Source organism: Agrobacterium sp. rho-8.1 (assembly GCF_033957725.1).
Classification (GTDB): Bacteria; Pseudomonadota; Alphaproteobacteria; order Rhizobiales; family Rhizobiaceae; genus Agrobacterium.
In genome coordinates this window covers 2617501-2675171 of record NZ_CP192788.1, presented here as the reverse complement: position 1 = coordinate 2675171, position 57671 = coordinate 2617501, and the positions used below count along the sequence as shown (strand labels likewise).

The window sequence follows — 57671 nt, the reverse complement described above, 5'->3', positions numbered from 1 at the left end:
CCCCATTCACCAGAGCGGAGAGCTCTCCATCGGCAAGCGGCAGGCGGATATCGACTGGACCATTCGTTCCGATCAGATTGGCGGAAAGATCATTCTGTCCTTGCGGATCCATCGCGCCGGATGCTGTTAGCAACAGTTTTCCGGTTTCCAGATTGCCGCTTTCGACACTGATCCGACCTTCCGGCGCAATGCTGGCCGCAAGGTCGAGCTTCGTTTGACCGGCAAAGAGTTGGCGCGTCATCGGCGGCAACAACATATCTGGCTGACCGCCGCCATGAAGCTCGATCCGGCGCGTGCCGTCGGTTGCGAGTTGGTGACGACCGGTCAGATCGAGAACCGGATTGCCAGCGACGGCCCCCGTAAGCTGTCCCGACCAATCGGACAGGGCGCCGTCGCCTCTGAGGGTGATAGCGACAGCAGGCGCATCGGGCAGGCGTAGAAGTGTGGCCAGAAGCCCACCCTGCGGTTCGCTCAGCGCCGCATTGAGCTTCAGTACATTCTCGTTGGGAACGAAGGCGATATCGGCGTTCACCAGTGCTTCAGGCTCATCCTTGCGATTTGCCGAAAGGGCGAGCGTAATGGCGTTAGTGGTGGCGGTACCTCGGCCCTTGGCTGAAAGCGCGTAGGTGCGACCTGCCAGCTTCTCACCCAGCGCGATATCAGGCAGAGACAGATCATCGATGGTGATATCGACGGGAAGCGAAAAGCCGGAGGAGGTTTCCGAAGAGGGCTCTGTGGACGGAAGGGGCGCTCTGTCGATATCGACCTGGGCCACCTCTATCCGTTCAGCGCGAAATGTCTTTTTCAAAAGCGCAAATGGCGACCAGTCGACCTCGATGCCTGCCAACCGGGCATAGGGACCGTCTCGGTCGGAAATCGTAACGCTATCCAGACGGAGGTTTCCTGTCAGCAGACCTTTTGGCGGTGATATCTCGATTGTCTGATCGGGATTTGAGATCAACGACGAGACCTGTCGCGCAACAAACTGTGTGCCGGGCGATGTGTAACCAAGAAAGAACACGGCCAGAACAAGCAGTGCTACAGTGCCAAGAGCAATGTAGCCGATCCCTATCAACAATCGAGTCAGTGCGGTCATCAAACGTAATCTACACTTTTCTTGTTCTTGTGTGAAATGACGATCGCTCAGAACGCCTGTCCGATGCCGGCATAAATGCCGAAGCTGCTTCCATTTTCATATTTTTTCAACGGCGTGGCCACGTCGAGGCGCAAGGGGCCGAACGGGGTCGCATAACGCAGGCCGATACCGGCGCCCGCGCGAATATCGGAAAAATCGGGCGCAAGGTCGGACGATACAACGCCCGCGTCGACGAAGGGAACGAGCCCGATGGTCTCTGTCACCTTGAACCGCGCTTCCACCGAGGAGACGACATAAGAACGCCCGCCGGTCGCATCCCCTGCCGCATTATACGGTGAGATTTCCTGATAGCTGTAACCGCGCACCGATCCGCCGCCGCCTTCATAGAAACGTCGGGTTGCCGGAACGTCTTCCAAGGAGTTTGCCCCGACGAGCAGACCGCCTGCGATCTTTCCAGCCAGCACGACCTGATCGTCAGACCCAAGGCCTTTATAGGCGGTTGTCGAACCCTCGAACGAGGTGAAGAACGTGCCGTTCAAGGCTTCGAAACTTGGCTGCGCAGAGATCGAGGCTCTGAAACCCTCGGTCGGGTTGAGCTTGTCGTCACGCCTGTCGCGCACGAATTCCAGCGGCACGGAGGTGGTCAGATACTGGTTGTTGCCGAATGCGTCGTCGGCATCCGTCCACTCGACTTCCAGACCGGCGGAGGCCGTATCGTAGTCGTTGAACTCATAGGCAAAGCCGCCATAGCCGGTGATCGATCTCGCATCGTAGCTGTCTGGATGCTCAGTCTTGGCCTTGAGGCTTGCCGTAAACGTCGTCTCGGGATTGAAGATACCGGGCTTCGTAAAGATGATCCCGGCCGAATAATCCATGTCCTGAACATTCGACGCTTCACCCAACCGCGAAACAGCACCTTCGATGCGTAGCGATTCGGCTTTGCCAAACAGATTGCGATGGCCCCAGTAGCCTTGCAGCCCAATGCCTTCGGTCGTGGAATATTGCGCACCGAGGCCGAGATAACGGTGCTTGCCTTCCGAAACCTCGATCGTCAGCGGGATGCTGCCATTGCGGGATAGTGTGTTCGCTTCCTTGATGGTGATGCTGGAAAAGACCCCAAGCTTGCGCAAACGGTCGGAGGCTTTTCGCAATTTCTCCGGCGAATAGGGTTCACCACCGTTCAGACGCGAATAGCGCCGGATGAAGTCGCCATCGACCGTCTTCTCGCCCGTCACTGCGACGTCGCCCAAGGGCGCAATCGGACCGCCTTCGGCAGATAAAGTCAGGTCAACGGTGTTGGTCGCATGGTTGGCAACCGCTTCGCGCTTGGTGAGTTTCGCGAGCGGACGCCCCTCCGCCTTCAGGGCCTCTATCAGCTTGTTGCCGCCACGGATGATGGCAAGTGATCCCGCATCTCCACCCGTTACAAGGCCGTACTCGGTGAGGTCGCGGCCAGCGACATCGCCTTCAAGCTTGATGGTGCCAAGCGTAAAGGCCGGTCCGGAGGTGACATCAATGACCACAGGGACAGGACCTGCGCGGTTGAACGACGGATTTGGTGGGATGGCATCGATATCCTGGCCCGCAACCGTGATTTTAACGGTGCCGCCATAGCGGGCGTTTTCATACAGCGCCGCCACCAATCGCTCGCGGTCGTCGCGGGCTCTGATCAAGAGGCCCAGATCGCCCGATGCAGGTTTTTCCGGCTCTGCGACCAGAAGCGAGCTGTTTTCGAGGCTCTTGCGCAGCTTGTCGTCCGCATCCGTGGCATTCAGCGTGACAGTGAAAGAAACCGGGTCGAGGACCTCCTCTTCCTTGTCGTCGGAACCGAAAATATTGATGCCAAAGATTTTCAGCGCGAACGCATCTCGAACAAACCCCGGGGATAGCATCACGGATGCAGCCACCGCCATTGCAGTGCCGGCCTTCCAGAACGCAATACTCTTCCTTGGGTCAGTGTGTCGGTTTGACATACGCTACTTTTATGGTTGAGGATGTATTATCGGCCCCACCGGTTTCCCGTCCGTTAACGGGGCAGTTTAATCACAAAAAGGGGGATTGGCACCCGAAAAAGCGTATTTTTCCGGCACAAATGCAAAAGCCCCGGAGAACCGGGGCCTTCGTGTCTTTATCGTTGGCGATATTAGCGGCAACGAGCCGTGTAACGCTGACCGTACTGGTCGCGGTAGTAGCAGTAACCAGGCTCGGATGCGTTACCGATCAGTGCGCCGCCGACGCCACCGATGGCTGCGCCAACAGCTGCGCCGCGGACGTTGCCTGTCACGGCGCCGCCGATAACAGCGCCAGAAACGGCGCCAATGGACGCTCCCTTTTCAGTCTGCGTGCAGCCTGCAAGCGCCAGACCGATTGCCGCAAAAATAATGGCTTTTTTCATGAAGTCTCTCCAACGTTTCAATGAGCTCTGTGGCTCTTTGGTAGGCGTCCCATAATACATCTGCGGCGACTGCTACCTCCGACCGCTACAGATGTTTACCAACTCGAGTGTGTTTATGGAAGCGTCCTTCGCAGGCTGCGTCCCGGCCCCAATCGACTGTGCCCTACTGAACGGGCAGATAACGTAAAAGTTCCAATATTTATGCGTCTTTGATGTGAATCAATTTTACGGTTTGAAAAATCTCTTATAAGTGTTTCTGGAATGGTTCAAAACTGAGGGCGAATTGACGCAGTTTCGTGCAAACAGCGTCGAGGGGGTTGACGGTTCATGGAGGTGGGCCGACAACGACGACAAGAATTCTGGAGCATGGAATGGACTTCGAGGCATACTTTAAGACCGAGCTGGATGGCTTGCATTCAGAAGGCCGTTATCGCGTCTTTGCCGACTTAGAGCGGCAGCAGGGGAATTTCCCGCGCGCGACACGATATAATGCGGACGGCGAGAAGAAAGACGTAACGGTCTGGTGCTCCAACGACTATCTCGGCATGGGACAGAATCCCAAGGTCATCGAGGCCATGAAGGCGGCCATAGATCACTGTGGCGCGGGTGCGGGAGGCACCCGGAATATTTCTGGCACCAACCATTATCACGTCAAACTCGAGCAGGAACTTGCCGATCTCCATGGCAAGGAATCGGCGCTGATTTTTACATCCGGCTACATCTCAAACTGGGCAACGCTTGGCACACTCGGCCAGAAAATCCCCGGCCTGATCATTTTCTCCGACGCATTTAACCACGCCTCGATGATCGAGGGCATTCGTTACGGTCGCTGCGAAAAGGTGATCTGGAAACACAATGACCTTGAGGATCTTGAAGCGAAGTTGAAGGCCGCTGACCCATCTGCGCCGAAGATGATTGCGTTCGAATCCATTTATTCGATGGATGGCGATATCTCTCCGATCAAGGAAATCTGCGATCTTGCCGACAAATACGGCGCGATGACCTATCTCGACGAGGTTCATGCTGTCGGCATGTACGGTCCGCGCGGCGGTGGCATTGCCGAGCGTGAAGGTTTGATGGATCGCCTGACGATTATCGAAGGCACCTTGGGCAAGGCATTCGGCGTGATGGGTGGTTACATTGCTGCGTCTGAAGCGCTCTGTGATTTCATTCGCTCCTTCGCATCCGGCTTTATCTTTACAACGGCACTGCCGCCATCATTGGCTGCAGGTGCCGTGGCGTCCATTCAGCATTTGAAGGCCAGTCCTTTTGAACGTGCCCGTCATCAGGAACGCGTGCGCACACTCCGTGCCATGCTGGATAAGAGTGGCATTCCGCACATGCCGAATCCCAGCCATATCGTGCCTGTGCTGGTTGGCGACGCAGCCAAGTGCAAGTGGATATCGGATATCCTGCTCGACGATCACGGAATTTATGTGCAGCCGATCAACTATCCGACCGTGCCGCGCAAAACCGAACGACTTCGCATTACGCCTACGCCGTTGCACACAGATGCCGACCTGGAACAACTGGTCAGACCTCTTCACCAGTTGTGGGCGCGTTGCGCTTTGGCAAGAGCAGTCGCCTGACGTTACAATCGATCGCTTTTCGGATGAGATATCATCGAAGTCGCGGCTTTATGTGCCGCGACTTTTTTAATGGGATTAGCCGTCGCGTCAGTGTTCGAGCATCTCATGCACGATTTGCTTGGCGTCGAGCGAGGCTGGATAATATGTCGGCCAGTTGCTGAGCTCCGCCAGCACGACCTTGCGGTCGTTCCCCCAGAACAGATGATAGTGCCCGGCTTTTGTCGGTGTTATCGTGTGATCGCTGAACTGGATGAATTGCGGCGCAGCCTCGTCCCCACCGTTCTTTTTAAAGATGTAGCGGACGCCACGATTGCCCTTCTTGTAGGTCAACACCTCATATCCATCCGAGACATATGTCGCTTGGCTACGGGCGTCCTTTCGCTGAAACATCACGGTCTCACCGTCGATGACGATGCGATCGACGTCGGTTTTATACCCCACATCATATTCGCCACGATAGTCCTTGGCGGTCTTGTCACCATGCTTCGCCTTATCTGCCATGACAGGATCGAGGGAGCCGTCCAGAAGGTAAGGATAAACCGACTGCCATTCGCCTTCCCAGTCTGACAGCGGGCGCGGCCTGATCTGGCTATCTTCGAAGTAACCCTTCGAAATTTGCTCGGATGCTTCGGAGTGATCATGGGCTTGGCTGTACGAATGTGACTTAGCGGATGCTGCCGCATCGTCTGCCATGGTCGTTGCAGACGACAGGAGAAGAGAGCCGATCGCGAAGGTGAGGGCGTAGCGGATATTCATGTGTAATTCCTCATTTTTGTCATGTAATAACATTACAAAAATGAGCTAACCCGTTTTTATGTCGCTGGCAACCCCAAGGGTGCCGTCGGCGAGAGTTCATAGCTTCCGGGACCGTTGGTTTATCCCCCGGCGTCGAGCTCTATTGCTTTACGAGGAACGCCTTGAACGGCGTCAGGCCGCTTTCTGTGTCTGTGAAATGGCATCGTTTGCATAGGCCCGTGCCTGTACATCTACCGCCAACACCTCTTCCACCGTTTCCACGACGTGTCCGGTATTCATTCGGTCCATCACGGTTTCCACGATATCAGCCATATCCAGAAAGCCGATCTGGCCGTCCACGAAGGCGTGAAATGCCGTTTCTTCGGCGGCGCTCAACACGGCGCCCTGCGCGCCGCCGCGCTCCAGCGCGGTTCTTGCCAGACGCAGCGCTGGAAACCTGATCTCGTCAGGAGCTTCGAAATCCAGTCTTGCAAGCTTGGTGAAATCCAGGCGCTCGACGTCTATCTCGCCCCTGGCCGGATAGGTCAGGGCATAAGCGATGGCCGTTCGCATATCCGGGCAGCCCAGCTGTGCGATGACCGATCCGTCCGTGTAGGCCACCATGGAATGGATGATCGATTGTGGATGGATGATGACTTCGATCTGGTCCGGCCGCAGATCAAAAAGATATTTTGCTTCGATCATTTCAAGCGCCTTGTTGAACATCGAGGCGCTGCCGATGGAGACCTTGAGGCCCATTGACCAATTGGGGTGAGCACGCGCCGTATCGGCGGTCACCCCTGCCATCTCCTCGCGGCTATGGGTGCGGAACGGCCCGCCGGATGCGGTCAGCACGATACGTTCGACATTCGCCCTGTTCGCCGGCTCAAGGCATTGGAAAATGGCGCTGTGTTCGCTGTCGACGGGAATGATGTGTCCACCGCCCTGCGATACGGTACGAAGGAAAACATCTCCGGCCGAAACGAGACATTCCTTGTTGGCAAGGGCAATGTTGGCACCGCGCCGCGCCGCCGCCAGGGTCGGCTCCAAACCAGATGTTCCTGCAATGGCTGCCATGACCCAGTCCGCATTCATGTCGGCTGCTTCCTGCAAGCCTGATCGCCCGGAGGCGACCTTGATATCACTTCCAGCCAATGCTTCTTTCAGGGCTTGGTAATTATTGTCTTCGGATGTCACCGCCAATTTGGCACCGAGCGAGAGAGTCTGCTCTGCCAAAAGTGCGATGTTGCCCGCACCCGTCAGCGCCATCACCTCGAACCGGTCACGTCCGCCCAGTTGGTTTATGACATCGACCGTGTTGGTGCCGATGGAGCCGGTGGCACCCAGTATGGTCAGCTTTTCGGGTGAATTCGGGCGCTTGGGGTGCGTCATGTCAATCCGGTTATTTTCAACTTTGTCATGCAAGCCTCTACAAGCGAAAGATGAGCATAACAAGGAGGAAAGCCACACTTGTCTTTGTCCTGCACCAACAGCATATTCCAGACTATTCATAACGAGGAACGGCATGCGACGCTTTTTTGTTTCCAGTGGCTGGATTTTGGCGGCGACCTTCGTTCTCGTGCTGGTTCTCATCCCTTTCGACCCTGCGATTTCACGACGCGCGCAATCACTTCCCGGTGCGGTCGTTGGATTTAACAGTGCGATTACCGATTTCGGCACGTTTCGCTGGATGCTCTACAGCACAGGTCTTCTCGCTATTCTTGCCTATATCGCCGCACGGGTGCTGACGAGCTCTTCCTATGCGAGCCGCATTCGAACGGCATGGCGGTTGTTCCTCTATTTCTTCCTGACGATCGGTACCGCGAGTATTCTGGTTCATGCGCTGAAGTTCGTCATAGGGCGGGCAAGACCTGAATTGCTGGTGGAAATGGGCGCCTACAGCCTGACGCCGTTTACGGGTGACAATCTCTATGAGAGTTTTCCGTCTGGCCATTCTACCGCGGCTGGCGCATTCTTCGGCGCGTTTCTGATGCTCATGCCACGCTATCGTTTTGTCTTCATCGGCTTGGCCTTGGTCATTGGTGTATCGCGTGTCATCGTCGGTGCGCATTATCCAAGCGATGTGGCGGCGGGTCTGCTTTTGGGAACATGGACGGCGATGGCGTTCGCCTTCATCTTCGCACGTTCAACGTGGCTATTCCGTCTGGATGTGAATGGCTGGCCGCACCCAAAGAATGCGATGAGTTCTGCCGTCTAGGTGCCAAGGGGATGTCAATGGAAAATGTGGAAACACAGGCAGATCGGTCCATCAGAACCACTGTCGTAATTGCAGGTGGAGGACCGGCTGGCATGATGCTCGGGCTCCTGCTGGCGCGCGCCAATGTCGATGTCACCGTGATCGAAAAACATAGCGATTTTCTTCGTGACTTCCGTGGCGACACCATCCATCCCTCGACACTCGATATCATCGACCAACTCGGTTTTATCAGGGAATTTCTGGCGCTGCCGCACACGCGGGCGGAAAAACTGCATGCGGAAATCGGGGGCGAGAAGGTAACGATCGCGGATTTCTCATGGTTGCCGGTCAAGAACCGCTTCATCGCCTTCATGCCGCAGTGGGATTTTCTGAATTTCATCGCTGGCAAAGCGGGGCAATTCGAGAATTTTCGACTGTTGATGAACGCTCCGGTGACGGAACTCATCCAGAACGGCGGCAAAATTCGTGGTCTCATGGTCGAGACACCGGAAGGTCTCCTCACAATTGAAGCGGACCTGGTCATCGGTGCGGATGGCCGCAATTCCATTGTCAGGGAAAAAGCCGGTCTGGAGATCGAGCGTTTCGGCGTGCCCACGGAGGTGGTTTGGATGCGCCTTTCAAAGCAGCCCGGTGACCCGAGCGAGACGATGGGACATGCGGGCCCGCAGCAGGGCTTCGTGCTGATCGACCGCGGCGATTATTGGCAATGCGGTTATGTGGTGCGCAAGGGCTCCTACGCGGAGTTCAAGGAAAAGGGTCTGGAGGCTTTTCGAGAGCGCGTTGCCAAGGTCTGCCCGTTGCCGCGTGAACGCCTGTCGGAAATCCAAAGCTGGGATGACGCCTGGTTGCTCACGGTGCGGATCGACCGTTTGAAACAATGGTGGAAACCGGGCCTGATCTGTATCGGGGATGCGGCGCATGCCATGTCGCCAATTGGCGGTGTCGGGGTCAACCTTGCCATTCAGGATGCGGTGGCCGTGGCCAATGTGCTCATTCCGGTCTTGTCGTCCAGAAAGCCGATCACCGATGCTCATCTGGCAGCAATCGAGAATCGTCGTTCCTTCCCGACCAAGGCAACGCAGCGTTTGCAACTGATGATGCGCAGCAAGAACAAGAAAGACCAGACCGACGTCACAAAGGCGAAGGGTCCACCCGCCCTCGTGCTTGCGATCATGCGCTTTCCGCTGCTCGCGCATCTGGCGGGCAGGCTGATCGGACTCGGGTTCCGGCGTGAAAAGCTCAGATACTGAGTTTGTCGAATTCCCGTTCGTCGTGAAGGCGGCGCAATATTTTCGCCGTGCCGGCTGCCCCGTCCAGATCGAGAGCGGTGTCGCCAGGTTCTGGCAGCTGTAGTGCCACCTCGATGGCCTCGGCCATGGATTGCGGCGATATCGCGCTTTCCTCCAGCATATGGGCCAGACCCAATTTTGCCAGCCGGGATGCGCGCGCACCTTGCTCCGTTTCGCCGTTGGCAGCGAAGGGAATGAGAAGCGAGCGGCATTTCGCCTGCAAGATATCGCAGACCGTGTTGTATCCCGCCTGCGAAATCGAAAGCTTCGCACCGGCAAGCAGGCTCGAAAAATCCTTGCGGAAGCGAAACACCGAGATGCCGTTGCCTGCCTCAGCGGAGATGGCGTCGAAATCCGCTTTTGGCATGTTGGGACCGGTGATGAAACACCAGCTTTTGACTTGATCGATCATAGGCGCAGCATCCAGTGCAGCGCGAACCAGCGCTGCCCCGACCGCTCCGCCGCCAGCGGAAACGACGACATCGAAGCGTTCCTGCGGCGGTTCCGGTTTGGATGCCGCGACAAGGCCGGTATAGACGATGCGCTGGCTGATCTGATCGGCCAGAGGGAAGGTTTCTTCCAGTCTTGCGAAGTTCGGATCACCATGAACAAGCACGGTGTCGAAATGCTTTTTGACAAGTGCGATGGTTTCTTCGTCGCGACCGGGCTTGGCGCGTTCCTGAAGAATATCACGCAAGGATGTCATGACGAGCGGGCGCTCAAGGGTCCGCTCGATGGCATCTAAAAGTGGCAGGAGTTCAAAACGCACCTGCCTGCGGCCGAATGGAAAAGCCTCGATGATGACGATATCCGGTCGCGCGCCATGATAGGCACCCAGCAGCATGCTGGTGCGGTCATCCTTGAACGCATCGTCGACCGGCTTGCCAGTCGCATCCACAAGGCCTGAGAAATTGCCGTCACTGACCGCAATCGGCGGTAGTTCGATATGCCTGATACCTTCACCCGGAAAACCGGGTACAGGCGTTCCACCTGTCACCAGCGTCACATCGAAACCGTCAGAGACCAACGCGCGCGCCACGCGGCTGGCGCGTGCGATGTGGCCGATGCCGAGCAGATGCTGAACGTAAAAGAAAACGCGCGGCGCTGATTTTTTTGCGGTCATAGGTCTTTCTCCCATTCCTGCTCGAACAACGCTTTCAGCTCGGTGATGCTGTTTCGATGGTCGAATGCAGTGCGGACACGGTTTTCCGCCGCCGCTCCGAGTCTACTGCGAAGTACGGGACCGGTCATTGCCTTTTGTAGCGCTTGTGAAAAAGCGGTCGCATCTTCCGGCTCGGTCAGCAACCCGTTTTCTCCATCGATGAAAAATTCGGGAATGCCGGAAATGTTTGTGGAAATACAGGCAAGGTTCTGGCTCGCGGCCTCCACCAGCACATTCGGCAGTCCATCGCGGTCGCCATCGCTGGTGATACGGCATGGGAGCGCGAAGACATCGGCTTGACGGTAATGTTCCAGAACCTGTCTCTGGTCCATCGCACCCATCCAGTCGACGCGGTCGGAAACGCCAAGCTCGTCTGCCAGCGCTTTTAAAGCGCCCAGTTCGTCGCCGCCGCCGATATGGGTGAAGCGCCAATGCAGCGAAGATGGCAGGGTCGCCAGGGCGCGCAGGAGAATGTCGATCCCCTTCTTCTTGACGGCACGACCAACGCTCAGAACACGAACCGGATGAGCGGGATCGAAACCGTCGCGCTCTTCTCGCGGGCCTTCGAAATGCGGAAAGCGTGTGAGGTCTAGCCCGTGATAGCTCAGATGAACTTTGCGATTTTCAATCGAAAGACTTTGCAAGTGCCTGAAACCACTGGCCGTACAGGTCACAGCCCACCGTGCGCTATCGAGCTTGTTCGAGAGGTCTTGATCGCTTGATGTCCAGATGTCCTTGGCGTGGGCCGAGATCGTCCAGGGCGTGCCAGTGATCAGGTGGGTGTAGGCGGCAACGGATGCCGGGGTGTGGATGAAATGGACGTGCAGCCATCCCGCATCGGCAGGCCATTCATGCGCCAGAACAGCGGCCTGCCCAAAGCGTCGAAACCGGTTTCGGCTGACATCATGGCGGAGATCACGGGCAAGGTGGCGCAGGGCTTTTCCAAAGCCGGGTTTTGCTCGGCAAGCCCAGAGGGCTTTCAAAACACGAAGCGGCTCTTCATGAAGATATTCCGGCAGGTACGTCACTTTGGCCCGGATTTCATCATGCACCGGGTGGCGCTTCTTGTCGGTCGGGCGACGCATGGAGACAAGCTCCAGTTCCAGCCCTGCTTTTTCCAGCCCTAAAAGTTCCTGTGCGATGAAGGTTTCCGAGAGTCGCGGATATCCTTTCAAAAGAACCACGATTTTCTTTTTGACAGTCACGATGTCAGTATCTCTTTCTGAAATCACGCACCGGCAGCCGTGGATTTGGCGTCGTCGTCAGGCTGAAGCCACTCGGCAATCCGCTTGGAAATATTTTCCAGGCCGTCTAGCTTGAGGTTTCTGCCGTTGGCCGATGGCGGCGCGCGTTTGAGCAAGTCTTTGAGTGCCTGCGCCATTTTCTGCGGATTTTCAGCATCTTCGGGAACCAGCATATCGAACAGGCCGAGTTCCGAAGCGCGGCTTGCGCGGATCAGTTGCTCTTCACGCGGCACGATGCGCGGGACGATGAGGGCGGGCTTGTCGAAAGACAGGATCTCACACACCGTGTTGTAGCCGCCCATGGACACGACAGCCCTCGCGCCCGCGACGATATCTTCCATGCGATTGTCGAACCCGATGATCTCGATATGAGGAATGTCGGCTATGTTCTGCATGAAGCGCGCGCGCTGTTCGCCCGGCATGTAGGGACCGAGTACGATCAGGGCCTTCTGCGTGAGTTCGGGATCGGCCTTGTAGGCATTGATTACATCGTCGATCAGCTCACTGCCGTCGCCACCGCCACCGGTCGTCACCAGAATATAGTCACCCTCGATGCGGTGCGAGGTGTTCTCCGATTGCGTTTTCGAGCGTTGCAGGAAACCGACGAAATCCATTTTTTCCCGCACCTTCGGCTGAACATCGAGTCCCATGAGGGGGTCGTGGAAATCCGGCGGGCCGTACACCCAAACGTGATCGTAATAGCGCTCGATCTTGTTTAAAACATCGTTGCGCTTCCACTCGGCTTCCAGCAACTGCGGCGCATCCATCACGTCGCGCAGACCAATGACGAGCTTGGTCCCTCTGGCTTTCAGATAAGCGAGCGTGTCCTCCACCTCACCGCGCAGACCCATAGGCTCCTTGTCGACAATGAAGATGTCCGGCTGAAAGCTTTCAGCGGTGTGGTAGATAATCGAGCGCCGCATCTTCAGTGTTTCCTGAAGATCGATGTGCTGATCAAGCGAGGTGTACTCGCCGTTTCTCAGTTTGATGACGCTGGGGATTTTGACGAAGTCCACGCGGGCGCGGTAATCGAACGCGCCAGCAATCGTAGCGCCTGATATTATGAGAACGTTGAGGCCGCGGTAATCCTCGACCAGTGCGTGTGCAATGGTTCGGCAACGGCGCAGATGCCCGAGGCCGAAAGAGTCGTGACTGTACATCAGAATGCGCACATCGTTGAGGCGGGTACTCACGGGCGGCACCTCTTGTCCGTAGTCGCAAGGCTGATCGAATATGGTCGGTGTGTCACTGGACGGTCCGTGGTTATTTAAAAGGGTCTGCCGCATCACGTAGTCCATCGCCAAAGAAATTAAAGGCCAAGATGACGAGCACCACCGGGACGGTGGGCAGAAGAAGCCATGGATACAAGGCGATTACGCTCACACTTCTCGCTTCCGTGAGCAGAATACCCCAACTTGTGATCGGTGGGCGAAGGCCAAGCCCTAAGAAGCTGAGGGCGGTTTCGCCCAGGATCATGCCCGGTATGGTGAGTGTTGCCGATGCTATCAGGTGAGACATGAAGCCGGGAATGAGATGCCTGCCGATGATGCGCGGTGTACTTGCGCCCATCAGTTGCGCGGCAAGCACGTAGTCTTCTTCGCGCAGCGCCAAGAGCTTGGACCGCACGGCGCGCGCGAGGCCGGTCCAGTCCAGCAGGCCCAGAATGAGGGTAATGCCGAGATAGACGAGAATCGGGCTCCATGTGACTGGCATGATAGCAGCCAGCGCCAGCCATAGTGGGATGCTGGGGATCGATTGCAGCACCTCGATGATACGCTGGACGATCAGATCGAACACGCCGCCACGGTAACCCGCAAGGCCGCCGATCACGATGCCGAGTACGAAGCTCATGGCAACGCCCAGAAGACCGATGGTCAGAGATATGCGTGCGCCATAGATGATGCGGGACAGAACATCGCGTCCCAGACGGTCGGTTCCGAGCAGATACATCTGTCCATCCTGGGCCGGGCAGACCAAGTGCACGTTGCTGTCGAACAGGCCCCAGAAGCGATAATCATCGCCACGGCAGAAAAAGCGCAGTTTCTGTATATCCGTTGGCACGTCTGTGTAAACGCGCCGCAGGTTTTCCATGTCGAGGCTCATTTTTCGCCCGTAAACAAAGGGGCCTACAAATTCGCCATCGTTAAAAAGGTGGATGGATTGCGGCGGCGCGTAGATGTTTTCGACATTGCGGGTGTGAAGATTATAGGGTGCCAGAAACTCGCAGATCAGGATCGATACGTAGACGAAGAGCAGGAACGCGCCGGAATAGAGCGCAAGCTTGTGTTGCTTGAACTGCCACCACATCAACTTGAACTGCGAGGCCTTGCTGAAAGCTGCAAGTCCCGATGTCGTCGGTTCCACTAGATTGGGATCAAACGGTGCGGTCGAGACATAATGCGGCAATGCTTCGCCGGGCTTGGGAAGGGTCGATGTCATTTGATGTTACCACCCCCAAAGCGGATACGCGGATCGAGAATGGCAAGCGCAATATCGGAGATAAGCACGCCTATTACCGTCAGGAAAGCGAGGAACATCAAGAAGGACCCGGCCAGATACATGTCCTGACTTTGCAGGGCACGGATCAGCATCGGACCGGTCGTTTCCAGCGAGAGAACGATGGCGGTAATTTCCGCCCCCGAGATGATGGCAGGCAGGATCGACCCAATATCCGAGATGAAGAAGTTCAGTGCCATGCGCAGCGGATATTTCGTCAGAACCTTGAAGGGATGCAGGCCCTTGGCACGCGCCGTCACGACATATTGCTTCTGCAACTCGTCCAGCAGGTTTGCGCGCAAGCGGCGGATCATACCTGCGGTGCCAGCAGTGCCGATGATGAGGACCGGAATCCACAGATGTTCGAGAATGGATTTGAACTTGGCCCAGCTCATCGCCTGGTTCAGATATTCCCGGTCCATGAGGTGGCCGATGGATGTGCCAAACCAGATATTGGCAAAATACATCAGGATCAGCGCCAGCATGAAATTGGGAATGGCGATGCCCAGAAGTCCAACAAATGTAAGCCCGTAATCGCCCCAGCTATATTTGTGCGTGGCCGAATAGATGCCGATAGGAAACGCAATGATCCAGGTCACGATGATGGTGACGAAGGATACCAGCATCGTCAGCCACAGTCGATCACCCACGACCTCGTTGACGGGAAGCTGGTACTCGAAGGAGAAACCGAAATCTCCTACCAGCATGCCGGTCGCCCATCGGAAGTAGCGGATCGGTGCAGGTTGATCGAAGCCGTAGCGGGTGCGCAGCTCCTCGATCTCGGCCAGATTGGCAGTTTCGCCCATGGCGCGCATCTCGGCGACATAGCTTTCGAAATAGTCGCCCGGTGGTAATTCGATGATGGTGAAGACCAGCATCGAGATGAGGATGAGCGTTGGGATCATCACGAGCAGGCGCCCTAGAATATATCTGAGCATGTCATGCGTCTCCGTCGTACCAGAACGCGTCTGGCATATAGACACCGAGATAGGATGTCGGCTCGAATCCGTAGAGCGCTTTTTCCGGCACGTTGCGCATCTTCTTGACGTGAACGATGGGTTGAAGCGCGCTGTTGACGATGCCGATCGAAAAGACCTGCTGTGAATAGATCTCCAGCATTTCAAGCCAAATGGCACGCCGTTCTTCTTCCGTGACGCTGACCCGCCATTTCTTCAAAAGAGCCAGCAGATGAGATGCTTCTGCGAGGTCAGGCGCTGTGCCTTCGCGTCCGCCGGACAGATAGTGAATGCCCCATACCGGCCATTGCAATTGGTCGTCGCCGGTCGGCGCAAGGCCTGCGGGTAGCATGTCGGGCGTGGGGACGGCATTGTCCATGCCGAACCAGACAGACATCATGACTTCTCCACCCATCGCGCGCTTGCGGAAAACATCGCGCTGCGTCGGGCGGCTGGACAGGGAGACGCCGAGTTTGCGCCAATGGTCGGTCACCAGTTCCAACACATCTGTCTCCAGCGTGCTTTCGCCTGCCGTTTCGACGATGATGTGAACGGGCCGTCCGTCCGGGAGAAGGCGCACGCCCTTTTCGTTGCGCTTGTTCAGCCCCAGTTCGTCCAGCAACGTGTTTGCCATAGCGGGGTTGAAGTCAGCCCACGCGCGTGCGAATTCCGGGCGATACAGCGAGCTCTCCGGCAGCACGGTATCGGCGCTTTCCTTGGCGAGCCCGTAGAAGCACACCATATTGATTTCATGCCTGTCGATACCAACGGACAAGGCACGGCGCATCCGCACATCCCGGAACAGATTTCGCCACACCTCATCGCCACAATTCAGGTTCGGCAACAGGCAAACACGCGATCCCTGGCTGCGTGTCCACAGATTGACCTTCAGCGGGAAGCGGTCCTCTGCATCTTTGAGATAGGTGTAGTCATTGAAATCCAGCCCCATGAATTGCAGATCGCTATCGCCTGACGCCGTCTTGGCGGCAATGATTTCCGATGAGGTGACGTTCAGCAGGAAACGATCGAGATAGGGCAGTTGCAGGCCATTTTCGTCGACGCGGTGGTAATAGGGGTTGCGCTCGAAAATGAACTGCTCGGCTGGTGGATAGGTAATGTTGCGCCATGCGTCGAGCGTCGGAAGATCAGGGTTTTCAGGTCTAACCTGCCGCGACATCTTGATGTGCAGGCTGCTCCAGTCGTCGACCTTGTTCTTTTTTGCCAGCTTGGCGAGGTTTTCCGGCGTCTGATATTTCGCATGAAACTGCTTCATATAAGCGGCCGGCAGACACACGCGAGCGGGAGACGCACCGGCCAGTTTGGCCAGAAAGTCCGGGTTGGGACCTTCCCATGTGTAACGTACCGTCACCCGGTCGATGATCTCAACCGTCGGCGGTTTTTCATAAACCAACAGTTCGATGGGCGGGCCGCCCTTGTGTATCTCCCGATTGAGCGCAACGTCCTCCCAGAAATAGCGGAAGTCCTCGGTGGTGAAATCGCTGCCGTCGGACCACTTGTGCCCATCACGCAGCTTGAGCGTGAAGATACGTTCCTCATCGATCGTGTAGCCTTCCAGAATATCGGGCTGGAAATTGAAGCTTTCGTCAAAACCGACCAGTCGGGCATAGCTGTTGATCGGCATCAGGCGGATATCACGCTGACCACCGATCAGCATGCGTGCGGAGCCGCCGTGTTTGCCCGGCTCACGTCCGAGGCTTTTAAGGTTTACGACGCGCGGATTCTTTGGCAGACGCTGGTCTACAGGCGGCAACTCACCTTTGTCGCGTTTTTCTTTCAGAAATTCCGAATCGGTATACGCCGCAAAGGCTTTCCATGGCGCAAAGACGGAGGCCAGAAGGGCGAGTGTCGTTCTACGCGTGATCAAGAGCGTAACTCCGCAACGTCAACATTTCCATTGGCAAGCACCAGATGGCCACCGCCGAGGTCGGCTGTGACAAGATCGGTGTCGTCGCTTTCGCGAAATTGCTTGCCCCAATCAAATTTTCCGGTTGCGCTGATTTTTGCGATGGTGCTGAAATCGAGTGGTCGGTCCAGATCGGGGAACGGGACGGCGGCTAGAAGAGATTTGGTATAGGGATGTACGGGGTTGCGCATCAGCGTTTCGCGCGGTGCAATCTCCACGATTTTTCCCTCGCACATCACGGCGACCCGGTCGGCCATATAATCCACCACGGCCAGATTGTGCGAAATAAACAGGTAGGTGAGGCCGAGCTCTTTTTGCAAATCCTTCAAAAGGTTGAGAATTTGCGCCTGTACCGATACGTCGAGTGCCGATACAGGCTCATCGCAGATCAACAGTTCCGGCCCCAGTGTCAGGGCTCTGGCAATACCGATGCGCTGGCGCTGGCCGCCCGAAAAACTATGCGGATAGCGATTAAGCGCGCTTTCGCCAAGGCCGATGGCTTTGAGAAGATTACGGACCCTTTCGGCGCGATATTTGGCATCGCCACGGCCATGAATTTCGAGAGGCTCGCTCAGGATATTGCTGACCGTCATGCGCGGCGAAAGCGAAGAGATCGGGTCCTGAAACACCATTTGTATCTTCGTTCGCAATTCGCGCAGATCGCCATCCTTGGCGCTTAAAACGTCGATATCGCCTTTTTTGCTGTGAAAGGTGATGGATCCCTCGTCGGGCCGTACCGCCCGCATCAGGATTTTGCTGACCGTCGTTTTGCCGCTTCCGCTCTCGCCAACAAGGCCAAGGCACTCACCACGATGAATATCAAAGCTGACACCATCGACGGCTTTCGTCCCGGTGGATTTGCCTGAGCTGAACCAGCTCGATTTGCGCGTGGTGAATGTCTTGCTGACATTGTTGACGCTGAGCAGAACACCCTTGGTTTTGTCGACGGTTTCCGTCTTCTTGCCGATCAGGCTTTCCTTGTCGATGACGACGTCGCGGAGAGCCTTCAACCGTTCGCCGGGCTTCATATCAAAATGCGGAACGGCTGCCATTAGGCCTTTGAGATAGGGGTGGGATGGCGCGCGGAAAATATCGCTGACCGGCCCGGATTCCATGATCTCGCCCTGATAGATGACCGCCACTTCGTCGGCTATGTTGGCGACGACGCCGAGATCGTGGGTGATCAGCAGCATGCTCATGTTCAAGCGGCTTTGCAGATCCCGCAGCAGCTTGAGGATTTGCGCCTGTATGGTCACATCAAGGGCTGTCGTCGGCTCATCGGCAATCAAAAGCGCGGGGCGGCAAATCAGCGCCATGGCGATCATTGCGCGTTGGCGCATACCGCCTGATAGCTCGAAGGGATACATGTTGCAGATTTTTTTCGGATTGGAAAATCCGACGAGATCGAGCGTTTCCTCGATTTTTTCCTGTCGTTCACGCGGCGTCAGAACCGAGTGAATGCGCAAGGCTTCATCGATCTGGTTGCCAACTGTGTGCAACGGCGAAAACGAGGTCATCGGCTCCTGAAAGATCAGACCCATTCGATTTCCACGTATGGCCCGCATGGGTTTGCCGTCGGGTTCCAGTTGTAAAAGATCGACCGCGTCTTTTTCGGGACGAGCGGGGTCGGAAAACAGGACACGACCTTTGACCCGTGCCGTGCGCGGCTGGATACCCATAATGGTCTGGCCAATGACGGATTTACCTGAGCCGGATTCACCCACCAGCGCTGTCACCTTGCCGGGCAGAATGCGCAGGCTGGCATTTCTGACGGCATCGATTTTGCCGCCCATCAACGAAAAGGAAACCTCGAGATTCTCGATACGAAGCAAATCGGCGCCTGAACTCATGCCAAGGGTGTCCTCACCGTTCTTCTTTTGCCTGTGGCAGTTATTTAAGGGCCATCGAACTTACGTTATCTTAGGCCTTTAGTTCTGTCTATGCTTCTGAAACATCGAAAATTTTAGGTCTTCGTATCTGTCGCGGTCGCTAAAAAAACATGTAAATCGAACATGTGTCCGAGTTATTAAACCCAAGGAAGTCCTATGCCCGAAAAGGCGTATTTTGACAAAAAACTGGCCGAGGTGCGAGACCTGGTCGCCGCGGGGGACTTTGCGCAGGCTCATGGCCTTCTCAATAACCTCTCAGGCGAACAAGACGCCCACCTTATGGGCGAAAATACCGCTTTGGGATTGCCACGCAGGCTTCATTCCGCCTTTCTGCGGTTGGCCAAGGCGCAAGGTGATGACTTGAGCCGCACCGGCTATCAATATCTGCTGGTGCCGCCAACGGACGTTTTCGCACCTTACGGCCAGTTTTCGGGTGGGGAACGCCGGGAGATTGCCGCTAAAAACCGCGAGCCGGTGCCGAAAATCCTGCATCAGATATGGATCGGCGACAAGCTTCTCCCGGTATCAACCGGCGCTTGGGCGGCGCATGCGGTGCGCCATAATATCGAGTACCGTCTTTGGCGTGAGGCTGATCTTGACCGAGAGGGTATCACCTCCAACCCGATATTTGCCAGGATGCTCGCGGATGGAGATTATCCCGGGGCAGTTGACGTGGCGCGGTATATCATTTTATCGAAAGTCGGCGGTATCTATCTCGACTGCGATTTTTACCCCGTTCGCGACGATTTGAGCTTCTTCGACATATTGCCAATGATCGGACTGACGGCGTTTGGCGAAGATGTGCCGCGCAAGACCGGGCAGGGTAGCCTGCTTCTGGCCAATTCGTTCATCGCCTCGCCGCCGACACATCCGGTCTTTCGCCGGATGCTCGATGCTTTCCCGGAGATATTCGAAAAACTGCCAAAAGCGCCCGCCTGGTGGTCAACCGGCCCACTCATCTTCACGGTCGTGGCGCGAGCCGGATCAGTCTCCCTTGCTCCGGCAGATTTCGTTGTCGCGACCCTGCCGGATAAAGCACCCTTCTCGGCTATCGAGGATGTTCTCTCTCGCCTGGGACCAGATAGTGGCGGCCTTCTGATTGCCTGGAAATCATGGTGATGTCTGTTCAAGCCATTGGCGAGAGGAGCGCCAGCGGCAACCGGGGTGATTGGCCGTCAACGCGAAAAGCGACTTGAGAAAAGCCCAGACGCTGTCGTCGTGGTCCAGATGGTGGGTGAGGATGCCTGTCATGCCGCCCGTCCCCTGTGTTTGGCGCATGCGCGCAGCGGTTTCGGCAAAAAGCAGGTCATGGTCTTTGCCGCCCCGCGTGCCACGCCAGTCGATGACATCGACATGCGTGTTGAGAAGAGGAACGTTGCCTGATGTCTCCGGGCCATAGACCGACAGCGCCTTGTAACCCGCTTGCGGCAAATTCCCGACGATGGTCTGATCGATCCGGTTCCAGGGCGGTACCAGCATCGGAACGCAACGAGCGCCGTACAATAACTGGAGTTTGGTCAATGCCGTCTGCAACTCAGCCAACACCGTTGCCAGCGGTCTGTGTAGCCCGAGTTCTCTTTTTTTTTCGTCCGGTCCTGCATGGTTCCGATGCGCCCAGCCATGCACCGCCACGTCGATACCTGTCATGTTCTCAAGCCGTTGTGCCAGCGCCTCGCCGGTTGGTTCGGGTATGACGGCCAGCGTCATCGGCACGACGTAATGCTCGGACAGGTCCATCAGCCGATCCAATTCAGGACTTGGCTGTGTGGCATCGTCATCGCGCAGCCAGACGTCCGCGACAATGTTCTTGCTGGCAAAATCATCCAGTGTTTCGAGAAGCAGCTTTTGGGTCATGACGTCTGGTCCGGAAGATTTTCGAGAATGTCATTCAATGTCATGGCGGCACGTTCAAGGGAACGGGTAAAGGTGGCGAATTGGCGGGCTTTCGCCGCCATTGTCTGGCGCAACTCGTCGTTTTCCATCAGATATATCAAAGCGTCGGCATAGGTTTTGATTTCACCGGGTTCCGTCAGAATGCCGGTTTCACCCTCCATAACGACTTCGGGAACGCCTGCGATCCGTTCCGCAATCACCGGCAACCCGACAGCCTGCGCTTCCAGATAAGCCAATCCATAGGCCTCCCCGTGTCCCGGCCAGACGTAGAGCGAAGCCTGCGACAGGATTTCAGAGATCTTTTCGGCCTGCTGTTCACCATGCCAGACGATGCGTTTTGGGTCGAATCTGCCGAATAGGGCCCCCACGGTCCCCCGTTCCGGGCCGTCTCCGATGATGTCCAATGTCCACGGCAGCTCCGACGGCACCAGCTTCAAAGCCTCCGATAACGCCTGATAGCTGCTGACTTTGTCGCCCGGTCGCATCATCGCAACCGTGGCCAGACGATACCGGTTGGGAGATGGCGTTCTTTTTGCGAATGTCGATGGGTCGATAAAGGGCGCAAGCATCGCCAAGCGGAGGCCGGTGTCAGCTTTTGAAAGCCCGTCACGATCTCTGCCGGTGAAGCAAATGTTGATGGCGGCGAACTGGAGATCGGCAAGAAGTGCAGTCTGTATCTCTTCCCAACCCGTTGCGTTTCGTTTCGGCGCGTAGGACGCCTCCGCTGTGACATAGGCGACATCGAAACGTTTGCACAGCTCAGGTCCGAGAAGGTCTCTGGCCTTGTAGTAGGGGTGGTAGCAGAACCAGACATCGGGTTTCCCGTTGCGAATCCATGTGGCAGCGATGCGCTCTTTCTCGGTTTCCGCCACCATTCTCAGGTCATTGATGCTTTGTCCTGTCGGCTCGCGCACGAAACTGCGAAGCTCTGATGCAACCTCCACCTCATGTCCTGAAAGACGCATGGCCTGCATCAACAGGCGCGACATCAGCCGGTCGCCGGAGGGAACAGGATGATTGGGCGATTTCAGCGGGCTGTAGAATGCAATTTTCATGCGTCAGTTCTGCTTTGCCCTCAGGCGCTTCGTCAATGGGAATTTGACAGAGCCGAAACCTTGACACTGTGCCTGTTCTCGCCCAACTGATGGTCATCTTCTTTCATGCGCGGGGCGCAATCGGCTTTGACTTCCTCTTCAAACGCACAGCAACTTCTTGGAAATATTCGGTCAAAAACGGCGAAAGCCGGTGTGATCGGTCTCGGTTACGTCGGTCTTCCCTTGGCTATGACGATTGCCCACTCCGGCTTCAAAGTTATCGGCTTCGATATCGATGCTGCCAAGATCACGGCCATCGATGCCGGTGAAAGTTACATCGAAGCGGTTTCACACGATGTTTTGAACGACGCTCGCCGGGACGGCGGCTTTGTCGCGACCTGCGATTTCGCACAGCTTGCCGATTGCGACGTGATTGCCATTTGCGTCCCGACGCCTCTGACGAAATATCGCGATCCAGACCTGTCCTACGTCGAAAATACGTGCCGTGAAATTGCGAAAACGCTTCGGCCAGGACAACTTGTCGTCTTGGAATCGACCACCTATCCCGGCACGACGGATGGTGTGGTGAAGACCATTCTTGAAAAGACCGGGTTGAAATCCGGTGTTGATTTCTTTCTCGGTTTTTCGCCAGAGCGTGAAGACCCCGGCAATCGCGATTTCCAGACCTCGACCATTCCAAAAGTGGTGTCTGGCGAAGGTGCGGATGCGGCGGAACTCATGGTGGCTTTTTACGGCTCCGTCGTCAAAACAGTGGTTCCTGTATCCACCAATGCCACGGCCGAGGCGGTCAAGATCACCGAAAACGTTTTTCGTGCCGTCAACATCGCGCTCGTCAACGAATTAAAGGTTGTTTACGAAGCGATGGGCATCGACATCTGGGAAGTGATCGATGCAGCCAAGACCAAGCCGTTCGGTTATATGCCGTTTTATCCCGGACCTGGCCTTGGTGGTCACTGCATTCCCATCGATCCGTTCTATCTGACATGGAAATCGCGTGAGTACGATCTGCCGACTCGCTTCATCGAGCTTGCTGGGCAGATCAACACGGGCATGCCGCGCCATATCGTCAGCCGTCTTGCTGAAGCGCTCGATATTCACCGCGGCAAGGCGCTCAGCCGGTCCAAGGTCTTGATCGTCGGCTTGGCTTACAAGAAGAACGTGCCGGATATTCGCGAAAGCCCGTCCCTCAAGCTGATCGAACTTATCATCGAGCGCAGCGGCGAGCCGTCCTATTTCGATCCCTATGTCGCAGAAATTCCGAAGACCCGGGAATATGGCGATCTCCTGGGCATGAAGTCTGTCACCTGGGACAAGCAGACGATTGGTTCGTTCGATGCGGTTCTGGTCGCGACCGACCATGATACGATCGATTACCAGAGCCTGAGCGAATGGTCTCCGCTGATCATCGACACACGCAACGCCTTTGCCAAGCGCGGTATCGTTGCAAGCCACATCATCAAAGCCTGATGGAAGAAAACAGATGAGCAGACTGGACAGCTTCATTCGCCGCCTGACGGCGCAGCGCGATATTCTCAACCACGTTCATGCCGATCTCAATTTGCCTGCGGGGCCGGTCATGGAGGTCGGGCTTGGCAACGGGCGCACGTTCAACCATCTGCGCGAACTCTTTCCCGATCGTCGCATCGTCGCGTTTGACCGGGCCATGGGTGCCCATGCGTCCTCTGTGCCCCCCGAAGAGGACTTGGTGATCGGCGAAATTGCCGAAACGGCGCAGGCCTATCTCGGGATCGAGGCTGCCCTCGTGCATGCCGATATCGGGACCGGCTATTCGGAGAAGGATGCTGTGACACTGACGTGGCTGCCGCAGCTTGTCGCGGGCATGCTGGTCAAGGACGGCGTTGCGATCAGCGGTCTGCCGCTGGAGGAAAAAACGCTCAATCCGCTACCCGTACCCGCATCTGTTCCGACGGATCGCTACTTCCTGTATCGCAAGATATAGGCTGACTACACGAAACGCTGGCTTTCGGTTTCGGAAATTAGAAAGACCTTCATCTGTGAACTTTTGCCTCGGATGGGAATCGTTCTGCTTTCCAGAACGCCTTTCGGCTGACCCGATTGCACAATGACCGGTTCGGACACGACAATCGCCGTATCGAAATCCTTTGCGGCGCTTTCGAGCCTGCTCGCGACGTTAACAGTATCGCCGATGGCAGTGAGCGTTTTCGCCGCGCCGTAACCCATGACGCCGACAATGGACGGGCCGGCGTGGATGCCGATCACGATGCGCAGCTTGACGGAAAACTGCTTTTCCAGTTCTTCATTGAGCGCTTCGATATTGCGAAGGATGAGTGCTGCGGCTTTCAAGGCATCGCGGCTTGCCGTTTCCTTGTTGCCATCCAGCCCGAACAGCGCCATCGCGCCATCGCCGATGAACTTGTCCAGCCTGCCGCCTGCCTGCTCAACGGCCTGGCCGACCACGGTGAAGTAGCGGTTGAGCAGAAACACCATGTCATAGGGCAGGCGCGCTTCCGACAATGCGGTGAAATTCCGGAGATCACAGAACATGACCGCGATTTCCTCTTCGCGACCGGGTCGGATCGGCTCGCCACTGGCGGGAATGTCGTTTTGCTGTTTTGAGGCCAGGAGCAGAGCAACGTTCAGACTGTGCTTGGGGCGAAGTTGGCATCCGAGCCTGACATCAGAATCAGCATGGATACGTTGAAGTGTGGCACGCTCCATCGTAGACGGTTCCGGCAACGGTCCTTGCGTGTTGATGATCCTCACCCGACAGGTGGAGCACCGCCCTTTGCCGCCACAGGCTGAAAAGTGCGATACGCCGCCCGCCCGGCTTGCCTCCAAGATGCTCAAGCCCGCGGATGCCCGCACAAGCGCTCCGTGTTCATAACGAATTTCGAATGCATTTGCCCGTTGGCGCCAACTGCGCAGGCCGCGAAGTGCAAAGACGAAGACAACAGCGCTGCCGAAGAGAGTTTTCGCGCCGGTTGTAAATCCGTCGATCACAGCCTCGAGTTCGGCCTGATTGGCATGAGGAACACGCGCCGGCGGCGGATTGTACTCCATTTCACGGCCCGCATCGCTGAAGCCGAGAAGTGCCAGAATGGGCAAGAGCACCGCAATCGTCAGCAGATAGGGTGAAATCCTCTTGTACCAATCGCGATAGCGCAACCAAAAGAACACGCCAAGGCATCCATGAGCCCATATCAGGATGAGGACGGTGCTTTGCCGCAGGCCTAACATCGGATTGCGGATCCAGAAGTTATTGATGACGATTTCATATCCGATGTCGATGCCGTAGAGCATCCGTGAAAGGCGGATACCACTGGCATGATCGATGATCATATAGGGGATTAAAAGACCGATGATGATCTGCAGGGCTTCGCGCGTCGGCATCTTCAGGGAACGGCGCACATAGATGGACCGCAGGACCAAAATGATGTGCGTGAGAACCGCGCCGTAAAAAATCAGACTGCTAACAGGATTAAGCCAGATAAGGCTGAACCATCTGCGGCCGTATTCGGCGGTCTCAAGCGACACCAGCGCCAGAGCGTGGTTGGATAAGTGGCTGAAGACGAAGAGCAGCATGATGAGGCCGGACAGCAATCGTGCACGTCTCAGCGACGTTTCCGATAGGATGTTGGCCATGCCCCGTGTCTCCAGTTGCCTTGTGTCGTCGCAGTTCGGCAAATTGCCAGGGGAGACGTCCCTGTTTATGGCGTTTCGTTGCTATACGCCAATGCGTTGAAAATCAGAAGAGATCAGAGATCACGTCATCGGCATCGATCAAATATGCTATGTCTAAAGCTCTATCGCTTGCCCGTCCCAGGCTGCAAAAATGCCAGGGAACTCTTTCTGCGCATCTGCCTCGATAATATCAATCTCGTCATCTGTGCGGAACGGCGCGTGATGAATGAGACCGACACTCTTGGCGTTCGCGTGCTTTGCCAGCAAAACGGCTTGCTGCCATGACGAGTGACCATAGCCTCTGTATGTGTTCATCTCAGCCTCGGTGAAGCTTGCATCGTAGAGGAACAGGTCCACGTTATCGATGAGCTTCAAGACCGATTTATCCAGCTTGCCGGTTTCGTGTTCCGTATCCGTGATGATTGCAAGGCTGCGGCCCTGCCAATCGATGCGGTAACCGATGGCATTTCCAGGGTGGTTGAGCATGCCGGTGGTGATGTTGAGATCGGGATGGACGGCAAGAACATCTCCCGCCTTGAAATTTTCAGTAACGATCTGCGCGCAGCACACGTCAAGCGGGACAGGAAACCACGGCGGGCTCATGAATTCAGCGATCATCTCATGTGTCGTTTTCTGCCCCGCCAAATGGCCGGACCAGATGCGCACATCGTTCTGGCGATTGAAGAATGGTTTGAAATAGGGAAAGCCGATGATGTGGTCGTAATGACAGTGGGAAAAGAACATGTTGACGTCGCAGATGCCCTCGGCTTTCAGAGCCTGACCTGCGGGAAGCAATCCCGATCCTGCATCGAATAGCAGGACGTGATCTCCGCACCTCACCTCGATGCAGATCGTGTTGCCACCATATTTACGGAATTTGTCTCCTGAAACGGGTAGCGTTCCTCGTGCTCCCCAAATCTTAACTTTAAATTCCTGCTTATTGTCCCGACGGTGATCGTCGGAATTCAACGCCATGATACACCCCAAATTGCCACGAACATCCCAAGTTTCCTCCCAAAGGCGCCCGTGTGTCTTCTTGTCTCTGCCCCAATTTTCAGGCAGACAACTTTCGTCTCCGCCAATAGTACACTCAACATTTCATTTTTATGACAATAGGACCACTTTTATTTTTCTTTCTGGTCGCGGCTATTGAGAAGACTGTTGCGTTTCGGCATTCGATACGGACCGCGCTTTGCTGAGCTCCGTCGTTGTCTGGGTCAAACGCTCGGCCAGAACACGCATAACCTTGATCGTGATATCGGGAAAGTCGGACATCAGTTTGAAGAATTGTTCCTTGCTGATGCGCAATGCTTCCACGGATGTGGATGCCTGAACGGTCGCCGTCCTGACGCTATCGCACAGAATTGCGATCTCACCGACAATTGCGTTTCCACTCATCTCGGTCAGCTTTATCTGTCCCGACGGAGAATCGATGAGAACATCGACCTTGCCTGTCAATAATACGTAAGCCGCATCGCCAATGTCGCCCTGGCGAAACAGTTCGTCGCCCGCGTGATAGGATACCCGATCAGACGCGAATGCCAGCAGCTTCAGCTTGGAGGGTTCCATCTGGCTGAAGAATGGAACGCGTTTGAGCATCTGAATTTCGTCTTTGAAAAGCATCGCTTCGTCCTGTGCGTGTTCCTGTTTCATCGCGAACCCATCAGGCTGCGATCATTTCCTTGAATGTATCGTTTTCTTCGACAAGAGTCTCATATGGTCCGTCAGCGATGATTGACCCATGGTTGATGACGATAACACGGTCAAACATTTTTGAAAGTGATGGGTTCGAAAGGACCCACAACACGGCCGGGTTGGCGCCATCGTTGCGCAAGAACGCGATGACATTGTCGACGATTTCCTGTTGCAGGCGATGATCGAGGCCTGGAAGAGGGCGGTTCAGAACATAATAGTCTGATTTTCTGATCAGGGCTCGCGCAAGGTTGAGCTTTTGGCGCTGCAAAGGCCCCAGCCGCTTGCCGCCCGCACCCAGGTTGAACTCGAGGCCTACCGCGAGGACCTTTTCGTAAAGGCCCTGCTTCTTCATCGCATCGGCAACAATTTTGGTGATGCGTCGCGATGCGTCAGGGAAACGGTGGCTGATCTTGCCGAACAGGATATTGTCCAGAAGGCTGGCAGATGTGCCGTATTTTTCCGGATCGTAGGGCTCGATCCAGCTGCGCAGGTCGTCCGGCAGCTTTTCGTGGAACATGTGCCGAACCTCCACGATCTTGTCCATGACCTCCTGCGTCAGCAGACCAAAACGCTGGCGCGGCTCGATGTAGAAGAAACTGAGGCGCAGCATGGCGCGTTTTTCGGTGTCAGTGGCATCCTTGTATTTCTTGCCCTGAAGACGCTGCAGCATCTGCTGATATCCAGGAATATCGTCTGCCGTCATGAAGGTAAGTTGCTGAAAAAACGGGTGATCAGGCGGAAGGTCGCTGAAGATTTCGACCACGTTTTCAGCAATTGTATAGCCCATGTCGAAAAGGGTATCGGACAGGCCGCTGCCGCGCATCAAGGTGCGGAAATATTCGCTATCGATGATCTTGCGGCTTCCTGACGAGGAATCCCGCATGGTGCCGAACATAATGTTTTCGCCAACCGTAGCCTCGGCATTGTAGCTGTCGGATTCGAAGGGCACGATCAGGCCGCTGAGATTTTCCTGTTCCAGCTCGGCGCGCAGAGCCTGTCGCAACTCTACTACCCGGGCTGCCAGATGCAGGTCAGTCAGCGGATCGATGGACGACCGCAAGGCGAACTCAAGAACATCGGGTGCAAGCTGGACCGTATCGAGCACAGCCAGCATGGCTTTCAGGAACTTCTCCTCATCATCGCTTCCGGCAGGGCTGGACGCATAGTCGATCCAGTCACTGTTGATATCGATATTGGGATTTTCGGCCAGCTTTGCTTCGCGAATCTCCCATTTCCGGTGTTCGAGGTCTAAACCGCTATACTCTTTTGGCTTTAACGGCGCGTGTTTAAGGCCGTAGACGAGGTTTTCTCTCAAGCTGGCGTGGAAGAAATACGTATCGGCCGAAACATAGGAAATGCGGCGGCCGGTCACGGCTTCCGGCAATTCATGGAGATCGGTGTCGCCGAGGGTGATCTTGCCCGAGGTTGGCCACAGCGTTCTGCCCAACGCATCGGCGAGCGCCTCCGCGCCTGCTGTGCCTACGATGCCGATGGTTTCGCCTGGATTGATTGTCAAGGACGCCTGTTCAAGAAGACGTGTGCCACTGTCGTCATCCAAAGACAGCCCGGCAATGACGATCGGTCCTGTGATGGCCGCGGCAGCCTCGGGAGATAGCGCCTGTATCTTGGCGTCGATCATCAGAGGAGAATCAAATTGCTCAAACACCTGCTCATATTTGACCTGAACATCCTGGCGAGCTTGATCCCAGTCGATCAGTTCCTTCAACGGGCCAGGCAGTTCCTTGTAGGCGTTGATAACCGCCACGAGCTGACCGACGTCGAGACTTCCTCTCAGCGTTAGATAACCGCCCAGCGAGTAAAAGAAAAACGGTGTCAGCTGGGCCAGAAAATTATTGATGAATTTGACGATGAATTTCCACTGGTACAGATCATAGCGGATCTTGAAGATTTCGCCGAGCCGGTGGGCTGCATCCGCGCGTTCGTAATTGGAGGTATCATAGGCGTGGATCGTGCCGATACCATCCACCATTTCGCCGATACGGCCAGCGAGTTGCCGTGCGCTTAATTGGCGCTGTCTGCCAAGTTCGATCAGGCGGCGGCGCATTTGGGGTATGATACCAACCTGGATCGCCGCCATGAACGCCGCAATCAAACCCAGCCAAAAATTCTGCACGAGAATGAAGAACAGTGCCGCCAGCGCCTGTCCGCCAAGAAGAGCCGGCTGGACGAATGCATCGCCGGTAAAGCCACCAAGCGGCTCCACTTCGTCTTTGATCATGCTGGAGATTTCCGCGCCCTTTACCCGTTTGAAGTGGGAAGGCGGAAACAGCAGGATACGGTCAATCAACTGGAACCGGATGCGGCGCAACAAGCGCTCTCCCAGCCGACCCTTGTAGGTGTTGATGTAATATTTGAAGAGGCCGTTGATGATGACGAGGGAAAGGAACGTCAGGCTCAGACCCATCAACATGCCAAATCGGGACAATTCGATACCCGGAAACAGCGTGATCGGTCCCATGTAGGGAAGATCCAATGTCAAATGCATGAAGAGCTGGGTCGAGTTGACGCCTTCGAACCCGTCTCCCTGGATGGGACCATTGACGATCTGCTTGGGAAGATCGAAGGCAAGGAAATACGGTATCATCGATAACGCGACGATAAGCAGGATGAAGACCTGCTGCCGCCGAGTGTGATTCCAGATATAGCGCGTTAAACTTTTTTCCATGTAGGACTGCTACCCCTTGCCGGGCCAAGCCGTATGATGTCCAGGCCAGTAAGGGCTGGACATCATACGGCTCCAAATCAAAAAATGAGAACGGAATTGAAAGGCAAAATCCCCCATATTTTTTGCCTGATTGCGCTCATAGGACGGTAGTCGATGTTCTCGATTGCGTCAAAGCCACTGTCCCGTGCCTGGCGCATGTCGGTCAGAAATATAGTCATTCATTGAAAGTGCGATAGAGCCCGAAATTCAAGGCTTTACGGTCTTCCCTATCGCCAGCATTTGCGCTTGAACAAGCGATATAGTGGTTTGCTTAAAAACGGAAGACTTGGCTGCTACCAAGCGTACGAATTTCGCCCTTTGGCGCGTGGGAGATTTGCGGATTGATGGGTCGCAGTTCAACAGGTCTGGTTTCACCTGGCGCGAGATGAAACCAGTCATCCGATGGTCTGAAGCCTTCGGCCGCGATGTGAACCGATTGGGCAAAACGGTCGGCGGTCACGTCCAACGTCCAGCGTTGATTTTCCTCGCTCATTTTGGTTTGAAAAACGGCAGGGTGCATCGCCGCGTGCCGTCCTCGTGGAAAATGAAATGCCGTGGCGATCAACGCTCCAGTCGTCTGGTCGGTGAGCTTCGCCACCGTCACATTGTGAGATGGAGGGCCGAAACGATAGGCGTAGGTCGTATCGAAAAAAGCACCGAACATGTCGGTTGCGGCGATGACCTGTTTGTGGCGGGGAGCAAGGCTTATGGCGGCTTTTCCAGTTACCACGGGCTGAAGTCCGTCGCGCAGACATATGACCTCGACCGCGACATCCTGGGGGTTGGGTGTTTCGTTGATGAGGTGAATATCGAGCCCGTTCGTACCTTCATCCAGTACGGTGATCTGCACAGGTCGAAAGGCACGTTTCAGGCCATACCACGCCGGTTTCGGTTCCCCGGTCGCGTCGATGATGCCCCAGCCGGGTCCAGGTAAGACATCCTGGAGGGTCCAGACCAGAGCGCCTTGACAGACAGAGCCTGCACGGCGCCACTCCGCAAATGTTGCTTCCATTACTTCGGCCGTAACGGCCCGCGATAGGTCGAGATATCGATCGCTCTCTTCACGCCGCAAGGTGGACGGGTCTAGCCTGTAGAGGAGCTGGAGATAATGATCTCTGATGTCCTCGAAATCCCACGACGCGTTGCGATCCCTTGGTACGCGCGCTTTCCATAGCGGATCGTGGACCGGCTTTGCGGACAGATGTTTGTCCAGTGTGCTTTGTTGCGGCACATTTGCAAAGGCCAGGCATTCCGCTGCGAAGCGGACGTCAGCACGACGTGCGTCCTCCAACGGTCTGCAATAGGCGCCGATGCCATAGTAATGGCCGACCTTTTCGTTCGGGAAAAACGGAAGGGCTCCGCCGAACGGGGAGTTGGGCACATAGGCAATGTCGGGCCGCAAACGAGCCGTAAGCTGCGGTAGGAACTCCTCCGTCAGTGCGCCTTTCCAAAGCCGCTCCGACAATCCGAGCATCGCGCCTTGCTGATACATCTCGCTGCCGCCGCAAACAACGACAAGCGATGGGGAAAGCGCGGTGTTCTGAAGGAGTTGGATTGTTTCCGTCTCGATGTGGGCGAGAAACGTCTCATCTTTCGTCGGGTAATCGAAATTGGCGAGCATCATGTCCTGCCACACCATCAGGCCCAACTCGTCGCACAGAGCAAAGAAGTCCGGTGTTTCATAGGTCATGGTGCCACCGATGCGGATCATGTTCATACCGGCTTCGGCGGCGAGACGAAGCCAGGGCTCATAATCCGCACGAGTGCCCGGAAGGCGCACGAGATCGGCATTTGTCCAAACGCCGCCGCGACAGAAAACAGGCTCGCCGTTGATTTTCAGACCAAAACCCTTGCCATCGATACCCTCATCTATCTCGATGCGGCGAAATCCGGTTTTGCCGAGAGCATATGTTCGCCCATCAATGCGTAGACCAACATCATGCAGCGTTGGCGTGCCATGCGTTGCAGGCCACCAAGGTTCAATATTGTCTAATCGTAACACACCCTCGAAGATGTTTTTCTCGTTGGAAGTAAGGGGTGCGGAAACATCGCCGCAGGTAATTTCGACGGTGGACGCATCGTGGTTCGTTTTGACAGAGAGACGCAGGGTTGCCGTGCTCTCAGCGTTCAGTTCCGATTGGAACGCCAAAACGTCGAAGATGTGTTCGTCATGACGGATCAAGCGGATGGGTCGCCAAGGGCCGACGGCATGGATTTCCGGGCACCAGCCTGGCATGTGCCCAAGTGCGGTGGTTCTGATCAACCGCAACCCTTGTGAATTCATCATCTGCGGACGCCAGCGCGCCCGCGGTCCGGGACGCTCCAGACGCGGTGCAAGCGCTCTAAAGCAGATGGCCAGTTCGTCCGCGCCAGACAGGTCGAATGGTACGTCCAGTGCTTCGAACATGCTGGCGGAGTGGGCAACACGTTTGCCGTTCAGGAAAATTTCCGAGACCGTTGCCAGCCCCTCGAAGCGGAGAGTGGCGGGCCCGACATGTTCGGAGATCAGCGTCAACTGATACCACGCGTCGTGAATATTCAGCGGCTTCGGATCGAGCCGATCGAATTTTCCGAGTACGTCCAAGGCCTGCGCGACGGTTCCGGGCACGGGCGCCGTCATGGCCTCTGCATCGACAGGTATCTCCATCGGTGTCTCAAAGGCATCAGGTTCGGTGAGCGTCAGGGTCCACCCCTCGCTCAACAATTGCCCTTTCGCAGGGTGGAGAAGCGCAGGAGCGGTCACGCCGCGGCGCTCGTCTTGCTGAGCGCGTCGTCGAGTTCGGTCATCATCTCATACCAGGCCGCGATGGCAGGGTCGAGGGCAGTTGCCAGCGTGTCGAACTTGCGGCGGGCGATGGCGCGGGCAAGCTGGAACTGCACAGATTTTGCGACTTCCGATATGCGACGCGCGTGGTTCGGTGCGTGGCCGTAGCGCTGCTCGCCCCCCAGCCACTCCAGATGGGCTGCTGCGAGTTCGAAATTGGCACCGAACTGGCGAAGCGTGTTGAAGGCGTATTTATGGAAAAAACTGAAGGGACGGTCGGCCACTTTTGCCACTTGCGTCGGGAAAACTTCGGCGAAAGTTTTGATGGGATTGATTTGCGGGCGTCTGGTAAAATGCAGAGCGAGAAGGCGCTCTGCCGCGGTCCGCCTCTCCTTGTCGCCCAAAGATTTTTCCGGGAATTTGGCAAATTCGGTATAGGGCAAAAAGGGAGGATCGTTATCGGTTAGATGATGCTGGAAAATACCTGAGAAATCGTCGCCTTCCAGCGCGAAATAGCCTGCGTTGTGGAAGTATTCCAGCCTGCGATTTGCCACGTCCATCCGGTTGACGGCGACCGTCGTCTTCCCATGCTCCTTGCGATAGGCGGTGCCATGCGTGTCGGGCATATAGAAACTGTCCATCTCGATCAGACAGATGCGACCGCGCTGCAATTGCATCTCGATATGGGTTTCGAGCCTGTCGAAAATTGCGAGTTCTGTGACGCGGATGCCATAGAGTGTTTCAAGGTCTTCGAGTGGCACTTTGAAAAAGGTGAACTGGTCACCCTCGAAATCCTGCGTCAGTGTGAAGCCGAGCATGGCTTCTGGCGGCAAACCGCTGGAAGCCAGAAGCTCGATCCACAGATCGACATAGCAATTGGTTTCCGGCCACATCCGCTCCAGCGCGTGAAGGGAATGCGGAACGTATGTTTCAGCGTTCAGGGCCTGGAAAATGCTCGTCATGCCGCCTCAGCCCCAGAGCGTGTCCCGGACCGACTGCGGCCATGCCTCGACATCCAGTCCATGTTTTGAAAACAGTGCCAATGCGATGCGCTCCAGCCCGAAGCCGACGCAGGCGGTGTGCGCAACCGTGCCATCTGCAAGGTTGAGGCCCCACTTTGCCCCAAAGGCGTCCTGATGGTAATTGAAGCTCATGCAAGCCGTTTGATTGGTCGTGGATGTGACCGGCATCAGCAATTCGAATTTCAGGTTCTGGTCGCGCTGGTTGTTGGCCAGCATCTTTCCAGCGCGGCCGAAGAATGGATCGTTGGCGATCTCAAGCTTCACATCAAGGCCGATCTTTTCCATCATCTCGACGCCGCGATCCATCCATAGCTGGCGGAACTCCGTGACGTCGCTTTCGGTGCCCATGCGGACATATTCGCGCATGCGGAAAAGCTGTTGGCGGGCCGGATCCTTGGAGGGTTCGTGGCGGAAACAGTACGACTGTATGTCGTAGAGACCGCCATTGGCAGGCAGGTTTCCGCGTTTTGCAATCGTCGGATAAAGCGGGTAGCAGGCTGCAGGCGTCAACACGATGTCGGTAATCTTCTGGTCTTTCGTCCAGTCTGCGCCTTCATCCATGCTCTTGATCAGGCTGACGTGGTCCAGCTCGCAACCGCAAAAGGAATGGACGGTGCCAGCCAATTGCGGAAAGCTTTTCATGTAACCGCTTTTTTCGAAGTAAGCACGGTTGATGCCGGGCGGGAAGCGAATGACTTCGGCCTTGTCAGCACCGCCGACCGTGCCGATCAGGCGCTCGAAGCCGGAAATGACGTCTTCGAACTGTCCGCTGCGGCCATAAAGGCCATCAACGCCAGTATCGATCAGCAGGCCTTTGTCAAACAGGCGATCCAGAAACGTAGTTTGCATGTCCATGGTGTTATCCTGAAAGGCCAGAGTTTATATCGAAAGACTGGTGTCCTGCTTCTGAACGAGCAGGAGATTGGCAGAATTGCTCAAAATTCTGTCGTTGGAGATCATCAGTTGCGCCGAATGCGCATCGCGCAGATGCCGTCCAAGGCTGTAAGGTGTCCCATTTTTGTAGCCCATGATGCCGCAAATCAGCATGGCATGGTTGATGATCTCGAGAATGGTTTCCGACGAACAAATCTTGACGTTGTTCATGGCGATGGCAAAACCCATCGACATCAGCTTGTCGGGATCCGACTTGGTACTTTCATAGGCCTTGAGGCCGGCAATGACGTTCGATTTGACGGTCTGCAGCTTGCTCGACACCTCTGCCAGACGGATAGCACCCGGTGGGGCGACACCCGGCGATTTTCGGGCGGCGGCACGAACGAAGGCTTGTGCCCGCAAGACCGCATCGGAGGCAATGCCGTACCAGACGCCACTCCACAAAAGATGTGATGTGGCCAGCATGGACTGCGCGGCGATTTCAGCGAAAGGCTTGAAGAAAATCTGCTCGGAGGGCGCTTTGCCCTTGAATAGGAAGCCATCGGAGCAGGTGCCACGCATGCCCAGCGTATCCCAGATATGGGTTCGCTCCAGCGTGTACTGGTCTTTCAGGAAAACCGTCATGACCTGATCCGCGGGTGCAGCCGCTGCGTTGGCGCGTGAGGTGATGAGAATGGCATCGGCGTGCGTGCCATAAGAAATGACGGTCGCGTCTTTTTCCAGCGTACAATCGGGACCGTTGACCTCGATGGCGCAGATGGAATTGCGCATGTTTCCGCCAATGCCGCCTTCTGTCGTGGCGGACGCCAAAAGCAGCTGCTCAGCGGCCACACGGCGCATGAAGGCCATGTGCCATTCGCTGTCTTCGCCATGTTCCACCAGGCTCGATGCCTTGATGTGATGCATGGCGAATATCATCGCGGTTGCAGAGCAGGATTGGCCGAGGATGCAGCAGATATCGGCGATTTGCGCGATGCTGGCACTCTCGCCGCCGAGGTGAAGCGGCACCTGTATTCCCAAAAGACGTTCGGCGCGCAGGGCGTCGATGGCCTCCATGGGAAATCGTCCGGCGGTATCAACGTCGTCGGCATGCCGTGCCGCGATGGTCGCAACGCGGGAGGCGCGCGCTGTCAACGTAGCATCAGGCGGGGCGACCGACATGTTCATCAGGCTGCCTCTTTACCATCGAGAATGGTTTTGACCGTGTCTTCTATGGCCTTGATGCTCGCAAAAGACTTACGGTTAAGCATGCTGTCTGGAAACTCGATATCGAATGCATCTTCGATGCCGAGCATCAGCTGTACGGACGCGAAAGAAGAAAGCCCGGCGGCGTAAAGGTCAGCCCCATCTTCGATTGTATCGACCGGCACGGGGAGTTGACCGAATTTCGACAGTATTTCACGAATAGTTGAATTCATTCTCAGTAGTCTCCCTTCATGCCGCGTCATCATAGCGCATTCTTCGAGTTAAGCTCGAAAAAATAACATTCGAATAAATGGATAGGTTAACTTAGCGTAATTTTTCGCTTTTCAACAGTCTCCACAGATGGCTTGACAAAATTGTGTGTCGGGTCTCTGATTGCGTCATTCACCAGGGGGGTCCCGTCAAGGGGCTGAGATACTGCTATCGCGCGCAGTGACCCTATGAACCTGATCCAGTTCACACTGGCGTAGGGACGGTGCAAACGCGGGAACAGCAGTTCGGTCGTGCCGAATTGAGTGCAATTCGTCCCGTGGTTTTTCGTCTTTCATGCTCGAACTGGGTCTCCACTGTTTTTGCTTTGGAGCCTCACGATGAACATTGCCGCTAAAAATATCACCCCTGTCGTCACCACAGGTCCGCTGCCCGCTTCGATCAAGGTCTACAAGCCAGGCATCATCCACCCTGATATCCGTGTTCCCATGCGAGAAATCGCCGTGCATCCGACCGCGGGCGAACCGCCGGTTACGGTCTACGATTCCTCCGGTCCCTACACCGATCCATCCCACGCCGTCAGCATCGAAAGCGGTCTGCCCCGCCTGAGACGCGACTGGGTTGTCGCGCGGGGCGATGTCGAGGCTTATGATGGTCGCCACGTCAAACCGGAGGATAATGGCTTTGCCACCGGTGAGCGTTTGACGCCGGAGTTCTCTCACCGTCATCAGCCATTGAAGGCAAGGGATGGCAAGGCGGTGACGCAGCTTGCCTATGCAAGGGCGGGCATCATAACGGCTGAGATGGAATACATTGCCATTCGCGAGAACATCGGGCGCGAGGCGGCGAAAGACAAGCTGGTACGTGATGGCGAGAGTTTTGGAGCAAATATTCCAGATTTCGTCACTGCAGAATTTGTGCGCCAAGAGGTGGCGGCGGGCAGGGCGATCATTCCCGCCAACATCAACCACCCCGAGGCAGAGCCGATGATCATCGGGCGCAATTTTCTCGTCAAGATCAATGCCAATATCGGCAACTCCGCCGTCACGTCTTCCATGGCGGACGAGGTCGACAAGATGGTCTGGGCAATCAGGTGGGGTGGCGACACGGTCATGGACCTGTCCACCGGTCGCAACATCCACAATATCCGCGAATGGATCATCCGCAATTCACCGGTGCCGATTGGTACTGTGCCGCTCTATCAGGCGCTGGAAAAGGTAAACGGCATTGCCGAAGACCTGAACTGGGAAGTGTTCCGCGATACGCTGATCGAACAGGCGGAGCAGGGCGTGGATTATTTCACCATTCATGCCGGTGTGCGGCTGCATTACATTCCGCTGACCGTCAATCGCGTGACCGGTATCGTCTCGCGTGGCGGCTCGATCATGGTCAAGTGGTGTCTGCATCACCACAAGGAATCATTCCTCTACGAACATTTCGATGAGATCTGTGACATCTGCCGCGCTTACGACGTCTCATTTTCGCTGGGCGATGGGCTGCGGCCCGGCTCTATTGCCGACGCAAACGATGCCGCACAATTTGCCGAACTGGAAACGCTGGGCGAGTTGACGCAGATCGCTTGGGCGAAAGATTGTCAGGTCATGATCGAAGGCCCCGGCCATGTGCCGATGCACAAGATCAAGGAAAACATGGACAAGCAGCTGAAGGTCTGCGGCGAAGCGCCCTTCTATACGCTTGGACCGCTGACAACCGATATCGCGCCCGGCTATGACCACATCACCTCCGGCATCGGTGCCGCAATGATCGGCTGGTTCGGGACTGCGATGCTATGTTATGTCACGCCGAAGGAGCATCTGGGTCTGCCGGATCGCAACGATGTGAAGGTCGGCGTCATCACCTATAAGATCGCGGCCCACGCCGCCGATCTTGCCAAGGGCCATCCCGCAGCGCAAATCCGCGATAATGCTTTGTCTCGCGCCCGTTTCGAGTTCCGTTGGGAGGACCAGTTCAACCTGTCGCTCGACCCGGAAACGGCGCGCTCGTTCCACGACGAGACCTTGCCGAAGGAAGCCCACAAGGTTGCGCATTTCTGCTCCATGTGCGGGCCGAAATTCTGCTCCATGCGCATTTCGCACGACATCCGCGCCGAAGCGCAGAAGGAAGGTCTGGAGGCCATGGCGCAGAAATTCCAGCAGGGTGGTGACCTCTATATGCCCTTGGAAAAGCCGGTCGCAGGAGAATGAGATGCGGGTTCTCGTCAAAGGCGCTGGCGTCGTCGGTCTGACGGCTGCTTTCGAACTCGCACGTCGTGGCGTAGAGGTAGACGTCTGCGATCTCGCGATCCAACCGGGGCGCGGTGCGTCCTGGTATGCGGGCGGCATGCTGGCGCCGTGGTGCGAACGCGAGAGCGCCGAGGAAGCCGTGCTCACATCAGGCCAATCAGCACTCGATTGGTGGGACGAGGCAACGCCGGGGCTGGTGGTGCGCAACGGCACGCTGGTCGTGGCGCCGGCACGGGACAGATCAGAGCTGTCCCGCTTCGCCTCCCGTACCACGGGGTATCGCTGGGTGGATGAGGACGAGATTGCGGCGCTTGAGCCGGATCTCGCAGAGCGGTTTCGAACCGGCCTCTTCTTTGCCGAGGAGGGTCATCTTGATCCGCGATTGGCTCTTGTCGCACTTTGCCAACGCCTCCTTTCCATGGGAGTTCGCTTCCATCTTGGTGAGGGGCCGACAGATGACGCGACATTTGATCGCGTTGTCGATTGCACCGGCCATGCGCAAACCGGCAAGCTTTCCGGACTTCGTGGCGTGCGCGGCGAGATGCTGTATCTCGCAACGCATGAAGTCACCTTCTCGCGTCCCGTGCGGCTGCTTCATCCGCGGATTCCGCTCTACATCGTGCCGCGAGAAACGGGGCGGTTCATGGTGGGGGCAACGATGATCGAGACGGATGAGGCGGGGCCGATCACGGCGCGCTCTGTGATGGAGCTGCTGAATGCGGCCTACGCGCTGCATCCGTCGTTTGGGGAGGCGCAGATCATCGAAACGGGCACCGGCATCCGCCCAGCATTCGCTAACAATCTTCCATGTGTCACCGAAAAAGGCGGCACGGTCTTTATCAACGGCGCGCACCGGCACGGATTTCTGCTGTCGCCGACCATGGCGCGGCAGGCCGCCGATAGCCTGGTTTCCAAGGAGGTTTCCCATGAGAGTTCTCGTCAACGGGCAAGAGCATGATCTTGCCACCGCCACACTTTCACAGCTTCTGGCCGTGCTTGACTATGAGGGCGATTGGCTAGCGACTGCGGTCAATGGCGATCTCGTCCATGCGCAGGATCGCAACGATTTCTCATTGAAGGAATTCGACAGGATCGAAGTTCTGTCACCCATGCAGGGAGGATAGGCGATGTTGAAACTCTATGGACGCGAGGTCGGATCAAGGCTGCTTCTTGGTACGGCACGCTATCCCTCGCCAGCCGTGTTGGCGGATGCGGTGCGGGCGGCCAAGACGGATATTCTCACGATCTCGCTGCGACGGGAAATGGCAGGCGGCAGGCAGGGCGGACAGTTTTTCGAGCTGATCCGTGAGCTGGACCGACACATTCTGCCCAATACGGCAGGTTGCCACACCGCCAAGGAGGCCGTGCTGACGGCCAAGATGGCGCGGGAGGTGTTCAAGACCAACTGGATCAAGCTGGAGGTGATCGGCAACCACGATACGCTTCAGCCAGATGTCTTTGCACTGGTGGAGGCTGCGCGCATTCTGAATGATGAGGGTTTCGAGGTGTTTCCCTACACGACCGATGATCTGGTGGTGGGTGAAAAGCTCGTGGATGCCGGATGCAAGGTGCTGATGCCCTGGTGCGCACCGATTGGCAGCGCCATGGGGCCGCTGAATATCACAGCCCTGCGCTCCATGCGGGCGCATTTTCCCGAGGTGCCGATGATCGTCGATGCTGGTCTTGGGCGGCCATCCCATGCCGCAACCGTCATGGAGCTCGGCTACGACGCGGTGTTGCTCAACACGGCGGTAGCTGGTGCCGGAAATCCCGTCATCATGGCCGGTGCCTTTGCAAAGGCGGTCACGGCAGGGCGCGAAGCCTATCTCGCCGGCATGCTGGAGCCACGCGACATGGCGGTGCCGTCTACACCCGTTATCGGCACGGCAGTGTTTTCCTGAAACGTTGACAAGAGCAAGTGAGGGCGGGATACCGGCAGAGATGAGCCTGCGAGGTACATGAACGTGCACAATCTGCTGACCGATATCGAAGGCGTGGCTGTTGGCCATGCCACCGATCTTAAACTCGGATCGGGCGTCACTGCCATCGTCTTCGACCGACCGGCCGTTGCCTCCGGTTCTGTTCTCGGTGGTGCGCCGGGCGGTCGGGAGACGGCGTTGCTTGATCCGTCCATGACGGTGGATGTGGTCGATGCCCTCGTCCTGTCCGGCGGCTCTGCCTTTGGGCTGGATGCAGCGGGCGGCGTGCAATCGGGGCTTCGCGAAACGGGTCGTGGTTTCGCTGTGGGCTCGACACGCGTTCCCATCGTGCCACAGGCCATTCTGATGGATTTGCTGAATGGCGGAAACAAGGATTGGGGACTGCATTCGCCCTATCGCGACATGGGTTATGACGCGTTCAAGGCCGCGACCTCTCAGCCTTTTGCGCTTGGTAGCGTGGGCGCTGGCACCGGTGCGACCACGGCCACCTTCAAGGGCGGGCTGGGGTCTGCCAGCGCCGTGACATCCAGCGGTCATAAGATCGCGGCGATCGTCGCCGTCAACGCGATGGGATCCGCGACGGTGGGAAGCAGCCGACATTTCTGGGCCGCACCTTACGAGCGCGACGGGGAATTCGGCGGCCTCGGTTTGCCGCAGCAGTTCTCAGCCACCGACACGGCCATGCGCATCAAAGGTGTGACGTTGACGGCGACGACAATCGGCGCTGTTGTGACGGATGCCGTGCTGACGAAAGCACAAGCGCATCGGCTTTCGATCATGGCGCATGGTGGACTGGCCCGTGCCATTCTGCCGTCTCATCTTGCGAGCGATGGTGACACGATGTTTGCCGCTGCGACGTGCAGCAAGCCCATGAGCGCCGCGAGTGACTTTACCGAGCTCTGCCATTTGGCGGGCATGGTGGTCAGCCGTGCCATTGCGCGTGGTGTCCACGAGGCCACGGCTCTCCCGCATGACGGCGCGCAAAAAGCGTGGCGGGATCACTTCGCCGGAGTGACCGCGTGAAAGACGAGGCGGGGAAAGAGCGACTGAAAACGGTTTTGCGGATCGATTTTCCGCCCGCTGACAGGTTGGGACGCGGCAAAATCCAGCTGATGGAGTTTATCGTCTCCACCGGCTCCATCTCTGCTGCCGGACGCGCGATGGACATGTCCTATCGCCGTGCCTGGCTTTTGGTGGATGCCCTGAACCATATGTTCAACGAACCGGTGATCGAATCGCAGCGCGGTGGAAGTCAGGGCGGTGGCGCCGCGTTGACGGACTTCGGCCGCGCATTGCTTGACCGTTATCGCGGTATGGAGCAACGCCTGAACGATGCCCTGAGAGCCGATCTCGACTGGCTCGAAGCCCATCGCAGGCAAGATCAGTAGGGATCGAGTGCTGCCGATTTGATGATCGCAAAGATCGGCATTCCCGGCTTCAAAGCGAGCCGTTCGACGGACATTCGCGTGATGCGCGACAAGATGATATCGCCGTCGCAATCCACATGGACCATCGCCATCCCGTCATCCGACAAGACGATATCTGCGATACACGCCTTCAGAATGTTGAGTGCGCTCAACCCTTCCGGCTTGACCGTCGCCAGCAGCACATCGCGGGCCGGAATATGGACGCGAACCGGGTGCTCGACTTTGGCCGCCGCTGAGGGGACATGGAGAGCCATTCCCCTCAGCCGGATTGTGGCAAGGCCATGCGCGCCATCGAAGGCATCCACGCTACCGGACAGAATGCTACCGATCTCGCGCCGCTCCAGGTGAGCGTTGAAAGCCGGGCGCGATAAGATTTCCGCTGCCGGACCAGCGGCCTCGATCCGGCCGTCTTTCATGACGACGATTTGATCGGCGAGGCGCGACACCTCTGCGACAGAGTGGCTGACATAGATGATCGGTATCTTCGTTTCGTCTCGAAGCCGTTCAAGATACGGAATGATCTCGGCCTTGCGCGCCTCATCCAGTGCTGCCAGAGGCTCGTCCATCAAAAGAAGACGCGGTGACGACAAAAGCGCACGGCCAAGGGCCACGCGCTGCTTTTCACCGCCCGACAGTTTTTCCGGGCGCCTTTTCAGCAGTGCTCCGATGCCCAGCATATCGATAATACCCGCACTGTCTGCCTCCCCGTTGGTCTTGCCGGAAAACCACCGGCCATAGTGCAGGTTCTGCTCGACGGTGAGATGCGGAAACAGGCGCGCTTCCTGAAAGACAGTGCCGAAACGGCGTTTGTGGCATGGCGTGAATACGCGTTTGGCGCTGTCTGCCAACACGGTATCATCGAGCCTCAATACGCCTTGGTCCGGCCTGGTCAATCCGGCGATGATGCGGATCAGCGAAGTCTTGCCGGAGCCGGAGCGGCCGAAGAGTGCCGTCACACCTTTGCCAGCGGTGAGATCGGCATCCAGCGTAAAGGCGTCCAGCCGGTGTTTGACAGTGAGCGCCAGTGTCATTGTGCATTCACCTTTTTACCGACGATGCGCGCCAGATATTCCGAGGCCAGCAAGGCGACCATGGAAATGGCTATTGCAACCAGCGTCAGCCGCATTGCACCCGCATCACCGCCCGGAACCTGCGTGAAGGTGTAGATCGCTGCAGAGAGCGTCTGCGTTTCTCCGGGAATGTTCGAGACGAAGGTGATCGTGGCGCCGAACTCCCCCATGGCCTTGGCAAAAGCGAGGATCATGCCTGCGATGATGCCGGGTAGAGTAAGCGGCAGGGTAACGGTGAGAAAGACCCAAAGCGGGCTTGCACCCAGCGTGCTCGCCGCTTCTTCCAGTTTGCGGTCAACGGCTTCGATCGACAGGCGGATGGAGCGCACCATCAGCGGAAAGGCCATGATGGCACACGCGAGCGCCGCCCCCGTCCAGCGAAACGAAAAGACGATACCGAAATACTGATCGAGAAACTGGCCAATCACACCGCGACGTCCGAACGTGACCAGAAGGATGAAGCCGGTCACGACAGGCGGCAGGATCAGCGGCAGGTGGACGATGCCGTTGAGGAGCGATTTACCCCAGAACTGGCCACGCGTCAGCGCCAGGGCAATCAGGATTCCGAAGGGAAGGCTGGCAAACATGGCGATGCTGGAAACCCAAAGGCTCAACCGTATCGCCGTCCATTCTTCCGCACTGAGGGTGAGCCAATCCAATATGCCATTCCTGTCGGTGGGATCGTGAAAATCCGATCTTACTTCAGAATGGTAAAGCCCTGCTTTTCAAAGAACGGAGCAGCCTTTGCCGATTTCAGGAATTCGAGATAAGCATTTGCCGCGGGGCTTTTGGATTCCGAGAGAATGGCAACCGGATAGATGATCGGCTCATGGCTGTCCTGCGGGAAAGTGCCGACGATCTTGACGCCTTTGTCGGCGGCGGCATCTGTCTGGTAGACGATACCGTAGGGTGCCTCACCACGAGAGACGAGAACAAGGGCTGCACGCACGCTTTCTGCACCGGCTACCTTGCCCTCTACAGATGACCATACGCCAAGTTTTTCAAGCGCGGCCTTGCCATATTTTCCAGCCGGAACGCTATCCACCGCGCCCATGGCCAGCTTGCCGTCACCCACGAGCTTTGCAAGATCAAAACCCTGCTTGATTTCGACAGGCTTTGCCTTGTCAGCAAGCGCTACCAGCACCAGACGGTTGCCCAGCAGGTTGGTACGGCTCTCTTCCTTGATCAGCTTCTTGCCCGCGACATAGTCCATCCAGGCCAGATCGGCCGAGATGAACAGATCGGCAGGCGCACCCGCTTCGATCTGTTTGGCCAGAGCAGAACTCGCCGCATAGGAAACGATGGCTTCGTTGCCCGTTTCCTTGGCCCATGCGCCGTTTGCCTCATCGAGCGCGTTCTTCATGCTGGCGGCGGCAAAAACAGTGACCTTGTCCTGCGCAAAAGCTGGTGCAGACAGGCCAATGCTTGCCACAACAGAGGCGATCACCACCGCAAGAGTGGTCCTGATAAGACGACGACGAAGAAATCCCATGCCCTTTGGCCCCTCTAAACGAAATATTCCGGCGAATACATTGAAACTGTCTAGACGGTGCGCTTTATATTTTCAAGGATATAACGGTGCGTGACGGCCAGGTGTTGTCGATTGCCACGCAAGATTGCCTTTTCGGACAAAGTGAACCCACACTTGATAGAAATCTCCCGAAGCGTTGCACCGAGAATGCCCACGCCGTATTCGCAAATGAAGCTGCCGGAAGACCAAATGGGCGTACGGATTGCCACATGGAGGAATGGAGAGGACGAATATTTCGTTTCGGCAACATGGGGCAGTTTTGCAGCTGGCGCTGTTGATTTCTGAAACAAAATCGCAAGCCGCCAGGACATGCTTTTATGGCAACCGACTACGACACCCGCTAGAGCCTCAACGGTGGATGCTTAAATCCGCTCGCCTGCGAAATGCGCGATTTGCGCACCGGCTTCGTAATAGGCCTCTCTCAATGCGAGGACGCTGCGGGCCTTCGGTGCTGTGACCGGCAGGGGCAGGGCGTCTTCGACGATATCGCCCGCCACATGGGCGGCCAGTGTTTTGCCGTAAACCGTCCCGGGTGCAATGCCGCGACCGTTGTAACCGCAGAACCCGACGACATTTTTTGCGAATTTGTGGAAGCGCGGCAGGGAATCATCTGTCATGCCGATCTGGCCGTACCATTCACACTCAAATTCGATCTCGCCCAATTGTGGAAAAATGCGCTTGATGGCGCGTTTGGCCCACGATGGGTGAATGACTGCACCCGTATTGCGCAGTGCGCCGACGCTGCCGAATACGAGACGCCCTGCGTTGTCCATGCGGAAAGAAGACAGGATTTCGTTGGTATCCCAACAGCCCTGGCGGTTTGGCAGGATCGTTTTGCGCAGATTGTCACCCAGCGGTTTGGTCGCGACGTTGAAGTAGGGTAGATAAACTTGCTCTTCTCGAATGATTTTCCAAGGACCAGTGCTATAGGCCTCCGTCGCAACGATGATCCAATCTGCGCGAACAGAGCCGTGCGCGGTCTTCACCAGCCAACCATCACCATCGGCCTGACTTTCGATGACAGGGCTGGAGGTGTGGATGGTCGCACCGGCTTTCCGGGCTGCACTTGCCAAGCCGCGCGCATAGGCCAGCGGCTGCAATGTTCCTGCACGCTCATCCAGCAAGGCGCCGCTATAGGCGGAGGAGCCGATACGGTCTGCCGTTTCCTGTTCGTCGAGAACTCTGACAGGCGCACCGCGTGCAGCCCACTGGGCGCAACGTTCGGTGATTTCGGCCAGTCCCTTTTTGCCTACGGCGCAGTGAAGCGTGCCGTTCGTCTCAAGCTGGCATTCGATCTGGTGTTTTTCGATGATCTCGCGCACGAGGAGGGGTGCGTTGCCCAAAAGATCCAACAGGCGCTCGCCATAGACCGGTCCTAGAACATTTGGCAGTTCTTTTGGCATGACCCACATGCCTCCATTGATGAGACCGACATTGCGTCCAGCGCCGCCAAAGCCGATCTCCTTGCCTTCCAGCGCGATGACACGAATGCCCCGCTCCGCCAGGTGAAGGGCCGCAGAAAGGCCGGTGTATCCACCGCCGACGACGACGACATCCGCCATCTCACGGCCTTCAAGCGGCGAGGTTACAGCCGGTATCGGCGCAGTTTTTTCCCAAAGGCCGTGAGAATGTGGATCATTATACATCGAAATCACCCAAGGAGACGGTCATGCACGACGCATGTTTCAAGCAGCTTACAACTGCCCGCCCTTTCCTGAATACCGACATATCGTGATCATGTCATGCATGCCCGGAATGGGGTGTAACAACCCAAGACGTCCCAATCATCCTCGAGTAATCAACGGGCGGGGTTGAAACACGCGTCTGGCTGCGACAATAGTGCGGCATCCGCAAAAGGCAGTCTGCCATTGCATGTTTCAATTTGTGACGGGAAACAGATCATGAAGCCCATTTTCGTTCAGCTTCAGTGCACGCCCGGCAAGACTTACGATGTTGCCGATGCCATTTATAAAACGGAGCTTGTATCCGAGCTCTATTCAACGAGCGGGGAATACGATCTTCTCTTGAAGATTTATCTTCCTCCCGAAGAAGATGTCGGAAAATTCATAAACGAAAATATTGTCAATATTCCAGGCATCGTGCGGTCTTTGACGACACTGACGTTCACGGCGTTCTGATTGTCAGTCTTAAAGACATGAAAGGCGCTGTCTCTTTTAGAGGCAACGCCTTTTGACTGATGCCTACAGACCTGAAACCGACGACACTGTTGACCACCAACGCGCAAGCGCCACTGTTTTTTAAACAAGCGCCGCGACGTTGCGATCGCGCACCAGGTTGCGAATGGCAAGCCGTACGTCGTCGGCGCTGTCGAAGCGCTGCTCGTCTAGGTCGTGAACGTGGTATTTTACCGCAATGAACTTCAGACGGTTGTTGTCTGGGACAACGATGCCAACCGGTTCACCGGCGAATTCAATAACTTGCTTTTGCATCATACATACTCCCGCTGTGGCTTGGCACACAGCATTTCGTCGAATCGAATTTGAATAAAGATTGACCGTCAGGTCACATTCGACAGCAGCGGGAACACATGGAGGTGTGTCCGGCACTCACAAACCGATGCTCAGAGATCGCGGCGATGCGTTTCATATTTGACATGTCACTCTCCCTGCTTGGTATGGATCCGGAGGGCTGGAGACACCATTCTCCAACTGAATCACTGATACTCCAGATTCGCGGCGTAATCAATGATTTTCAATATAGGTAGAATATTTTTCTTTATGATGACAGGATGGGGGCGGAATTGTGAAATTTTTGTTTCTTTGGCCGCGTTTCCGGGACGTGTTGATATGTCGGGTTTATTAGCCCCGCCTATTGAGCCTTCGGCGGGTAGATGTGATCGTTGCCGTTGAAATCGGAAATGGAGTAGCAACCCTCGGGCTGTTTCGCTGCCGCATTCTGACCTATGACGGCTTTTCCATGGCCGCCGGGAATATCCAGCACATAGGTTGGCTGACACAGACCAGAGATATGTCCGCGCATGGCCGCTATGATTCGCTGGCCGTCCTCAATCTCCATCCGGAAATGGCTGGTGCCTGGGGCAAGGTCAGGATGGTGGAGATAATAGGGTTTGACCCGCGTCTCCACAAAAGCGCGCATGAGATCGGCAAGGATGTGAGGGTCGTCATTGATACCCTTCAACAGAACCGACTGGCTGACCATGGCGATGCCAGCATCAATCAGTCTTGCACATGCCGCCCGCGCTTCATCCGTCAACTCGCGCGGATGGTTGGCATGGAGTGCTATGTAGGTCGTCTTGCCGCTGGACTTTAGCGCTTCAATCAGTTGCGTTTCGATGTGGCCGGGATCGACAACCGGCACGCGTGTGTGGAACCGCACGATTTTGACATGCGCGATTGCCTTCAGGCCCTCCATGATTGCCGTCAGACGCCGTGGCGAGAGCACGAGCGGGTCGCCGCCCGTCAAGATGACCTCCCAGATTTCCTCATGGTCTCTGATATAGGCAAATGCAGCCGAAAGTTCGTCTGCTGCCATCGTCCCGTTGCCCTGTGGGCCAACCATTTCCCGGCGGAAGCAGAAGCGACAATAGACCGGGCATATATGCACGGCCTTCAACAGCACACGGTCGGGGTAACGGTGAACGATACCGGGGACGGGACTATGCGCTTCGTCGCTGATGGGATCGGCGCGCTCTTCCGGCGTTTGCAGCAGTTCTGCCTCACTCGGCAGGAACTGTAACCCGATCGGGTCGCTGGCATCGTTTCTATCGATGAGGCCAGCCATAGCAGGTGTGACAGCCACCGCGTACCTCTCCGTCACGCGACGAACGCTTTCCAGTCGGCTGTCATCGATGAAACCGGCGTTTACCAGATCTTCCGGCGATTTCAGGCTGCGCGTGGTCATGATCCGTAACCCGCGACAGGTGCCCACATGACAAGATCGATGCGTGGCGCGCCGGTGGCCAGCATCACCAAGCGATCGAAACCGAGCGCAATGCCGCTTGCCGCGGGCATGACGGCAAGTGCGGAAAGAAAGTCGTTGTCTATCGGGTAGGTTTCACCATAGACGCGCTGCTTCTCTGTCATTTCGATCTCGAAACGCCGCCGCTGTTCAGCGGCATCGGTCAATTCACCGAAGGCGTTGGCCAATTCCACCCCGCAGGCATAAAGTTCAAAGCGTTCGGCAACGCGGCCATCCCCGGGAGAGCGACGGGCAAGAGCGGCTTCGCTGGTGGGATATTCATCCAGAATGGTGGCGCGCCCGAAGCCCAGCTTGGGTTCGACCCGCTCCACGATAACGCGGCTGAACATATCGGCCCAGCTGTCGTCATTCGCCACACGAATTCCGGCATCGTTGAGATGGCGAGCAAGATGATCACGGTCCGTTTCACCGGTCTTGTCGATGGTGGACAGCAAGTCGATGCTGCCGTAACGCTGAAAGGCCTCAGCGACACTCAGTCGCTCAGGTTCCAGAAACGGATCGACACTGTGGCCGCCATAGGTGAAGCTTTTCGTCTTCATGGTCTCGGCAGCCAGAGCCAGCAGATCAGCACTGTCGCGCATCAGGGTTTCGTAGGTCTCGCCGACGCGGTACCATTCGAGCATTGTGAATTCAGGATGGTGCAAAGGGCCGCGTTCTCTGTTGCGGTAGACATGCGCGAAACAACTGATCCGCCTTTCGCCTGCAGCCAGCAGTTTCTTGCAGGCAAATTCCGGCGATGTGTGCAGATAGAGCGGGGCATGCTCGCCGCTTGTGGTTATCCCGGTTGTCGCGAAGGCATGGAGATGCGCCTCGTTGCCCGGAGATATCTGCAGCGTGGCAGTGTCGACTTCCAGAAAGTCGTGGTCTGCAAAAAAGCGACGGATGGCCGCCTGAATAGCGTTTCGTCCCAAAAGAAAGGGGCGGCGATCCTGATGCACATCGGGCGTCCACCAGGCGGACGCTGTGTGAAGGTTTGAGCCCATCTGCTGCTTTCTTTGCGATGCCACCTGTGCCGTGGTATCGAATTATCCGACATCCGTGGCACAGTTTTCTGTTCGATGCGGTTGAAGGCTGGCAATTCCTGCGGATTTAAGGTAGTTGCGCCCCATAAAAGATACAAAACGTCGATTGGGTCGATGCAGCCGCGCGGTCCTTTACGACGCATTTCATTGAGTTACAAGGAAATCATATGGTCAAGGTTATCGCCTCATCCGTGCGCAAGGGCAATGTTATCGACGTCGATGGCAAGCTTTACGTCGTTCTCAACGCCAACAACTTCCACCCCGGCAAGGGTACACCTGTGACGCAGGTTGATATGCGCCGCATCTCGGATGGCGTGAAGGTTGCCGAACGCTGGCGCACGACCGAACAGGTCGAGCGGGCATTTGTCGAAGACCTGAACTTCCAGTTCCTGTATGAAGATGGCGAAGGCTTCCACTTCATGAACCCTGAGAATTACGATCAGGTGGTGGTCGACACGGAAACCATGGGCGATCAGAAGGCCTATCTTCAGGAAGGCATGACCTGCGTTCTGTCGATCCACGAAGGTCTGCCGCTGGCTGTCATCCTGCCGCGCCATGTCACGCTCGAGATCATGGAAACCGAGCCGGTTGTGAAGGGTCAGACGGCATCGTCGTCCTACAAGCCTGCGATCCTGTCCAACGGCATCCGCACCATGGTGCCGCCCCACATCGACGCCGGTATCCGTGTTGTTGTCGCGACTGAAGACAACTCCTACGTCGAGCGTGCCAAGAACTGATCCTCGCCGCCATCTTTGTTTGAGAAAAGCCTCGGAGTGATCCGAGGCTTTTTTCTTGTCTGCATTTCGCACAAAAAATCCCGCAACTTTCGTTGCGGGATGGATGTGGTATCGAACATGGACTGCCTGTTTTACATGCCCTTGGGCGTGTTTGCTGCCATGATGGTGTTGGAGGCTTTCGTTGGCGAGCCAACGGCATAACCGCCACCCAGTGCAACACTCAGCCGCACGTAGTCCTGCGCGGTTGTCTGAACGGCTGTGGCAAGGTTGGCCTGTGCCGTGGACACCTGACGCTGCGCATCGAGGACGTCGAGCAGCGAGGACGCGCCATCACGGTAGCTTGCTGTCGCGAGCGACAGGGCTTCCTGATAGGACTTGACGGTTCTGCGCAGTGCATCTTCGGTCTGCTTGTCGCGGTTGACCGCAGCAAGTGCGTTTTCAACCTCTTCCATGCCGTTCAGCACGGTTTCCTTCCATGCCAGATACTGCTCGCGAGCGGCAGACTTGGCAATGTCCACATTGGCACGCAGGCTGCCACCATCAAGGATCGGCAGGACGAGACTTGGACCGAAGGACCAGGAGTTCGATGTTCCGCGCGAACCGTTGTTGGAAAGGTTCACGTAGCTTGGAGAAATCGAGCCACTGATCGTGATGCTTGGATACAAGCGCGATTCCGCAACGCCGATTTCTGCGACAGCGGCAGCCAGATTGCGTTCGGCCACACGGATGTCAGGACGATTGCGGATCAGGTCGGCCGGAATACCTGTCAGCGGTGCCTTACGGGCGACTGGCTGACGTGCGCCGCGCTGCAATTCGACGACCAGTGAAGATGCCGGCATGCCCAGCAGCGTTGCAATACGATGCGCCGCCTGACGGAAGCTTGTTTCCAGGCCTGGCATGTCGGCAAGTGTCGAGTTGACCAGACCTTCGGACTGAACGACATCGAGACGAGATGCCGCACCGGCTTCAAGCTGAAGCTTCGTCAGGTCGAGCGTTTCGCGGCGTGACTTCAGGTTGGCGCGGGCAATTGCCAGGCGCTCCTGATAGAAACGAACGTCGATATAGGCGGAAACAACGGACGAAATCAGTGTCAAGCGCTGAACGTCGGCCGTGGAATAGGCGGCATCGAGGGAAGCTCCGGCGCTTTCCTTGGCGCGGCGGTATTGGCCGAAGAGGTCCAGCAGCCAGGAAGCATCAAGCGCGCCGCCTGAGACGTTCTGAACAGATGAGCTATTCGATGGGAAGCTGCCTTTTGTCTGTGATGTCGTGTGGCTGCCAGAGCCGGTCAGGCTTGGAAGAGCGCCTGCACCCGCAACGGTGATTTGGGACTGGGCCTGATTGATTCGCTCGATGGCCTGAAGAACTGTCAGGTTCTGCGCGAGACCTGTTTCGACATAGCCGTTGAGACGGCTGTCATTAAACGCGTTCCACCACGCTACCGTCGCAACGTCACCATTGCTGGTCTTTCCGCCTTCGGCAAATTTGACGGGGAGCTGCGCTTCTGGCGCCTTGTGGTCGGGACCGACAACGCAACCGGAAAGCAGAAGCATCGTGAGAGGAATGGTAACACGAATAGACGGCATGAAATTATCCCAATTTAATTTGGCGCATTGAGCACCTCAGTCAAAACGAGCGTCGCGCTGCTGTGGGCTGAAGAAATGCGGTTCATAATTGCCAACATTTCTAGCAGCGTCTTACGGTTTTGCTAGCATGTTTTTGGTTTGTTAACGTTTAGATAGGCTCCGAATCATGACGAAAAACGATGGAATGAAGAAAATTCCGAGGAGTGTTGCAGAAAGCATACCACCCAGGACGCCGATGCCGATCGCATTCTGCGCCGCAGAGCCTGCACCGCTGGCAATGGCCAAGGGAACAACACCCAGGATGAAGGCGAGGGAGGTCATGATGATGGGACGCAATCTGAGCTTTGCAGCCTCAAGCGTCGCATCAAGAAGACTCAAGCCATGCTCCTGCCGTTCCTTGGCGAACTCCACAATCAGGATTGCGTTTTTCGCGGCAAGACCGATGGTGGTCAGAAGACCAACCTTGAAGTAAACGTCGTTCGACTGTCCGAAGAAGTGCGCGGCAATCAAGGCGCCGAGGACACCGACCGGAACAGCCATGATGACGGAAAACGGGATCGACCAACTTTCATAGAGCGCTGACAGGCACAGGAAGACGATCAGAACCGAGAGCGCATAAAGCAAGGGTGCCTGCGATCCGGAAAGACGTTCCTGAAAAGACAGTCCTGTCCATGCGACAGAGTAGCCACCATCCATTTGGGAAACGATGCGTTCTACCTCGTTCATCGCATCACCAGAGCTCACGCCCGGAGGTGCCGAACCTTCAAGCGAGAAGGCATTGGCCGCGTTATATGCAGAGACGGACGGCAAACCGTTCACCCATTTTGCGGTTGTAAACGACGTAAATGGTACCATCTCGTTGCCCGAGTTTCGGGCGTTCCAGTATTTCAGGTCCTCGGCCTGCATGCGGTAAGGCGCATCAGACTGCACGTAAACCTTCTTGATCTTGTTATCGAGCGTGAAGTCATTGACACGACTGCCAGCGAAGATCGTGGTCAGCATCGAGTTGACTTCAGAGATGCTGAGGCCCATCGAGCCAAGCTTTTCCTGGTCCAACTCAAGCTTGACCTGACTTTCCTGGTCGCGGTCGTTGGCACGCATTGCGGTGATTACGCCGCTGGAGTTTGCAGCCTGAATGAGTTGCTTTGATGCGCTGACGAGAGCGTCACTTCCCCGGTTTCCACTATCCACCAGGTACATGGAAAAGCCACTGGAGTTGCCAAGGCCCTGAATGGCCGGCGGCAGAATCGGGAAGACCTGTGCTTCGCGGAAGGTCATAAACGTTCCCATCGCCCGCTGGACAATTGCCGAGGCCGCCATATTCGGATCCGTTCGCTGATCGAAATCCTTCAGCTTCGCAAAGACGAGGGCATAGCTTTGTCCGCTGCCGGTAAAGCTGAAGCCGTTCACGGCAAAGATACTGTCGATGACGTCTTTTTCCTTGTCGAGATAGTAGTTCTCGACTTTTTCGACGACCTTTGCCGTCTGCGCGCTGGTTGATCCGTTTGGCAGTTGGATGATCGTCATCAGCACGCCCTGGTCTTCCTGAGGCAGGAAGGACGATGGCAAACGGGTGAAGAACCAGGCGCATCCTCCCATGACGAGTGCGAACATCAGAAGCACACGCAATGGTCGCTTCAGGAGATAGGCGATCGAGCTGACATATCCCGTGGTGGTGCGGTCGAAGTTCCGGTTGAACCACGCGCCCGGGCCACGGGTCTTCTTTTTATGATCGATCGGCTTCAACATCGTTGCGCAAAGCGCCGGCGTCAGCACAATCGCTACGACGGCAGACAGCAGCATTGCCGATACGATGGTGATGGAGAACTGACGATAGATGATACCCGTCGACCCGCCGAAGAAGGCCATGGGAATGAAGACTGCTGTCAGAACCAGCGCAATGCCGACAATAGCGCCCGTGATTTCACCCATGGATTTTTCAGTCGCTTCCAGCGGGCTCAACCCCTCCTCGGACATGATGCGCTCGACGTTTTCAACAACGACGATCGCATCGTCAACGAGAAGACCGATGGCAAGGACCATCGCAAACATCGTCAGCGTGTTGATCGAATATCCGGTGAGTGCCAGAATGCCGAAGGTGCCGAGGAGTACCACGGGAACCGCGATCATCGGAATGACTGTGGCGCGCAGGTTCTGAAGGAAAACCAGCAGAACGACAAACACCAGAACGATCGCTTCGATCAGCGTACTGACGACCTTTTCGATCGAAAGCGAAACGAATGGTGTCGTATCATAGGGGTATATGACCTTGACGTTTTGCGGCAGAGCCGGAGCCACCTGTTCAAGCTTTGCCTTGACCAGAGCCGCCGTGTCGAGCGCGTTGGCACCCGTCGCGAGGTTTACAGCGAAACCGGAGGCTGGCTGGCGGTTCGAACGTGATGTCGAGGCATAGGTTTCCTGACCGATTTCAACGCGCGCAACGTCGCTCAGCCGCACGTTGGCCGCCGTGTTGTCGACCTTCAGAATGATGCGTTCAAAATCGGAAACGGTCGTCAGCTGGCTTTGTGCCGTCATCGTGACGTTGATCTGCTGACCTTCCACTGAGGGCAACCCGCCCACCGAACCAACGGAAACCTGCGTATTTTGCGATTGAATGGCTGCCGTCACGTCAGCTGGCGTCAGCTGGAATTTCTTCATCTTGAACGGGTCGAGCCAGATCCGCATGGCGTAAGCCGAGCCGAAGGCATTGATATTGCCCACACCCTCGATACGCTTCACCTGATCTTCGATCTGCGTGGAAAAGATGTCACCAAGATCCGCTGACGAGCGCTTTCCATCTGTCGAAACCAAGGCACCAACCAAGAGGATACTCGAAGTGGACTTGGTCACTTCGATGCCGAGATCCTGGACGACAGACGGCAATTGCGACGTGACGAGCTGAAGCTTGTTTTGGACCTGAACCTGGGCAATATCGCCGTTGACGCTATTGTCGAATGTCAGCGTGATGCTCGCCGATCCGGTGGTCGATGACGAGTTCATATAGGTCAGCCCGTCAAGGCCGGTCATGCCGTCTTCGATGATCTGGGTGACGGTTTTGCGCACCGTATCGGCACTGGCGCCGGTATAGCTTGCGCTGATGCGGATCGTTGGCGGAGCAATCTCCGGATATTGGGAGATCGACAAGGTGCCGATGGCCAGCGCGCCACCCAACATGATGACGATGGAGATAACCCATGCAAAGATCGGCCGCCGAATGAAAAATTTTGACATATCTAGTTCCTGATCACGATGTTGCCGAGCATGTCTTCAGACATCATGATTTCGGCGCGGGAGCTGGCGCAGCCTGGGCGCCCGGCTTTTCAATGATAGATCCCTTTTCATCTATTTCGACCGGTATGGGATTGACGGCGGCATTGTCGGTTATCCATTGAAATCCGTCAGCAATCAGCTTGTCGCCATCCGTAACGTTTTCCGTCACGAGCCAGTTGTTTCCAGACAGCTGGCTGGACGGAAAGGTTCTGGTCTCCACCTTGTTGTCTGCTGTCACGAATTTTGCGGTCAACTCGCCATTGGCGTTTCGACCGGCTGCGCGCTGGGGAATGAGGTAGCCGATTTCCTTGCCAACGGTGATCGTGGCGCGAACATACATTCCTGGAAGTATAGTGTTGTCGGGATTTTCGAACAGCGTGCGGATGGAAACTGTGCCTGTCGTCGTGCTGACGGCCATTTCCGACATGTCGAGTTTGCCGACGCCGGGATATTCCGAGCCGTCTTCAAGCGTCAAGCGAATGTCTGTTGTTTCGCTGTTGTCGCTCCGCTCCAGCTTTCCAGCCTTGATCGCAGACTGCAAACGAAGAAGGTTCACGCTGGATTCGTTGAGCTGAATGTAGATCGGATTGATCTGGCGAAGTGTCGTCAGGGAATCGGTCTGGCTCGCGGTGACCACGTTTCCGATCGAGAAATTCGTCGCTGATGTCACGCCGTCAAAGGGTGCGCGCACTTCCGTCAAGGACAGGTTGATCTGCGCCGTCTGCAAAGTGGCACGCGCCTGTGCAACAGAGGCTCTTGCCTGGAGCAAAGTCGTACGCGCATCTTCGAATTCTTTCTGAGACGCGCCGCTATTGGCGAGACGCTCATAGCGCTGCAAATTCGCTTCCGCTGCTGGAACGCTGACTTCAGCGCGTTCCAGAGCGGCCTGCGCTTCGGCGAAAGAGGCCTGATACGTATCGTCATCGATCTTGTACAACAGATCGCCCGACTTCACGAAGCCGCCTTCCTTGAAGGCGATCTGTTTGATGATGCCGCCGACACGCGGACGAATGGCAGCAATCTGGAAAGCTTCGGCACGACCTGGTAGCAACGTCGTCAGCGGGTAGTCGCTCTTTTTCATGGAGATGACGCTGACCGGCGCAGGGGGGCGCTGACTGCCTTGCGCCGGAGCCTGCTTGGTATCCTCGCTGTCGCTGCAGCCGGCAACAACGCCCGCCATGAGCAAGATGGTGAGTAGAGGAGCTAGACGGCTTTTCATCGTTTTTCTCATGTTCAACGGTCGCAATTCAGTGCTGCTGTGATGGGGTCTGAGCGTTTTGCTCCGGCGGGTTCAGTCGGCGGGCAGATCGTCAGCACGGCATTTCAGGAATAGGTGACGTATATGCGTTATCGTCACTTAGCAATCCCATACCGCAGTGCACAATCTATAAGTCGCGCCAGTTCCTGACTTCGTGTTGCTAAAATGTCGACCTCCTCATGGGCGATCAGTACGGGATGTAGGACGCTCGTCAATGCCATGAGGGCTGTGCGGGCTGATGTGTCCACATCCGTTTGCGCATAGATGCCTCCTGCTATTCCGTCTTTGATAATGGCGGCCAGAAGGTTGGTGATCACATTCTCATAATACTGGCCGCACGCAAGTTCTCTTTTGGCCGTCATCAGAATCATTTCGAAGATATAGGGATTGTCGTTCAGATCGCGACGGTGGTTCTCCATCAGGCTGCGCGCCAGATGGCTCAATCTTTCGAACGGTGAATGCGTTCCGTCGAGCGTGTCGAGTTTCTGTTCCAGCAAACGGATCTGCTGGAGGAAAATGGCGTCGACAAGCGCATTCTTAGAGTGAAAATGCTTGAACACGTTGGCAGGCGACATGTTGAGCGCAGCGGCGATGTCGGCGATGGAGACAGACCCGAAACCGCGCGCACGGAAAAGTCGTTCCGTCATGGCTAGAATATCGCGACGGGTTTCTTCGGCGGAACGACGCTGGCGCTGCCTGGGCACGCTTGGTTCATCTTTTTTCGATGAGATTTGTCCGGATACTTTTGTCAAAATCACGCTCCCTGGAAAAACGGCTCCAGATTTTTTCGGACTCTATCAAACACCGACGCTTCACTATCGTCAGCCCGAAAGACATCGCCGGTAATACGTTCGAAGGCTTCTATATACACTTTGGATGTCTGGAGCACGAGGTCCTCGGGAATTTCGGGGATCTCATCCGTGTAGGGATCACAGCGTTCAGCGACCCAGGAACGAACGAAATCCTTGTCGAAACTATAGGGGCGGGTACCGCTCTCAAAGGCTTGCTCATAGCTATCGGCCATCCAATAGCGGCTGCTATCTGGCGTATGGATTTCGTCCGCGAGGATGATGCTGCCATCTTCGTCGGTGCCGAATTCATATTTTGTGTCCACCAGGATGAGGCCTCGCTTGGCCGCGAGATCCTGCCCACGCATGAACAATGCCAGCGCATATGTAGAGAGCGTTTCCCACTGCTGCTGGGTCAGCAATCCCTTTTCGATGATTTCGGCGGGTGTGAGTGGCTCATCATGTCCACCATCGAACTCTTTGCTGGTCGGCGTAATGATCGGTTCGGGTAGCACCTGATTGTCTTTCATTCCTTCAGGAAATGAGACGCCATACATATGTCGCTCTCCCTTCTTGTAGAGTGTCAGAATAGATGTACCCGTTGTTCCCGCAAGATAACCACGCACGACGATTTCGACCGGAAGAATATCCAGTCGCCTTCCAATCACGACATTCGGATCGGGATAGGAGACAACATGGTTCGGACAAATGTCTTTGGTCTGTTC

Annotated in this window: 49 protein-coding genes and 1 riboswitch (2 of these 50 only partly in view); of the genes, 14 read left to right on the top strand and 35 right to left on the bottom strand. The window is 56.3% G+C overall.

Annotated elements, in window-relative coordinates; all coding sequences use genetic code 11:
* From RMR21_RS13140 to RMR21_RS13130, 3 genes are all read right to left on the bottom strand, one after another.
* Positions 1-1096 carry the start of a translocation/assembly module TamB domain-containing protein gene (locus RMR21_RS13140; RefSeq protein ID WP_498668427.1) on the bottom strand. It extends 3065 nt beyond the left edge of the window, so the window shows 1096 of its 4161 coding nt (coding positions 1-1096); its start codon is at positions 1094-1096; its stop codon lies beyond the left edge, outside the window.
* 47 nt (positions 1097-1143) lie between these two features.
* On the bottom strand, positions 1144-3069 hold the full coding sequence (locus RMR21_RS13135) for an autotransporter assembly complex protein TamA (protein WP_498668426.1): 1926 nt from the start codon (positions 3067-3069) through the stop codon (positions 1144-1146).
* 170 nt (positions 3070-3239) lie between these two features.
* A complete protein-coding gene (locus tag RMR21_RS13130) occupies positions 3240-3491 on the bottom strand; it encodes a YMGG-like glycine zipper-containing protein (RefSeq protein ID WP_174154216.1) in 252 nt (83 codons plus the stop codon).
* A 371-nt stretch (positions 3492-3862) separates the two neighbouring features.
* Here RMR21_RS13130 and hemA point away from each other — a divergent pair, with 371 nt between their 5' ends.
* A complete protein-coding gene (gene hemA / locus RMR21_RS13125; RefSeq protein WP_498668425.1) occupies positions 3863-5080 on the top strand; it encodes a 5-aminolevulinate synthase in 1218 nt (405 codons plus the stop codon).
* Positions 5081-5167: 87 nt separating this feature from the next.
* On the opposite strand, the gene RMR21_RS13120 is transcribed toward hemA, so the two are convergent.
* Positions 5168-5836: a ZinT family metal-binding protein gene (locus tag RMR21_RS13120; RefSeq protein WP_498668424.1), complete on the bottom strand. Its 669-nt coding sequence runs from the start codon at positions 5834-5836 to the stop codon at positions 5168-5170.
* Positions 5837-6007: 171 nt separating this feature from the next.
* On the bottom strand, positions 6008-7207 hold the full coding sequence (gene dxr / locus RMR21_RS13115; protein ID WP_498668423.1) for a 1-deoxy-D-xylulose-5-phosphate reductoisomerase: 1200 nt from the start codon (positions 7205-7207) through the stop codon (positions 6008-6010).
* A 133-nt stretch (positions 7208-7340) separates the two neighbouring features.
* Between dxr and RMR21_RS13110 the strand changes: the two genes are divergently transcribed.
* Together RMR21_RS13110 and RMR21_RS13105 are read left to right on the top strand one after the other, a co-directional pair.
* Complete coding sequence (locus RMR21_RS13110) at positions 7341-8033, top strand: phosphatase PAP2 family protein (protein ID WP_498668422.1); 693 nt, start codon at positions 7341-7343, stop codon at positions 8031-8033.
* 17 nt (positions 8034-8050) lie between these two features.
* Positions 8051-9283 carry an FAD-dependent oxidoreductase gene (locus tag RMR21_RS13105; RefSeq protein ID WP_498668421.1) on the top strand — a complete coding sequence of 411 codons (1233 nt, stop codon included), beginning with the start codon at positions 8051-8053 and terminating at the stop codon, positions 9281-9283.
* Here the strand turns inward: RMR21_RS13105 and RMR21_RS13100 are convergent.
* The 7 genes from RMR21_RS13100 to RMR21_RS13070 all read right to left on the bottom strand — a co-directional run bounded on the left by RMR21_RS13100 (position 9273) and on the right by RMR21_RS13070 (position 18954).
* Entirely contained in the window at positions 9273-10445 is a 1173-nt protein-coding gene (locus RMR21_RS13100; RefSeq protein WP_498668420.1) for a glycosyltransferase family protein, read from the bottom strand. The genes RMR21_RS13105 and RMR21_RS13100 overlap by 11 nt on opposite strands.
* Positions 10442-11689 (bottom strand): glycosyltransferase family 4 protein, encoded by a 1248-nt coding sequence (locus RMR21_RS13095; protein ID WP_498668419.1) that lies wholly within the window; start codon positions 11687-11689, stop codon positions 10442-10444. The genes RMR21_RS13100 and RMR21_RS13095 overlap by 4 nt, the downstream gene beginning before the upstream one ends.
* Before the next feature lie 23 nt (positions 11690-11712).
* Complete coding sequence (locus RMR21_RS13090; protein WP_498668418.1) at positions 11713-12921, bottom strand: glycosyltransferase family protein; 1209 nt, start codon at positions 12919-12921, stop codon at positions 11713-11715.
* A gap of 70 nt (positions 12922-12991) precedes the next feature.
* A complete protein-coding gene (locus RMR21_RS13085; RefSeq protein WP_498668417.1) occupies positions 12992-14167 on the bottom strand; it encodes an ABC transporter permease in 1176 nt (391 codons plus the stop codon).
* On the bottom strand, positions 14164-15162 hold the full coding sequence (locus tag RMR21_RS13080) for an ABC transporter permease (protein ID WP_498668416.1): 999 nt from the start codon (positions 15160-15162) through the stop codon (positions 14164-14166). Before RMR21_RS13080 ends, RMR21_RS13085 begins: the two co-directional genes overlap by 4 nt.
* A 1-nt stretch (position 15163) precedes the next feature.
* Positions 15164-17065 (bottom strand): ABC transporter substrate-binding protein, encoded by a 1902-nt coding sequence (locus tag RMR21_RS13075; RefSeq protein ID WP_498668415.1) that lies wholly within the window; start codon positions 17063-17065, stop codon positions 15164-15166.
* On the bottom strand, positions 17062-18954 hold the full coding sequence (locus tag RMR21_RS13070) for an ABC transporter ATP-binding protein (protein ID WP_498668414.1): 1893 nt from the start codon (positions 18952-18954) through the stop codon (positions 17062-17064). The genes RMR21_RS13075 and RMR21_RS13070 overlap by 4 nt, the downstream gene beginning before the upstream one ends.
* A 195-nt stretch (positions 18955-19149) precedes the next feature.
* Here RMR21_RS13070 and RMR21_RS13065 point away from each other — a divergent pair, with 195 nt between their 5' ends.
* Positions 19150-20112, top strand: a complete 963-nt coding sequence (locus RMR21_RS13065) for a glycosyltransferase family 32 protein (RefSeq protein ID WP_498668413.1) — start codon at positions 19150-19152, stop codon at positions 20110-20112.
* Here the strand turns inward: RMR21_RS13065 and RMR21_RS13060 are convergent.
* Both RMR21_RS13060 and RMR21_RS13055 read right to left on the bottom strand, forming a co-directional pair.
* Positions 20104-20847, bottom strand: coding sequence for a polysaccharide deacetylase family protein (locus tag RMR21_RS13060; RefSeq protein WP_498668412.1), 744 nt, complete (start codon positions 20845-20847; stop codon positions 20104-20106). The two genes, RMR21_RS13065 and RMR21_RS13060, sit on opposite strands and share 9 nt — an antisense overlap.
* Entirely contained in the window at positions 20844-21941 is a 1098-nt protein-coding gene (locus RMR21_RS13055) for a glycosyltransferase family 4 protein (protein WP_498668411.1), read from the bottom strand. Before RMR21_RS13055 ends, RMR21_RS13060 begins: the two co-directional genes overlap by 4 nt.
* Before the next feature lie 126 nt (positions 21942-22067).
* Between RMR21_RS13055 and RMR21_RS13050 the strand changes: the two genes are divergently transcribed.
* Positions 22068-23408 (top strand): nucleotide sugar dehydrogenase, encoded by a 1341-nt coding sequence (locus RMR21_RS13050; protein WP_498668410.1) that lies wholly within the window; start codon positions 22068-22070, stop codon positions 23406-23408.
* 13 nt (positions 23409-23421) lie between these two features.
* The gene (locus RMR21_RS13045; protein WP_498668409.1) at positions 23422-23901 is read left to right on the top strand and encodes a class I SAM-dependent methyltransferase; all 480 of its coding nucleotides are present in this window, start codon (positions 23422-23424) and stop codon (positions 23899-23901) included.
* A gap of 5 nt (positions 23902-23906) precedes the next feature.
* On the opposite strand, the gene RMR21_RS13040 is transcribed toward RMR21_RS13045, so the two are convergent.
* The 9 genes from RMR21_RS13040 to RMR21_RS13000 form a co-directional block, all read right to left on the bottom strand.
* Positions 23907-25565 (bottom strand): adenylate/guanylate cyclase domain-containing protein, encoded by a 1659-nt coding sequence (locus RMR21_RS13040; protein WP_498668408.1) that lies wholly within the window; start codon positions 25563-25565, stop codon positions 23907-23909.
* Positions 25566-25718: 153 nt separating this feature from the next.
* On the bottom strand, positions 25719-26579 hold the full coding sequence (locus tag RMR21_RS13035; RefSeq protein WP_498668407.1) for an MBL fold metallo-hydrolase: 861 nt from the start codon (positions 26577-26579) through the stop codon (positions 25719-25721).
* A gap of 171 nt (positions 26580-26750) precedes the next feature.
* Positions 26751-27227 (bottom strand): cyclic nucleotide-binding domain-containing protein, encoded by a 477-nt coding sequence (locus RMR21_RS13030; protein WP_498668406.1) that lies wholly within the window; start codon positions 27225-27227, stop codon positions 26751-26753.
* A gap of 40 nt (positions 27228-27267) precedes the next feature.
* Positions 27268-29985 carry an ABC transporter transmembrane domain-containing protein gene (locus RMR21_RS13025; protein ID WP_498668405.1) on the bottom strand — a complete coding sequence of 906 codons (2718 nt, stop codon included), beginning with the start codon at positions 29983-29985 and terminating at the stop codon, positions 27268-27270.
* A gap of 310 nt (positions 29986-30295) precedes the next feature.
* Positions 30296-32767, bottom strand: coding sequence for a glycoside hydrolase family 2 protein (locus RMR21_RS13020; RefSeq protein WP_498668404.1), 2472 nt, complete (start codon positions 32765-32767; stop codon positions 30296-30298).
* Positions 32764-33750, bottom strand: coding sequence for a DUF1839 family protein (locus RMR21_RS13015; protein WP_498668403.1), 987 nt, complete (start codon positions 33748-33750; stop codon positions 32764-32766). Before RMR21_RS13015 ends, RMR21_RS13020 begins: the two co-directional genes overlap by 4 nt.
* Positions 33751-33756: 6 nt before the next feature.
* Positions 33757-34665, bottom strand: a complete 909-nt coding sequence (locus RMR21_RS13010) for an amino acid--[acyl-carrier-protein] ligase (RefSeq protein WP_498668402.1) — start codon at positions 34663-34665, stop codon at positions 33757-33759.
* A gap of 24 nt (positions 34666-34689) precedes the next feature.
* Positions 34690-35871 carry an acyl-CoA dehydrogenase family protein gene (locus RMR21_RS13005; RefSeq protein WP_498668401.1) on the bottom strand — a complete coding sequence of 394 codons (1182 nt, stop codon included), beginning with the start codon at positions 35869-35871 and terminating at the stop codon, positions 34690-34692.
* Complete coding sequence (locus RMR21_RS13000; RefSeq protein WP_498668400.1) at positions 35871-36122, bottom strand: acyl carrier protein; 252 nt, start codon at positions 36120-36122, stop codon at positions 35871-35873. Before RMR21_RS13000 ends, RMR21_RS13005 begins: the two co-directional genes overlap by 1 nt.
* A gap of 164 nt (positions 36123-36286) precedes the next feature.
* Positions 36287-36398, top strand: a riboswitch (TPP riboswitch).
* 99 nt (positions 36399-36497) lie between these two features.
* Here RMR21_RS13000 and thiC point away from each other — a divergent pair.
* Genes thiC through RMR21_RS12970 form a run of 6 tightly spaced genes read left to right on the top strand, consistent with a single transcriptional unit; the run spans position 36498 to position 41688 of the window.
* Positions 36498-38321 (top strand): phosphomethylpyrimidine synthase ThiC, encoded by a 1824-nt coding sequence (gene thiC / locus RMR21_RS12995; RefSeq protein WP_498668399.1) that lies wholly within the window; start codon positions 36498-36500, stop codon positions 38319-38321.
* 1 nt (position 38322) lies between these two features.
* Positions 38323-39318: a glycine oxidase ThiO gene (thiO, locus tag RMR21_RS12990; RefSeq protein WP_498668398.1), complete on the top strand. Its 996-nt coding sequence runs from the start codon at positions 38323-38325 to the stop codon at positions 39316-39318.
* Positions 39287-39484 (top strand): sulfur carrier protein ThiS, encoded by a 198-nt coding sequence (gene thiS, locus RMR21_RS12985; protein WP_498668397.1) that lies wholly within the window; start codon positions 39287-39289, stop codon positions 39482-39484. The genes thiO and thiS overlap by 32 nt, the downstream gene beginning before the upstream one ends.
* 3 nt (positions 39485-39487) lie before the next feature.
* Positions 39488-40261 (top strand): thiazole synthase, encoded by a 774-nt coding sequence (locus RMR21_RS12980; protein WP_498668396.1) that lies wholly within the window; start codon positions 39488-39490, stop codon positions 40259-40261.
* Between the two features lie 57 nt (positions 40262-40318).
* The gene (locus RMR21_RS12975) at positions 40319-41323 is read left to right on the top strand and encodes a P1 family peptidase (protein ID WP_498668395.1); all 1005 of its coding nucleotides are present in this window, start codon (positions 40319-40321) and stop codon (positions 41321-41323) included.
* Complete coding sequence (locus RMR21_RS12970; protein ID WP_498668394.1) at positions 41320-41688, top strand: winged helix-turn-helix domain-containing protein; 369 nt, start codon at positions 41320-41322, stop codon at positions 41686-41688. The genes RMR21_RS12975 and RMR21_RS12970 overlap by 4 nt, the downstream gene beginning before the upstream one ends.
* On the opposite strand, the gene modC is transcribed toward RMR21_RS12970, so the two are convergent.
* The 4 genes from modC to RMR21_RS12950 all read right to left on the bottom strand — a co-directional run bounded on the left by modC (position 41682) and on the right by RMR21_RS12950 (position 45974).
* Positions 41682-42758, bottom strand: coding sequence for a molybdenum ABC transporter ATP-binding protein (gene modC, locus RMR21_RS12965; protein ID WP_498668393.1), 1077 nt, complete (start codon positions 42756-42758; stop codon positions 41682-41684). The two genes, RMR21_RS12970 and modC, sit on opposite strands and share 7 nt — an antisense overlap.
* Positions 42755-43456, bottom strand: a complete 702-nt coding sequence (modB, locus tag RMR21_RS12960; RefSeq protein WP_498668392.1) for a molybdate ABC transporter permease subunit — start codon at positions 43454-43456, stop codon at positions 42755-42757. The genes modC and modB overlap by 4 nt, the downstream gene beginning before the upstream one ends.
* A gap of 38 nt (positions 43457-43494) precedes the next feature.
* A complete protein-coding gene (modA, locus tag RMR21_RS12955; protein WP_498668391.1) occupies positions 43495-44289 on the bottom strand; it encodes a molybdate ABC transporter substrate-binding protein in 795 nt (264 codons plus the stop codon).
* 401 nt (positions 44290-44690) lie between these two features.
* Positions 44691-45974 (bottom strand): NAD(P)/FAD-dependent oxidoreductase, encoded by a 1284-nt coding sequence (locus RMR21_RS12950; protein WP_498668390.1) that lies wholly within the window; start codon positions 45972-45974, stop codon positions 44691-44693.
* A 255-nt stretch (positions 45975-46229) separates the two neighbouring features.
* On the opposite strand from RMR21_RS12950, the gene RMR21_RS12945 reads away from it, so the two are divergent.
* Entirely contained in the window at positions 46230-46466 is a 237-nt protein-coding gene (locus tag RMR21_RS12945) for an Lrp/AsnC ligand binding domain-containing protein (protein WP_498668389.1), read from the top strand.
* Between the two features lie 120 nt (positions 46467-46586).
* Here the strand turns inward: RMR21_RS12945 and RMR21_RS12940 are convergent, their stop codons facing one another.
* The 3 genes from RMR21_RS12940 to epmA form a co-directional block, all read right to left on the bottom strand.
* On the bottom strand, positions 46587-46778 hold the full coding sequence (locus RMR21_RS12940) for a hypothetical protein (protein ID WP_174154179.1): 192 nt from the start codon (positions 46776-46778) through the stop codon (positions 46587-46589).
* 379 nt (positions 46779-47157) lie between these two features.
* Positions 47158-48210 (bottom strand): lysine-2,3-aminomutase-like protein, encoded by a 1053-nt coding sequence (locus RMR21_RS12935; protein WP_498668388.1) that lies wholly within the window; start codon positions 48208-48210, stop codon positions 47158-47160.
* Positions 48207-49271, bottom strand: a complete 1065-nt coding sequence (gene epmA / locus RMR21_RS12930) for an EF-P lysine aminoacylase EpmA (RefSeq protein WP_498668387.1) — start codon at positions 49269-49271, stop codon at positions 48207-48209. Before epmA ends, RMR21_RS12935 begins: the two co-directional genes overlap by 4 nt.
* A gap of 206 nt (positions 49272-49477) precedes the next feature.
* Here epmA and efp point away from each other — a divergent pair, with 206 nt between their 5' ends.
* On the top strand, positions 49478-50047 hold the full coding sequence (gene efp / locus RMR21_RS12925; protein ID WP_077102851.1) for an elongation factor P: 570 nt from the start codon (positions 49478-49480) through the stop codon (positions 50045-50047).
* 131 nt (positions 50048-50178) lie between these two features.
* On the opposite strand, the gene RMR21_RS12920 is transcribed toward efp, so the two are convergent.
* The 5 genes from RMR21_RS12920 to RMR21_RS12900 form a co-directional block, all read right to left on the bottom strand.
* A complete protein-coding gene (locus RMR21_RS12920) occupies positions 50179-51630 on the bottom strand; it encodes an efflux transporter outer membrane subunit (protein ID WP_498668386.1) in 1452 nt (483 codons plus the stop codon).
* 141 nt (positions 51631-51771) lie between these two features.
* Positions 51772-54861 carry an efflux RND transporter permease subunit gene (locus tag RMR21_RS12915; protein ID WP_498668385.1) on the bottom strand — a complete coding sequence of 1030 codons (3090 nt, stop codon included), beginning with the start codon at positions 54859-54861 and terminating at the stop codon, positions 51772-51774.
* Between the two features lie 43 nt (positions 54862-54904).
* Positions 54905-56119, bottom strand: a complete 1215-nt coding sequence (locus RMR21_RS12910; protein WP_498668384.1) for an efflux RND transporter periplasmic adaptor subunit — start codon at positions 56117-56119, stop codon at positions 54905-54907.
* A gap of 134 nt (positions 56120-56253) precedes the next feature.
* On the bottom strand, positions 56254-56862 hold the full coding sequence (locus RMR21_RS12905; protein ID WP_498668383.1) for a TetR/AcrR family transcriptional regulator: 609 nt from the start codon (positions 56860-56862) through the stop codon (positions 56254-56256).
* 50 nt (positions 56863-56912) lie between these two features.
* Positions 56913-57671, bottom strand: the 3' portion of a protein-coding gene (locus RMR21_RS12900) for a phosphoribosylaminoimidazolesuccinocarboxamide synthase (protein WP_498668382.1). 192 nt of this gene lie beyond the right edge of the window; the window shows 759 of its 951 coding nt (coding positions 193-951); its start codon lies off the right edge, out of view; its stop codon occupies positions 56913-56915.

Excerpts from the sequence above, each read along its gene's own strand:
- RMR21_RS13110 (WP_498668422.1), top strand. The coding sequence starts at position 7,341 with ATGCGACGCTTTTTTGTTTCCAGTGGCTGGATTTTGGCGGCGACCTTC.
- modC (WP_498668393.1), bottom strand. The coding sequence starts at position 42,758 with ATGACACTGGCGCTCACTGTCAAACACCGGCTGGACGCCTTTACGCTG.
- RMR21_RS13100 (WP_498668420.1), bottom strand. The coding sequence starts at position 10,445 with ATGACCGCAAAAAAATCAGCGCCGCGCGTTTTCTTTTACGTTCAGCAT.
- RMR21_RS13015 (WP_498668403.1), bottom strand. The coding sequence starts at position 33,750 with ATGACGAGCATTTTCCAGGCCCTGAACGCTGAAACATACGTTCCGCAT.
- modA (WP_498668391.1), bottom strand. The coding sequence starts at position 44,289 with ATGGGATTTCTTCGTCGTCGTCTTATCAGGACCACTCTTGCGGTGGTG.
- RMR21_RS12950 (WP_498668390.1), bottom strand. The coding sequence starts at position 45,974 with ATGTATAATGATCCACATTCTCACGGCCTTTGGGAAAAAACTGCGCCG.
- thiO (WP_498668398.1), top strand. The coding sequence starts at position 38,323 with ATGCGGGTTCTCGTCAAAGGCGCTGGCGTCGTCGGTCTGACGGCTGCT.
- RMR21_RS13130 (WP_174154216.1), bottom strand. The coding sequence starts at position 3,491 with ATGAAAAAAGCCATTATTTTTGCGGCAATCGGTCTGGCGCTTGCAGGC.
- efp (WP_077102851.1), top strand. The coding sequence starts at position 49,478 with ATGGTCAAGGTTATCGCCTCATCCGTGCGCAAGGGCAATGTTATCGAC.
- RMR21_RS12975 (WP_498668395.1), top strand. The coding sequence starts at position 40,319 with ATGAACGTGCACAATCTGCTGACCGATATCGAAGGCGTGGCTGTTGGC.
- RMR21_RS13055 (WP_498668411.1), bottom strand. The coding sequence starts at position 21,941 with ATGAAAATTGCATTCTACAGCCCGCTGAAATCGCCCAATCATCCTGTT.
- RMR21_RS13040 (WP_498668408.1), bottom strand. The coding sequence starts at position 25,565 with ATGGCCAACATCCTATCGGAAACGTCGCTGAGACGTGCACGATTGCTG.
- RMR21_RS13035 (WP_498668407.1), bottom strand. The coding sequence starts at position 26,579 with ATGGCGTTGAATTCCGACGATCACCGTCGGGACAATAAGCAGGAATTT.
- epmA (WP_498668387.1), bottom strand. The coding sequence starts at position 49,271 with ATGGGCTCAAACCTTCACACAGCGTCCGCCTGGTGGACGCCCGATGTG.
- RMR21_RS12915 (WP_498668385.1), bottom strand. The coding sequence starts at position 54,861 with ATGTCAAAATTTTTCATTCGGCGGCCGATCTTTGCATGGGTTATCTCC.
- RMR21_RS13030 (WP_498668406.1), bottom strand. The coding sequence starts at position 27,227 with ATGCTTTTCAAAGACGAAATTCAGATGCTCAAACGCGTTCCATTCTTC.
- RMR21_RS13085 (WP_498668417.1), bottom strand. The coding sequence starts at position 14,167 with ATGACATCGACCCTTCCCAAGCCCGGCGAAGCATTGCCGCATTATGTC.
- RMR21_RS13025 (WP_498668405.1), bottom strand. The coding sequence starts at position 29,985 with ATGGAAAAAAGTTTAACGCGCTATATCTGGAATCACACTCGGCGGCAG.
- RMR21_RS13120 (WP_498668424.1), bottom strand. The coding sequence starts at position 5,836 with ATGAATATCCGCTACGCCCTCACCTTCGCGATCGGCTCTCTTCTCCTG.
- RMR21_RS13105 (WP_498668421.1), top strand. The coding sequence starts at position 8,051 with ATGGAAAATGTGGAAACACAGGCAGATCGGTCCATCAGAACCACTGTC.
- RMR21_RS12935 (WP_498668388.1), bottom strand. The coding sequence starts at position 48,210 with ATGACCACGCGCAGCCTGAAATCGCCGGAAGATCTGGTAAACGCCGGT.
- RMR21_RS13005 (WP_498668401.1), bottom strand. The coding sequence starts at position 35,871 with ATGAACATGTCGGTCGCCCCGCCTGATGCTACGTTGACAGCGCGCGCC.
- RMR21_RS13070 (WP_498668414.1), bottom strand. The coding sequence starts at position 18,954 with ATGAGTTCAGGCGCCGATTTGCTTCGTATCGAGAATCTCGAGGTTTCC.
- RMR21_RS13010 (WP_498668402.1), bottom strand. The coding sequence starts at position 34,665 with ATGGACATGCAAACTACGTTTCTGGATCGCCTGTTTGACAAAGGCCTG.
- RMR21_RS12945 (WP_498668389.1), top strand. The coding sequence starts at position 46,230 with ATGAAGCCCATTTTCGTTCAGCTTCAGTGCACGCCCGGCAAGACTTAC.
- RMR21_RS13135 (WP_498668426.1), bottom strand. The coding sequence starts at position 3,069 with ATGTCAAACCGACACACTGACCCAAGGAAGAGTATTGCGTTCTGGAAG.
- thiC (WP_498668399.1), top strand. The coding sequence starts at position 36,498 with ATGAACATTGCCGCTAAAAATATCACCCCTGTCGTCACCACAGGTCCG.
- dxr (WP_498668423.1), bottom strand. The coding sequence starts at position 7,207 with ATGACGCACCCCAAGCGCCCGAATTCACCCGAAAAGCTGACCATACTG.
- RMR21_RS12910 (WP_498668384.1), bottom strand. The coding sequence starts at position 56,119 with ATGAAAAGCCGTCTAGCTCCTCTACTCACCATCTTGCTCATGGCGGGC.
- RMR21_RS12940 (WP_174154179.1), bottom strand. The coding sequence starts at position 46,778 with ATGCAAAAGCAAGTTATTGAATTCGCCGGTGAACCGGTTGGCATCGTT.
- thiS (WP_498668397.1), top strand. The coding sequence starts at position 39,287 with ATGAGAGTTCTCGTCAACGGGCAAGAGCATGATCTTGCCACCGCCACA.
- RMR21_RS13000 (WP_498668400.1), bottom strand. The coding sequence starts at position 36,122 with ATGAATTCAACTATTCGTGAAATACTGTCGAAATTCGGTCAACTCCCC.
- RMR21_RS12980 (WP_498668396.1), top strand. The coding sequence starts at position 39,488 with ATGTTGAAACTCTATGGACGCGAGGTCGGATCAAGGCTGCTTCTTGGT.
- RMR21_RS13065 (WP_498668413.1), top strand. The coding sequence starts at position 19,150 with ATGCCCGAAAAGGCGTATTTTGACAAAAAACTGGCCGAGGTGCGAGAC.
- RMR21_RS13045 (WP_498668409.1), top strand. The coding sequence starts at position 23,422 with ATGAGCAGACTGGACAGCTTCATTCGCCGCCTGACGGCGCAGCGCGAT.
- RMR21_RS13060 (WP_498668412.1), bottom strand. The coding sequence starts at position 20,847 with ATGACCCAAAAGCTGCTTCTCGAAACACTGGATGATTTTGCCAGCAAG.
- hemA (WP_498668425.1), top strand. The coding sequence starts at position 3,863 with ATGGACTTCGAGGCATACTTTAAGACCGAGCTGGATGGCTTGCATTCA.
- RMR21_RS12920 (WP_498668386.1), bottom strand. The coding sequence starts at position 51,630 with ATGCCGTCTATTCGTGTTACCATTCCTCTCACGATGCTTCTGCTTTCC.
- RMR21_RS13080 (WP_498668416.1), bottom strand. The coding sequence starts at position 15,162 with ATGCTCAGATATATTCTAGGGCGCCTGCTCGTGATGATCCCAACGCTC.